Annotated in this window: 55 protein-coding genes and 2 tRNA genes (2 of these 57 only partly in view); 25 read left to right on the top strand and 32 right to left on the bottom strand. The window is 70.5% G+C overall.

Annotated elements, in window-relative coordinates; all coding sequences use genetic code 11:
- Together VEL82_01920 and VEL82_01915 are read right to left on the bottom strand one after the other, a co-directional pair.
- Positions 1-61, bottom strand: partial view of a DUF3303 family protein gene (locus VEL82_01920; protein ID HXW66628.1) — the 5' end (the start) only. It extends 230 nt beyond the left edge of the window; 61 of the gene's 291 nt are visible here — the first part of the coding sequence; its start codon is at positions 59-61; the stop codon falls past the left edge of the window.
- Positions 62-150: 89 nt separating this feature from the next.
- Complete coding sequence (locus tag VEL82_01915) at positions 151-810, bottom strand: CADD family putative folate metabolism protein (GenBank protein ID HXW66627.1); 660 nt, start codon at positions 808-810, stop codon at positions 151-153.
- Positions 811-894: 84 nt separating this feature from the next.
- Between VEL82_01915 and VEL82_01910 the strand changes: the two genes are divergently transcribed.
- The gene (locus VEL82_01910; protein ID HXW66626.1) at positions 895-1839 is read left to right on the top strand and encodes a GNAT family N-acetyltransferase; all 945 of its coding nucleotides are present in this window, start codon (positions 895-897) and stop codon (positions 1837-1839) included.
- On the opposite strand, the gene VEL82_01905 is transcribed toward VEL82_01910, so the two are convergent.
- Positions 1840-3213: an MFS transporter gene (locus VEL82_01905; protein ID HXW66625.1), complete on the bottom strand. Its 1374-nt coding sequence runs from the start codon at positions 3211-3213 to the stop codon at positions 1840-1842.
- 103 nt (positions 3214-3316) lie between these two features.
- Between VEL82_01905 and VEL82_01900 the strand changes: the two genes are divergently transcribed.
- Entirely contained in the window at positions 3317-4426 is a 1110-nt protein-coding gene (locus tag VEL82_01900; protein HXW66624.1) for a hypothetical protein, read from the top strand.
- Here VEL82_01900 and VEL82_01895 read toward each other — a convergent pair.
- Genes VEL82_01895 through VEL82_01880 form a run of 4 tightly spaced genes read right to left on the bottom strand, consistent with a single transcriptional unit; the run spans position 4377 to position 6952 of the window.
- Positions 4377-5222: a DNA-directed RNA polymerase subunit D gene (locus VEL82_01895; protein HXW66623.1), complete on the bottom strand. Its 846-nt coding sequence runs from the start codon at positions 5220-5222 to the stop codon at positions 4377-4379. The two genes, VEL82_01900 and VEL82_01895, sit on opposite strands and share 50 nt — an antisense overlap.
- Positions 5223-5226: 4 nt before the next feature.
- Positions 5227-5610 carry a 30S ribosomal protein S11 gene (locus tag VEL82_01890; GenBank protein ID HXW66622.1) on the bottom strand — a complete coding sequence of 128 codons (384 nt, stop codon included), beginning with the start codon at positions 5608-5610 and terminating at the stop codon, positions 5227-5229.
- 3 nt (positions 5611-5613) lie between these two features.
- Positions 5614-6207: a 30S ribosomal protein S4 gene (locus VEL82_01885; GenBank protein ID HXW66621.1), complete on the bottom strand. Its 594-nt coding sequence runs from the start codon at positions 6205-6207 to the stop codon at positions 5614-5616.
- Between the two features lie 7 nt (positions 6208-6214).
- Positions 6215-6952: a 30S ribosomal protein S13 gene (locus VEL82_01880; protein ID HXW66620.1), complete on the bottom strand. Its 738-nt coding sequence runs from the start codon at positions 6950-6952 to the stop codon at positions 6215-6217.
- Positions 6953-7137: 185 nt separating this feature from the next.
- Between VEL82_01880 and VEL82_01875 the strand changes: the two genes are divergently transcribed.
- Positions 7138-7860: a polyprenol monophosphomannose synthase gene (locus VEL82_01875; GenBank protein ID HXW66619.1), complete on the top strand. Its 723-nt coding sequence runs from the start codon at positions 7138-7140 to the stop codon at positions 7858-7860.
- Here VEL82_01875 and VEL82_01870 read toward each other — a convergent pair.
- Genes VEL82_01870 through VEL82_01850 form a run of 5 tightly spaced genes read right to left on the bottom strand, consistent with a single transcriptional unit; the run spans position 7812 to position 11101 of the window.
- Positions 7812-8459 carry a methyltransferase gene (locus VEL82_01870; protein ID HXW66618.1) on the bottom strand — a complete coding sequence of 216 codons (648 nt, stop codon included), beginning with the start codon at positions 8457-8459 and terminating at the stop codon, positions 7812-7814. The genes VEL82_01875 and VEL82_01870 overlap by 49 nt on opposite strands.
- Positions 8456-9610, bottom strand: a complete 1155-nt coding sequence (locus VEL82_01865) for a J domain-containing protein (protein HXW66617.1) — start codon at positions 9608-9610, stop codon at positions 8456-8458. Before VEL82_01865 ends, VEL82_01870 begins: the two co-directional genes overlap by 4 nt.
- Positions 9611-9654: 44 nt before the next feature.
- The gene (locus VEL82_01860; GenBank protein HXW66616.1) at positions 9655-10488 is read right to left on the bottom strand and encodes an SAM-dependent chlorinase/fluorinase; all 834 of its coding nucleotides are present in this window, start codon (positions 10486-10488) and stop codon (positions 9655-9657) included.
- 36 nt (positions 10489-10524) lie between these two features.
- The gene (locus VEL82_01855; GenBank protein ID HXW66615.1) at positions 10525-10857 is read right to left on the bottom strand and encodes a hypothetical protein; all 333 of its coding nucleotides are present in this window, start codon (positions 10855-10857) and stop codon (positions 10525-10527) included.
- Between the two features lie 10 nt (positions 10858-10867).
- Entirely contained in the window at positions 10868-11101 is a 234-nt protein-coding gene (locus tag VEL82_01850; protein ID HXW66614.1) for an Lrp/AsnC ligand binding domain-containing protein, read from the bottom strand.
- A gap of 160 nt (positions 11102-11261) precedes the next feature.
- Between VEL82_01850 and VEL82_01845 the strand changes: the two genes are divergently transcribed.
- From VEL82_01845 to VEL82_01835, 3 genes are all read left to right on the top strand, one after another.
- The gene (locus tag VEL82_01845) at positions 11262-12674 is read left to right on the top strand and encodes an MFS transporter (protein HXW66613.1); all 1413 of its coding nucleotides are present in this window, start codon (positions 11262-11264) and stop codon (positions 12672-12674) included.
- 34 nt (positions 12675-12708) lie between these two features.
- Positions 12709-13839 (top strand): citrate/2-methylcitrate synthase, encoded by a 1131-nt coding sequence (locus VEL82_01840; protein ID HXW66612.1) that lies wholly within the window; start codon positions 12709-12711, stop codon positions 13837-13839.
- Between the two features lie 66 nt (positions 13840-13905).
- Positions 13906-14451 carry a hypothetical protein gene (locus VEL82_01835; GenBank protein HXW66611.1) on the top strand — a complete coding sequence of 182 codons (546 nt, stop codon included), beginning with the start codon at positions 13906-13908 and terminating at the stop codon, positions 14449-14451.
- A 7-nt stretch (positions 14452-14458) separates the two neighbouring features.
- Here VEL82_01835 and VEL82_01830 read toward each other — a convergent pair whose 3' ends face one another.
- From VEL82_01830 to VEL82_01805, 6 genes are all read right to left on the bottom strand, one after another.
- A complete protein-coding gene (locus VEL82_01830; GenBank protein HXW66610.1) occupies positions 14459-14860 on the bottom strand; it encodes a dihydroneopterin aldolase family protein in 402 nt (133 codons plus the stop codon).
- A 2-nt stretch (positions 14861-14862) separates the two neighbouring features.
- Complete coding sequence (locus VEL82_01825) at positions 14863-15618, bottom strand: CDP-alcohol phosphatidyltransferase family protein (protein HXW66609.1); 756 nt, start codon at positions 15616-15618, stop codon at positions 14863-14865.
- Entirely contained in the window at positions 15615-16241 is a 627-nt protein-coding gene (locus tag VEL82_01820; GenBank protein HXW66608.1) for a phosphatidylserine decarboxylase, read from the bottom strand. The genes VEL82_01825 and VEL82_01820 overlap by 4 nt, the downstream gene beginning before the upstream one ends.
- Positions 16242-16247: 6 nt before the next feature.
- Entirely contained in the window at positions 16248-16559 is a 312-nt protein-coding gene (rpsJ, locus tag VEL82_01815; GenBank protein ID HXW66607.1) for a 30S ribosomal protein S10, read from the bottom strand.
- Between the two features lie 38 nt (positions 16560-16597).
- On the bottom strand, positions 16598-17875 hold the full coding sequence (tuf, locus tag VEL82_01810) for a translation elongation factor EF-1 subunit alpha (GenBank protein HXW66606.1): 1278 nt from the start codon (positions 17873-17875) through the stop codon (positions 16598-16600).
- A 106-nt stretch (positions 17876-17981) separates the two neighbouring features.
- Positions 17982-18395 (bottom strand): VOC family protein, encoded by a 414-nt coding sequence (locus VEL82_01805; GenBank protein ID HXW66605.1) that lies wholly within the window; start codon positions 18393-18395, stop codon positions 17982-17984.
- Positions 18396-18551: 156 nt separating this feature from the next.
- Here VEL82_01805 and VEL82_01800 point away from each other — a divergent pair, with 156 nt between their 5' ends.
- A complete protein-coding gene (locus VEL82_01800; protein HXW66604.1) occupies positions 18552-19046 on the top strand; it encodes an acyl-CoA thioesterase in 495 nt (164 codons plus the stop codon).
- A gap of 2 nt (positions 19047-19048) precedes the next feature.
- Complete coding sequence (locus tag VEL82_01795; GenBank protein HXW66603.1) at positions 19049-19498, top strand: multiprotein-bridging factor 1 family protein; 450 nt, start codon at positions 19049-19051, stop codon at positions 19496-19498.
- Here the strand turns inward: VEL82_01795 and argF are convergent.
- Positions 19495-20460 carry an ornithine carbamoyltransferase gene (gene argF / locus VEL82_01790; protein HXW66602.1) on the bottom strand — a complete coding sequence of 322 codons (966 nt, stop codon included), beginning with the start codon at positions 20458-20460 and terminating at the stop codon, positions 19495-19497. The two genes, VEL82_01795 and argF, sit on opposite strands and share 4 nt — an antisense overlap.
- Before the next feature lie 106 nt (positions 20461-20566).
- Between argF and VEL82_01785 the strand changes: the two genes are divergently transcribed.
- Both VEL82_01785 and VEL82_01780 read left to right on the top strand, forming a co-directional pair.
- Entirely contained in the window at positions 20567-22003 is a 1437-nt protein-coding gene (locus tag VEL82_01785; protein HXW66601.1) for a thiolase domain-containing protein, read from the top strand.
- Positions 22003-22530, top strand: a complete 528-nt coding sequence (locus VEL82_01780; protein ID HXW66600.1) for a Zn-ribbon domain-containing OB-fold protein — start codon at positions 22003-22005, stop codon at positions 22528-22530. Before VEL82_01785 ends, VEL82_01780 begins: the two co-directional genes overlap by 1 nt.
- A gap of 20 nt (positions 22531-22550) precedes the next feature.
- Here VEL82_01780 and VEL82_01775 read toward each other — a convergent pair whose 3' ends face one another.
- The 4 genes from VEL82_01775 to VEL82_01760 form a co-directional block, all read right to left on the bottom strand.
- Entirely contained in the window at positions 22551-23099 is a 549-nt protein-coding gene (locus tag VEL82_01775; protein HXW66599.1) for a hypothetical protein, read from the bottom strand.
- Positions 23100-23179: 80 nt separating this feature from the next.
- Positions 23180-23953, bottom strand: a complete 774-nt coding sequence (locus VEL82_01770; GenBank protein ID HXW66598.1) for a hypothetical protein — start codon at positions 23951-23953, stop codon at positions 23180-23182.
- Between the two features lie 188 nt (positions 23954-24141).
- Positions 24142-24215 (bottom strand) — tRNA-Phe (locus VEL82_01765).
- 19 nt (positions 24216-24234) lie between these two features.
- Positions 24235-24759, bottom strand: a complete 525-nt coding sequence (locus VEL82_01760) for a hypothetical protein (GenBank protein ID HXW66597.1) — start codon at positions 24757-24759, stop codon at positions 24235-24237.
- Between the two features lie 144 nt (positions 24760-24903).
- Between VEL82_01760 and VEL82_01755 the strand changes: the two genes are divergently transcribed.
- The 4 genes from VEL82_01755 to uvrC all read left to right on the top strand — a co-directional run bounded on the left by VEL82_01755 (position 24904) and on the right by uvrC (position 32788).
- Positions 24904-27363 (top strand): DNA topoisomerase I, encoded by a 2460-nt coding sequence (locus tag VEL82_01755; protein HXW66596.1) that lies wholly within the window; start codon positions 24904-24906, stop codon positions 27361-27363.
- Positions 27364-27485: 122 nt separating this feature from the next.
- Positions 27486-28208: a creatininase family protein gene (locus VEL82_01750; GenBank protein HXW66595.1), complete on the top strand. Its 723-nt coding sequence runs from the start codon at positions 27486-27488 to the stop codon at positions 28206-28208.
- A gap of 15 nt (positions 28209-28223) precedes the next feature.
- Positions 28224-31067, top strand: coding sequence for an excinuclease ABC subunit UvrA (gene uvrA, locus VEL82_01745; protein HXW66594.1), 2844 nt, complete (start codon positions 28224-28226; stop codon positions 31065-31067).
- A complete protein-coding gene (gene uvrC, locus VEL82_01740; protein HXW66593.1) occupies positions 31064-32788 on the top strand; it encodes an excinuclease ABC subunit UvrC in 1725 nt (574 codons plus the stop codon). Before uvrA ends, uvrC begins: the two co-directional genes overlap by 4 nt.
- On the opposite strand, the gene VEL82_01735 is transcribed toward uvrC, so the two are convergent.
- Positions 32703-34301, bottom strand: a complete 1599-nt coding sequence (locus VEL82_01735) for an MFS transporter (GenBank protein HXW66592.1) — start codon at positions 34299-34301, stop codon at positions 32703-32705. The genes uvrC and VEL82_01735 overlap by 86 nt on opposite strands.
- 126 nt (positions 34302-34427) lie before the next feature.
- Between VEL82_01735 and VEL82_01730 the strand changes: the two genes are divergently transcribed.
- Positions 34428-35090 (top strand): TetR/AcrR family transcriptional regulator, encoded by a 663-nt coding sequence (locus tag VEL82_01730; GenBank protein HXW66591.1) that lies wholly within the window; start codon positions 34428-34430, stop codon positions 35088-35090.
- On the opposite strand, the gene VEL82_01725 is transcribed toward VEL82_01730, so the two are convergent.
- Complete coding sequence (locus VEL82_01725) at positions 35053-35811, bottom strand: archaeal proteasome endopeptidase complex subunit alpha (protein ID HXW66590.1); 759 nt, start codon at positions 35809-35811, stop codon at positions 35053-35055. The two genes, VEL82_01730 and VEL82_01725, sit on opposite strands and share 38 nt — an antisense overlap.
- Before the next feature lie 234 nt (positions 35812-36045).
- On the opposite strand from VEL82_01725, the gene VEL82_01720 reads away from it, so the two are divergent.
- On the top strand, positions 36046-37185 hold the full coding sequence (locus tag VEL82_01720; protein ID HXW66589.1) for a radical SAM protein: 1140 nt from the start codon (positions 36046-36048) through the stop codon (positions 37183-37185).
- A gap of 172 nt (positions 37186-37357) precedes the next feature.
- Here VEL82_01720 and VEL82_01715 read toward each other — a convergent pair whose 3' ends face one another.
- A complete protein-coding gene (locus VEL82_01715; protein ID HXW66588.1) occupies positions 37358-38251 on the bottom strand; it encodes a bifunctional 5,10-methylenetetrahydrofolate dehydrogenase/5,10-methenyltetrahydrofolate cyclohydrolase in 894 nt (297 codons plus the stop codon).
- Positions 38252-38435: 184 nt separating this feature from the next.
- Here VEL82_01715 and lonB point away from each other — a divergent pair, with 184 nt between their 5' ends.
- The 3 genes from lonB to VEL82_01700 are packed head-to-tail and all read left to right on the top strand — an operon-like array spanning position 38436 to position 41264.
- Entirely contained in the window at positions 38436-40469 is a 2034-nt protein-coding gene (lonB, locus tag VEL82_01710; GenBank protein HXW66587.1) for an ATP-dependent protease LonB, read from the top strand.
- Positions 40466-40711 (top strand): hypothetical protein, encoded by a 246-nt coding sequence (locus VEL82_01705; GenBank protein HXW66586.1) that lies wholly within the window; start codon positions 40466-40468, stop codon positions 40709-40711. Before lonB ends, VEL82_01705 begins: the two co-directional genes overlap by 4 nt.
- Positions 40712-40724: 13 nt before the next feature.
- Positions 40725-41264, top strand: a complete 540-nt coding sequence (locus VEL82_01700; GenBank protein HXW66585.1) for a nicotinamide-nucleotide adenylyltransferase — start codon at positions 40725-40727, stop codon at positions 41262-41264.
- A gap of 196 nt (positions 41265-41460) precedes the next feature.
- On the opposite strand, the gene VEL82_01695 is transcribed toward VEL82_01700, so the two are convergent.
- Positions 41461-41601, bottom strand: coding sequence for a hypothetical protein (locus tag VEL82_01695; GenBank protein HXW66584.1), 141 nt, complete (start codon positions 41599-41601; stop codon positions 41461-41463).
- Positions 41602-41659: 58 nt separating this feature from the next.
- On the opposite strand from VEL82_01695, the gene VEL82_01690 reads away from it, so the two are divergent.
- Both VEL82_01690 and VEL82_01685 read left to right on the top strand, forming a co-directional pair.
- Positions 41660-41732: transfer RNA gene (locus VEL82_01690), tRNA-Thr, on the top strand.
- Between the two features lie 209 nt (positions 41733-41941).
- On the top strand, positions 41942-43927 hold the full coding sequence (locus VEL82_01685; GenBank protein ID HXW66583.1) for an adenylate/guanylate cyclase domain-containing protein: 1986 nt from the start codon (positions 41942-41944) through the stop codon (positions 43925-43927).
- Between the two features lie 225 nt (positions 43928-44152).
- Here the strand turns inward: VEL82_01685 and VEL82_01680 are convergent, their stop codons facing one another.
- A complete protein-coding gene (locus VEL82_01680; protein ID HXW66582.1) occupies positions 44153-45283 on the bottom strand; it encodes a hypothetical protein in 1131 nt (376 codons plus the stop codon).
- 497 nt (positions 45284-45780) lie between these two features.
- On the opposite strand from VEL82_01680, the gene VEL82_01675 reads away from it, so the two are divergent.
- The 3 genes from VEL82_01675 (at position 45781) to VEL82_01665 (ending at position 50557) form a co-directional block, all read left to right on the top strand.
- Complete coding sequence (locus tag VEL82_01675; GenBank protein ID HXW66581.1) at positions 45781-46170, top strand: PIN domain-containing protein; 390 nt, start codon at positions 45781-45783, stop codon at positions 46168-46170.
- A gap of 264 nt (positions 46171-46434) precedes the next feature.
- The gene (locus tag VEL82_01670) at positions 46435-49695 is read left to right on the top strand and encodes an AAA family ATPase (GenBank protein ID HXW66580.1); all 3261 of its coding nucleotides are present in this window, start codon (positions 46435-46437) and stop codon (positions 49693-49695) included.
- A 232-nt stretch (positions 49696-49927) separates the two neighbouring features.
- Positions 49928-50557, top strand: coding sequence for a dihydrofolate reductase family protein (locus VEL82_01665; protein HXW66579.1), 630 nt, complete (start codon positions 49928-49930; stop codon positions 50555-50557).
- Positions 50558-50842: 285 nt separating this feature from the next.
- Here VEL82_01665 and VEL82_01660 read toward each other — a convergent pair whose 3' ends face one another.
- The 3 genes from VEL82_01660 to VEL82_01650 all read right to left on the bottom strand — a co-directional run bounded on the left by VEL82_01660 (position 50843) and on the right by VEL82_01650 (position 53360).
- Positions 50843-51193, bottom strand: coding sequence for a hypothetical protein (locus tag VEL82_01660; protein HXW66578.1), 351 nt, complete (start codon positions 51191-51193; stop codon positions 50843-50845).
- A 628-nt stretch (positions 51194-51821) separates the two neighbouring features.
- Positions 51822-52592: a helix-turn-helix domain-containing protein gene (locus VEL82_01655; GenBank protein ID HXW66577.1), complete on the bottom strand. Its 771-nt coding sequence runs from the start codon at positions 52590-52592 to the stop codon at positions 51822-51824.
- Positions 52593-52715: 123 nt separating this feature from the next.
- Positions 52716-53360, bottom strand: coding sequence for a hypothetical protein (locus VEL82_01650; GenBank protein HXW66576.1), 645 nt, complete (start codon positions 53358-53360; stop codon positions 52716-52718).
- Between the two features lie 518 nt (positions 53361-53878).
- Between VEL82_01650 and VEL82_01645 the strand changes: the two genes are divergently transcribed.
- Positions 53879-54553, top strand: a complete 675-nt coding sequence (locus VEL82_01645; protein ID HXW66575.1) for a helix-turn-helix domain-containing protein — start codon at positions 53879-53881, stop codon at positions 54551-54553.
- 21 nt (positions 54554-54574) lie between these two features.
- On the opposite strand, the gene VEL82_01640 is transcribed toward VEL82_01645, so the two are convergent.
- Positions 54575-54787 carry the 3' portion of a roadblock/LC7 domain-containing protein gene (locus tag VEL82_01640; GenBank protein ID HXW66574.1) on the bottom strand. 147 nt of this gene lie beyond the right edge of the window, so the window shows 213 of its 360 coding nt (coding positions 148-360); its start codon lies off the right edge, out of view; the stop codon is at positions 54575-54577.

The following is a 54787-nucleotide window of genomic DNA, read 5'->3' as shown; positions in this document are numbered from 1 at the left end:
GGGGGTTGCCCGCGGGGCAGCGGTCGGCCGGGTGGCGATGCTCGACGACGAACAGCGACATGGCCGATGCGACGCGGGCTGGGGGTCTTGCCGATGTCGATAGGCGCAGCCCCCGCGCGCTCGCGCGCGCGCGGCGCGCGTTCCCGGTCGCTAGTGGCAGGGGAACCCGTCGAGGAACCGCCACCAGGCACCGATCGCGCGGCCCGCGCTCGAGAGCGCCGCGCGCGCGGCCTCCGGGCGGCCGGCGATCTCCGAACGCAGGATCCTCCGCTCCGCCGCCGAATGCTCGACGTCGGCGCCGGTGTGCACGCGGAAGAACTCGTGTGCGGCGGGCGCGTCGAGACCGTAGAAGGCACGGATCCCGCGCGACTTCTCGGCGGCGATCGCCGGGAAGATCGACTCGTACGCATAGAGCGCCGCAAGCGCGCTCGCGCTCCCGGCGTCGGTCAGCTGCTCGTAGGCCCGCAGCAGCGCGCGCGTCGGCGCGAGGGCCGTCGCGCTCGCGGCGGCGTGGCGGGAGAGACCGAGCGCTTGCGCGAAGTCGAGCCACAGCTCCGGGTGCGTCGGGTCCCGTCCCTCCTCGTCGGTGAGGTTCCCAAGAAGAACGCGGCGCTGGCGCGGGTCGGTGAGCTTCGCATAGGCCGCGGCCACGTACCGGGGGAAGTTCGATTCGAAGTGGTAGTACTGGCCCGCGTACTCCTTCAGCGTCGCGCGCGAGAGTTCGCCGCGGGACCAGGCGAGATAGAAGGGATGGCGCAACAGGTGGCGTTCGCGCAGCAGACGGTCGATGGGAGCGATCGCGTCGGGCACGGTGCCGGGTACCCCTCCCGCCTAACTACCTTTTCGGGAGCGCGGTCGGCAGGATGATGAGCCGGCCCGACCTCGGCGAGGAAGATGTCGACGGCGATGTCGCTCGGCGAGGACCGTGCGTCCGCGATCGAGCTCGCGCTCGACGCGCTGCGCTCGCGCGGTCCGCCCGTGGAGGAGGCGCTGCCGTTCCGCTCCGCGCTCGAGGCCGACGTGCGGGCGGGCACGGCCCTGGGCGTCCTGCTCAAGGACGGCGACCGTCCGGTCGCCATCGCCATCTGGGACCCGCCCTCCGCGCTCGGCGCGATGGTCACGATCGCGCATCGGAGGGCGGGAGCTCAGTCGGCCGCGGGCTACCGGGAGCTGTACGCGGCGATCGCCGAGCGCGCCGGGCCGATCTCCTTCGCGCCCGGCGGACACGCCGGACTCTCCGACGAGGCCGAGGCGGCGTTGATGGAGTCGCTCGGGTTCGGACGGTTCGGTCGTTCGGAGATGCGCTTTCCCCCGAACGCTCCGACCCCGCCGTTCTCCGAGCCCGCGCCCGCGCGCCTCCGCTCCGCCCGCACCCACGATGCGCTCGCCCTCGCCCGCATGCACGTGCGAGCGTACACCGACCACTTCGATCGCTACCTGTTCCTGACCGATCTCGATCCGACGGTGGATGCCTCCCACGACGTCGCAGAACTCCTCGCCGGGCGATGGGGAGAGTTCCTGCCCTGGGCGTCCCCGGTCGCGGAGGAACCGGACGCGCTCGTGGGGGCGGTGCTGGTCGTCCGCGCGCCGTACGGCGCGCTGATCGCGGATGTGATGGTCGATCCGGCCCATCGGCGGCGCGGTCTCGGGCGGTCGCTGCTGGTCGAGTCGATCCACCGCCTGCGCGAGCGCGGGGAGACGTCGATCGTCCTCAATGTCACCGAGGGCAACGGCAGCGCGATCCGGCTCTACGAGCGGCTCGGCTTCGTGCGGAGCCTCGGCCCGTCGCACGGCTGGTATTCCCGCAAACAGATCCCGGTCTCGCCGGGGCGCGACTGACTAGCTGCTCGCGGCGGCCTCCCCGTCGGCCGACACGGGCTCGGCCGAGCGGGGGTGGAAGCCGAGGCGGCGCAGCGCACCGAAACCAGTCGCCATCACGAGGCCGAACACCCCGATCGCCCCGCCGGCCGCGAGGTAGGTGCCCTGGACCCCGATCTCGAGGGTGAGGAGCCCGCCCGTGCCCTGACCGAACGGCACGAGGGCGTAGCTGCCGACCTCGTCCGCCGAGAAGACCCGCCCCATCATCGCGTCGGGCACGGTCGCCTGGATCGTCGACAGGACGACCGTCTGGATCATCCCCGGCATCATCCCGTAGACGAACATGATCGGCAGCGCGAGCCAGATCGAGCGCACGAGGCCGAGCGCGAACAGCGCGAGCCCCATGCAGGCCGTCAACGCGATGATCGTCCGGCCCGCGCTCGGTTCGAAGCGGAAGCGCGAGATCAGCACGAAGCCGACCGCGACCCCGAGCGTCGACGCCGTGACGATCGCGCCGTACCATACGCCGGCGGACAGGCCGAGCCACAATCCGACGTACAGGCCCAGCTCGACGAGCGCGACCGCGCTGAAGAAGTTCACGAGCAGTGCGGCGACCGTGATCTGAAGGAGCTCGCGTCGCCGTCCGAGGTAGACGAAGCCCTCCTTCGCCTCGGAGAGGACCGCGCGTCGACGCCCGGAGCGCGGCACGGAGAGGTCGGCCCGCACGAGCAGCAGCGTCGCCTGGGTCGCGAAGAAGAGCAGGAACGGCACGACGAAGGCGAACGTCGCGCTCGAGACGCTCAACAGGCCGCCGACGCTGAGCGTGCCGGCCGCCGAGAGGATCGCGGCCGTCGAGTAGATCACGCCGTTGGCCCGCCCGAGGTCCACCGGGTCGACGATCTTCGGGACCGAGCTGTTGAACGCCGGCCGGAAGAGCGTGGAGGTGACGACGATCGCGCCCCAGCAGGGGTAGGTCAGCAGGAGCCACAGGGGCAGGTAGAAGCCGGCGGGGCCCGGGACCGGCACGCGCGCCCCCGGCGCGAAGAGGAAGTCCGCGGTCGCCGCGGCGGTCGCGAGGATGGAGATCATGTTGATCGTGCGCATCAGCTCGCCGCGATCGTGGCGGTCCGCGATCGCCCCGGCGAACAGCGCGGTCAGGAGGGTCGGGAGGGCCGAGGATAGGCCGAGGAAGGCGAGCGCGAGTGGCGCGTAGGTGGCGCGGTCGGCCGCCGGGTAGGCCATTGTCACCGCGTAGATCAGGATCACGAGAACGGTCGACGGTGCCGCGAACTGGAGCGCCCCGACCGCTAGGAACGGCCGGAACGACGGCCGCCCGAAGAGGTCGCCGTATCGGCTCAGGAGCCCCCTCCCCCGCGTCCGACCCGACCCGACCACCGCGCGATAAGCCTTCCGAAGCGCGGACGGCGACGCGGGACCGGCGCCCCATCGAAACGAGGATGTACTCCGCGCCCTTCCCCGCGCCCGCCGGGGACCGACCGTGCGCCTGCTCCACCACGATGCGGCTACCGGCCGCTTCCGGCTTCGGCTCGAGACCCCCAGCGACCTGTGGCGGATCGCGCGCCTGGTGCGACCCGGCGAGATCGTCGGCGCCTCGACCACGCGCCGCGACCCGGAGGCACCCCCCGACGTAGCGGGCGCCGAGCGGGCGCGCCGGCGCGTCTACCTCGCCGTGCGTGCCGAGCAGGTCGAATTCCACGGCTTCTCCCGGCACGTGCGGATCGCCGGTCCGATCGTCGAGGGTCCGTTCGACGTCGGCCGCCACCACACCCTCGATCTGACTGAGGGCGACGAGGTGACGGTCATCAAGCCCGAGCCCACCGCGGCCGAGCGCACCCTGCTCGACGAGGGGCTGCGCGGGGCGGGCGAGCCGACGGTCCTGATCGCCGCGGTCGACTGGGGGGACTCGGCAATCGTGCGGCTCCGAGGCCGGGCGATCGAGCCGGTCGCGGACGTGCGCCGGACCATCGCGGGCAAGCGCTACGAGGGCACCCAGGGGGAGAAGGACCGGCGCGCCTACGTCGACGAGCTCCTCGGACTGATCGAGCGGGAGGCCGCGGGCGCGACCGCGGTCATCGTCGCGGGGCCCGGCTTCCTGAAGGAGGAGCTCAAGCGGCGGCTCGCGGAGGCCGACCCCGCGCTGCACCGCAAGCTGACGGTCGTCGCGACCGCGGAATCCGGGCGCGTCGGGATCGATGAGCTGCTGCGCTCGGGCCGGGCCTCCGAGGTGCTGCGCGGCAGCGTCGCCGCCGAGGAAGCGGAGGTCGTCGAGCGGCTCGTCCGCTCGCTCGCCAGCGGGGTCCGCGCCGCGGTCGGGCCCGCCGAGGTCGCGGAGGCCGTCGCGGCGGGAGCGGTCGAGCTGATCCTCGTGTCCGAGTCGTTGCTCGCCGACGCGACCCTCGCCCCCGCGCTCGACCGGGCGCGCGCGGCCCGGGCGCGCATTCTCGTCGTCCAGGACGAGGGCGAGGCCGGCAAGCGCCTCGGTGCGCTCGGGCGGGTCGCAGCGATCCTGCGCTACGACTGGACGAGCCCGAGCCGCGCTACGGGATCGACTGCAGGGTCTCGCGCAGGTCCTCGAACCGGCGCTTGAGCTCCTTGAGCGAGTAGCGGAGCGCCTCGCGCGGCGTCAGCGACCCGTCGGTCTCGAAGCGCAGGAAGAAGCGCTCGTCGTCGGGCTCGATCTTGATCGAGCCGTGCTCACACGTTTGCTCGCACGCCCCGCAGTCGATGCACCGGGGCTCGTCGGTGACGGAGAGCTTGCCGCCGGAGAACTCGAGGATGTGGACCGGGCAGCTCGCCGCGGTCCGCTTCAGGCAGGCGTCGCTGCACCCTTCCTTCTTGGCGATGTGGACGTGCGGCCGCGGGTACATCCCGACCGCGTGGGCCACCTGCCACTTTGCGTGATCGCGGGCGCTGCCCACGACCGCGGTCGCGTAGGCGAGGAGCGCCTGGCGGGCGCCGAGGCGCACGATCGGCACGTCCGGCTCGAGGATCGCGAGCGAGGCGTCGCCGAGCGGCACGACGTCCTTGGCGTAGACGGTGCACGGGCCCTTGCGGTCGATGGAGTAGATCACCTGGCAGTGCGGGCAGCCCGCGCCGCCGCACGTGCATTCTGCCTTGCGGTGGAACTGGCCGAGGTCGGTCGGGATCGGCAGCAGACCGAGCCGCAGCGCGACCGCCTCGTCGAACATGCTCGTCGAGGAGTCGTAGTCCTTCCCCGACGCCTCGTCGCGGATGGGGCCGAGGTGGAACTCGACGTCCTCGATCGCGAGCTTCGGCACGTCGGCGAGCAGCGTCCGCCGGATGGCGTTCACCTGCGAGGCGCTCGGGCCCTCGAACTCGAGCAGGGTGGAGCGCGGCTTCAGCTCTTGGATCGTGACCGGCATCGGCTCACATCCGCCGGCCGCGACGCCCGCCCTTCGGCTTCGTGCCGTCGTGCGGGATCGGGGTCACGTCCTCGATGCGCTGGATCTTCACGCCGGCGCGGGCGAGCGCGCGGATCGCCGCCTGGGCCCCCGGGCCCGGAGAGCGGGAGCGGTTGCCGCCGGGCGCGCGCACGCGCACGTGGAGGGTCTCGTAGCCCTTCTCCTTGAGGACCGCCGCGATCTGGTCGGCCGCCTTCATCGCGGCGTACGGGCTCGACTCGTCCCGCGCCGCCTTGACGACCATCCCGCCCGTCGCCTTCGCCAGGGTCTCGGCGCCGGTGATGTCGGTGACCGTGATGTGGATGTTGTTGTAGCTGGCGTAGATGTGCGCGATCCCGATCTTCGCCATCGCCTAGCGTCCCTCCTCCGCCGCGAGGGGCGGAGCCTCGGGCGGTGCCGCCTTCGCGGCGAGGCGCTCGCGCAGGGCGGAGCGCATCGGGTGGTCGTCGTCGGAGAACGGGCTCGAACCGGCGTAGGCGATCTGGCCCTCCTCGTCCAGCCGGACGAGGTAGCCGGGCCGGGTGACCCGGTGGTCGCCGATCGAGAAGTGCCCGTGCACGATCCACTTCCGCGCGCCGGTGACGGTCGGCGCGAGCCCCCGGCCGGTCACGATCGTCTGGAGGCGGCGGCGCAGTACATCCTCGGTGGTCAGGGCGAGGACATCGTCGATCGTCGGCGTGCCGGCGGCGAGCACGCCGAGGCGGGTGAGGCGGGCGAGGAGCTGCTCGGTCTCCCGCTGCGCCTGCGGCTCGCCGGTCCGCAGCCGCGCTTGCAGTTCGCGCGCCTGACCGCGGAAGCCCCGCAGGATCGACTGGGCCTTCCACAGCTCGCGCTTGTTCTTCAGGCCGTAGCGCTCGAGGAGCTTGCGCTCCTCGTCCATGCGCGCCGCTTCCCACGGGTGCTTGGGCTTGTCGTAGGTGCGGCGCAGGAACTTGGGATCGCCCATCGCCGCGTCACTCCTTCTTGGCCGCGGGCGCCGGCGCGGCCGGCGCAGCCGGCGCGGACTCCTCGCGCGACGCGGCCGCCGCCGCTTCCTTCGCGGCCTTCTTCAGCACCCCGGCCGCCATGCCCGTCCGGCCGTTCGAGCGCGTGCGCTGGCCCCGAACCTTCTGGCCCCGCTCGTGACGCACCCCGCGGTAGCTGCGGATCATCTTCATCTGGTTGACATCGTCGCGCCGTCGCGTATCGAGATCGGCGCCGATGTAGTGGATCGACTCGCCCTGGACGGGCTCGTGGGGATGGTTGATCATCCACGGCGGGACCTTGGCCGGCAGCGAGCCGAGCGTGCTCTCCAGCCCCTCGACCGTTGCCTCGGGAAGGTTGCCGATACGCTCGGTCGCGACGACCCCGGACAGACGACAGGCGACCTCCGCCAACCGCGGCCCCACGCCGCGAACGCCGGTGAGGGCGAGCCGGACCGGCCGCGTGCCGTCGAGGTCGGTGTTGGCCACGCGCACGATGTAGCGGAAGTTGGGGTTGTCCGGCACGAACTTGGCGACCTTGCCGGTCACGCCGGGGGCCACCTTCGCCTTCTTGGCCTCCTTCGGCTCTTTGGCGTCCTTGCCCTCGCGCGACTTGCCGCCGCGCTCCTTCTTGGCCGCCTTCTCCGTCGGGGCCTCCGCCCCGGCGTCCGCGTCGGCCGCGGCGGTCGGCGTCTCGGCTTCCTTCGACTCCTTGGGCGCGGAGTTCACTCCCCGTGGGCGCCCCGCGACACGAGACCGCGCCGGCCCGTCGTCCAACGCGCGGCCCTCGGTCCGAGGGTGCGGCCGCCGAGCCGACCCGTCCTTTTAAGAGCTTCGGCGGCGCGGCGCGCGCGCGCCGGTCCGGTGGCCGCCGGGCGAAGAGGGATGTAGCCGGGGGACGGTCGTACACGTTCGTGGCCAGCCGTCCGGCGGTATCGGTCATCCTGCCGACGTACAACGAGCGCGAGGCGCTCGCACAGCTGTACCCTCGCCTCGCCCCGATCGTGGCGGCCCTCGGCGGTGAGGTGACGGTCGTCGACGACGCGTCGCCCGACGGCACGGCGGAGCTCGCCCGGGGCCTCTCCGGTCCGCCCGTCCCCCAGGTCCTCGAACGGCACGGCGAGCGGGGCCTCGCTTCGGCGGTCCTCGCGGGGATCGCCCGGACGAGCGGCGCGGTCGTGGTCGTCATGGACGCGGACGGCAGCCACCCGCCCGAGGACGTCCCCGCCCTGGTGGCGGCGGTGACCAGCGGTGGCTCCGAGTTCGCCCTGGGGAGCCGGTGGGTGGCGGGGGGGACCGCTCCGGGACTGACCCCGCTGCGGCGCCTGGTCTCCTGGGGCGCGCGGCTGCTCGCGCGACCCCTGAGCGACGTGCGCGATCCCATGAGCGGCTTCTTTGCCGTCCGCCGCTCGGTGCTCGACCGCGCGCCGCTCGCCCCTGTCGGCTACAAGATCGCGCTGGAGGTCCTGGTCAAGTGCCGCCCGTCCCCCCACCTCGAGGTGCCGATCACGTTCCGGCCCCGCCTCGCCGGACACAGTAAGCTCGGCGGCCGCGAGTCCGCGAACTACCTCCGCCACCTGGCCCGGCTCTACCTGTGGCGGCTGGCGGCCGCGCGGCGGGCCTCGAGCACCCGGTAGCCGGATGCCCGATCGAGCACGGTCACGGTTCCGGGAAAGTGGTCCGAGAGCCACGCCTGGTAGTAGCGGATGCCCGTGCTCCCCTTGCCGACGAGGAGCAGACGACCGCCGGGGGCAAGATGCGCCGGTGCCTCTGAAAGGATGCGCAGGACGTGGCGGCGTCCCACCCGGTACGGGGGGTTCGTCGCGATCGTGTCGAACTGGTCCGCGACGACCGGCTCGAAGAACGGGCCGACGCGCACCTCCGCGTTCGTCAGATGGTTGCGCGCGAGGTTCTCCTCGGCGAGATGGGCCGCGCGCCGGTTCACCTCGGTGAGGATGACGCGCCCCTCGCTCGCGCTCGCCGCGGCCGCGACCCCGACCGCCCCCCAGCCGCATCCGAGATCGAGGACGCGGTCCCGTGGCCCGACGCCCAGGTTCTGGATCAGCAGGTCCGTGCCGGGGTCCAGCCGGTGGGCAGCGAAGACGCCCCGGTCGACCCGGAACGACAGGAGCTCGCCCCGGTACAGGAAGCGCAGCTCGGCCGGCCGCGGGCGGGATCGGGGCCGCTCGGCGAAGTACGGCTCGCCGTCCGGCCGCGAGCCGTCATCGTCCGTCATCGGCCCGAGCCGTGGCGCCGGAAGAACCCTTCCCGGCGGCCGCCGGGCGCTGTCCCCCCGTCGCCCAGCGCCTCCCGCAGCGCCTCGCGTTGGTGGGAGGAGAGGGAACGAGGGATCTCCACGTGCACCGTCACGTAGATGTCGCCGCGGCCCCCGCCCCGGAACCGCGGGAACCCTCGCCCGCGCATCCGCAGCTGGGCCTCGGGCTGGGTCCCGGCCGGGATGGTGAGCACCGCCTGCCCCTCGATCGTCGGGATCGTCACTTCACCTCCGAAGATCGCGACGGCGAGCGGGACGGTCGTCTCGGTGTACGCGTCGAGCCCCTCGCGGCGCAGGTGGTCCGCCGGCTCGAAGAGGACCTGCACGAACAGGTCACCGGCGCGTCCGCCGTCGAATCCGCCGCCTCCGTGGCCGGGGATGCGCAGCACCGCCCCGTCCTCGATGCCCGCTGGCACCGTCACCTCGAGGCGCTCGACGGAGCGCTGGCGACCGCTCCCGCCGCAGGTCGGGCACTTCTCGAGGATGCGCCGCCCCGAGCCGTGGCACTTCGGGCACTCGCCGACCGTGATGAGCTGGGTGTAGCCGCTGCGTCGCACGCGGCGGACCTGGCCCGAGCCGCCGCACTCCGGGCACGTCTCGAGCGCCGTGCCCCCGCGCGCCCCGGTGCCGCGGCAGTCCGGGCACGGACCGATCTTCGGGATCTCGATCGTCGGCTGGGCGCCGTCGACTGCCGCGGCGAGCGGCAGGCGGACCGCGACCTCGATGTCGCTGCCCCGGTTCGACGGGACGCCCCGCATTCCGCCGAACGGGGAGCCGAAGGAGCCGAATAGCTGCTGGAAGAGCGCCGAGGAACCCAACAGGTCCTCGAGGTCGCCCGCGTGCGTGAAGTTCTGCCAGGTGAAGCCGCCCGGTCCGAAGTCGCTCTCGACGGCGCCGAAGCCCTGGGCGTCGTAGCGACGGCGCTTCTCGGGGTCGGCGAGCACCTCGTAGGCCTCGGACAGCTCCTTGAACTTCTCCTCCGCGGCCTTCGGGTTCTCCTTGGCGACGTCCGGGTGGTACTGGCGGGCGAGCCGCCGGTACGCCTGCTTGATCTCCTCGGGGCTCGCGGTCTTCGCGAGCCCCAGGACCTCGTAGTAATCGCGCTTGGCCATGGCCCGGATCGAGGCGCTCGCCCGATGACGGGCACCGTTCGTATTTACCGATTCACCCGGCGACGGGTCGACGGCCCCGTCGGCGCCCGCTCGGCGACCCAGCGGCACGAAAGGCGGGTGCCGGTGTCGGCGGCGAGGCGTCGGGCGGCATCCCCTTCACCCACCGCGAGCTCGAGGAGCCCGAAGCTCGATCCGAGGGCGCCGAGCCGGCCCCGCGCGAGAGCTTCGTAGTTCGTCACGAACGGGAGGCGCCGGCGCGGCCGCCCGGCCAGGCCAACGAGGAGCGCCCGGCTCTTTGCGGGGATCCAGGTCGTGGGCACGTTGGAGATCAGGTTCCCGAATCGGTCGCGGAGGAGGATCTCTCCCGTCGCCCCCCCGGCGCGACGTCGCGGCTCCGCCAGTTCGAAGCGATGCGGGCGGATCGGCCGTCCGAGACGGCGGGGCGGGGCGCCGGACGCCAGCGCGGCGGCCGCCGGGGCGAAGACATCTCGCCCGTCGAAGGTCGTGCCGACCCGCGCGCGGTCCCCCGCGCGCTCGATCCGGAAGGCCGATCCGCCGCCGAGGGTCGACGCGAGCGGCATCAGCACTCCGTTGTCGGGACCGACCAGCCGCGAGCCGTCGCGCGTCGCGATGACGATCGGCGCTCGCCGCCCGCCGACGCCGGGGTCGACCACGACGACGTGGACTGTGCCCGGTGGGAAGCCGCGGGCCATGGCCCGGACCAGGAAAGCCGCCTCCCCGATCGCGTGCGGGCGCAGATCGTGCGCGAGGTCGACGATCCCCCCCGGCGGGATCCGGTTGGCGAGCACCGCCTTCATCTGGGCGGCGTAGGCCGAGCCGATGTCGGTGGTGAGGGTGACCAGGCGGCGGCGCCGCATCGGGGCTAGTCCCGCGGGCCGACGCCGGCGGCCCGCCTACGACTTCATGATCGCGACCAGGAAGATCCCGACCGCGACGAGCGCGCCGATGACCGCGGCCACGATCACGAGGAACGACTCCCAGAGCAGCGAGCCGAGCTGGCCCGACGCGCCGCCGTCGAGGGCGCCCGTGTGGTAGAGATAGCCCGCCGCGACCCCGACGACGAGGCCCACGACCAGGAGCACGATCCCGATCGTCCGGCTCTTGCCGCTCCCGAAGTACGCCGTGAAGATCCCGGCCAGGATCAGGAACAGGCCGAAGACGAGCAACAGGATCGTCAGGAACTGCCAGCCGCCGATATCGACCGCGGTCGCCATCAGATCGAACATGGGGTACCCTTCAGAACTTGATCCCGGTGAGCGTCTTGGTGTCGATGACGCCCGCGACCGACCGGATCTTGTCGACCACGAGCTGGCCGAGCGCGTTGAAGTCCTCGGCCTCGACCTTGGCGATCAGGTCGTATTCACCGAACAGCGGGTGGAGCTCGACGATCCCCTTCACCCGCAGGAGCTCGGTGTAGACCTCGTGCTCCTTCGCGGGCGCCGTGCTGATCAGGACGAAGCCGATAGCCAAGCCTAGGCCACCCTCTCGACACCGCGCGACAACGGACCCCCCTAATAAGCGTTGAGACTCGTCTCACGGCGGTAAAACACCGACATCGCGTTGAGGGCGCCGGCCCGACCACTCCACAGAACTTCGCTTAAGTAAGGCTCCCGTCGCGCCGCCTCGGACGATGGCGACCGCACTGCGCACCTGGCCGTCCCGGCTCGTCGCGCGGCCGTGGCTCCTCGCCTTCGTCCCGGTGAACGCGGCGACCGCGGGCTTCGGCGTCGTGCTGCCCCTGCTGATCCTGATCCCGCTGCACGGCAGCTGGGCGGACGTCGCGACCGCGGCGACGGTGTTCAACGCGGCCGTGATCCTCTCCTCGGTCGCCTGGGGCCACCTCGCCGACCGCTACCCCGCCCGCCGGATCTTCCTGGTCGTGACGTTCGGCGGGTACGCGGTCCTCTACCTGCTCCTCAGCCGGATCGATTCGCTGCCGGTGCTCTATGCCGTGTACACGGCGATCGGGCTCGTGGCGCCCGCGGGCACGAGCGCTTCGAACCTCCTCATCCTGGAGCGCTTCGGGGCGGCCGAGCGCGCGACGGCGTACGCTTCGTTCCAGGAGATGAGCATCGTCGGTTCGGTCATCGGGCTCATCATCGGCTACCTGTGGACGGTCAACAATGCCGCGCTCCTCTCGCTCGTCGATGTGCTCGCCGCCCTCGCCGCGGCGAGCGCGATCGCCCTGTGGTTCGGCATCCGCGAAGGCGAGGCTCGGGCCACCACCCGGGCGGTCGCGACGCATCCGGAGAGCCTCGCCTCCCGTCTCAAGGTCTCCGCGTCGCTGCACATCGCGATCCCGTTCTTCCCCCGCCGCCCGCGGCTGCGCCCCGGCGCGCTCGCCCGCTTCCGCCTCTGGGCGAAGGAGGAGATCCACCACGAGCTGCCGCTGCTCATGGCCGCGATGTTCCTGTTCAACTTGGGTTCGAACCTCTACAACATCTCCTACACGCCGTACCTCGTCTCGGTCGGGCTCGGGGTCGCCGCGATCTTTCTCGTGAACTTCTCGAACACCCTCGCCCAGACCCTGCTCTACCCCCTCTCGGGATGGCTCGCCAACCGCCTCGGACCGGATCGCCTCGTCCGCTCGTCCAGCTACGTCCGGGCGCTCGGTTACCTCGCCACGGCCGGCTTCACGTTCGCCGCGTTCCTCGATCCGCACGCCTTCGTGGCCAACTTCGTCGTCTTCGGCATCCTCGGCGGCGCGATCGCGATCTACACAACGGCGAGCTCGCTCATCCTCTTCCGCGGGCTCGAGCGGCGCGACGCCGGGGGGATCCTCGGGGTCAACAGCGCGCTCGGGGGCGCGGCGGCCGTGCTCGGTGCCGGCCTCTCGGGGGTACTCGCCGTCTACGGAAGCTTCCGCCTCGTCTTCCTGGTCGCCGCCGGCTGTCTCTTGGTCTCGATCCCGCTCTGGTCGGCCGCCTGGGTCGCGTACCGGGCGCGCCTCCGCGCGGCCAGTGGGCCGGCGGTTCCCGTCGAGGGGCCGGCGAAGGTGTCACCGGTGCGCTCGGAGGCGCCGGTCGCCGCGAAAGTCCCTTAACCTGTGCCCGTGTCGGCCGGGCACGGGGCGCGTCATGCCGGATCCGTCGGTCGTCCAGCGGGGCCTCGAGGACGTCGTCGCGCTCGAGTCCCGGATCTGCTTCATCGATGGCAAGCAGGGGCGCCTGATCTACCAGGGCTACGACATCCGCGACCTCGCGGCGCGCTCGAACTTCGAGGAGGTCGCCTACCTGCTGTGGTACGGTCGCCTCCCGAACGCGATGCAGCTCTCCGACCTGCGGCGCCGATTCGGGGAGCTGCGGACGCTCCCGCCGGCGTTCGTCGAGCGGGTGCGCTCGATGCCGGCCGAGGCGACGCCGATGGACATCCTGCGCACGAGCGTGAGCGCCCTCGCGCTGTTCGAGCCCGAGGAGGGCAAGCCGGGGGCGAGCTCGATCGGCGGCGCCCAGCGCCTCACCGCGGCGCTCCCGACGATCCTCGGCGAGTTCCATCGGCGTCGGGCGGGCCTGCCGCCGCTCCGCGACCGCCCCGAGCTCTCCCAGGCGGCCTATCTCCTCTACGCGCTCACCGACCGCGAGCCGACCGAGCTCGAGGCCCGCGCGATCGACGTCGCGCTGATCCTGCACGCCGACCACGAGCTCAACGCCTCGACCTTCGCCGCCCGCGTGACGGCCTCGACGCTCTCGGACCTCTATAGCGCCGTCACGAGCGCGGTCGGCACGCTGAAGGGGCCGCTCCACGGCGGCGCCAACGAGCGCGTGATGGAGCTCCTGGACGAGATCGGCACGCCCGACCGGGCGGAAGCGATCGTGAAGGAACGCCTCGCCCGCCACGAACGGATCATGGGCTTCGGGCATCGCGTCTACAAGGTCGAGGACCCGCGTGCGACGATCCTGCGGGACTGGTCGCGGCGCATCGGCGAGGCGAAGCACGATCTGCACTACTTCGAGATCCTTGGGCACGTCGAGGAGGTCGTCCACCGTGAGAAGGGGCTGTACCCCAACGTCGACCTGTACTCGGGCTCGATCTACTCCTTGCTCGGCATCCCGCACGATCTGTTCACGCCGATCTTCGCGGCGAGCCGCGTCGCCGGCTGGACGGCCCACGTGCTCGAGGAGTACCAGGACCTGCGCCTCATCCGCCCGACCGCCAAGTACGTCGGCGCGGTCGACCTGGTCTACGTCCCGGTCGCCGAGCGTCCGTGAGTCCCCGTCCCGCCGGTGCGACCGGCGGCTTGAAGTAGTACGAGCCCGCAGACCTCCCGTCAGCGGATGCGCGGCGGCCTCGTGGTCCTCGGCATCATCCTCGCGGTCCTCGGGGCGGCGCTCCTGTTCGTCCCGCTGCTGCCCCAGAGCAACGAGACCGTGACCTCGACCTCGTCGACCCCCTTCTACGAGGGCAGCGTCAGCGGCTATTCGCTCACCGGCTCGATCCCGGTCGCGGTCAGCTGGTCGACCAACGGCTCGGTCGCGGTCGAGGTGGCGGCCGCCACCGCGAGCTGTAGCGGCACTAACTGCGCGAACGTCTCGGGCGTCTCGGGGGTCACGTTCCAGAACGGGACGAGCGGCAGCTTCATGCTGGACCAGCCCAACGGCGGCACGGTCGTCATGGGAGTGATCTACTCGGGGAGCTCCGCCGTCGTCGTGACGTTCAAGATCACGACCGCCCTCGCGACGGTCGGAACGGTCCTCCTCATCGTCGGGATCGTCGTCCTCATCCTCGGGGTCGTGCTCCGCGGCAAGCCCAAGCCCGCCCCCGCGGCGATGCCGCCGGCGAGCGCCGCGCCCGTGGCGCCGCCCGGCCCTCCGCCGTCGTGATCCGCGCCTAGGCGCGTCGCCGGCTCGGCCGGGCCACGGCGACCCGCTCGACGCTCATCAGCGGATAGCGCAGGTCGGTGCGGTGCTCTAGGCGCGCCGTGACCGTGATCGGGCCGTCCCGGAGCTCCACGACGACCTCGAGCATCTCCGGGCTCAGGTAGCGGTAGGCGAAGCGGCCGGGGCCGACCGGCCCCCCGCGCTCGGGCCGGACGCGCGCGCGGACCCGGACGACGAACGGCTGCAGCGCCACCGCGCGTTCGATCGTCCGGGCGATCCCGCGCGCCGTGCGCGGGGCGACCGGCATGCCGAAGTACTGGTGGAACAGGCCCCCGAGCTTGACGCCCGCCTCGAACAGCAGCGCCTCGCGCCGCGTGAGCGTTGCGCGGTGGAGCGTTCGGGCGCCCGGCATCCTCAGGTCCCCGCGACATCGGGCGGGTGCCGGTCGACGGTGAACGGCCCGACGAGGAAGTAGCTCGCGACGCCCACGAGCAGGAACAGGGCCGCCGCATAGGAGACCGAATAGAGCGCTGAGGCGACCGCCGGATGGAACTGGAGGGGCAGGAGCGCGACGACCGCGGCCACGCCCGTCGCCGCCATCGTCAGGCGCAGCGGGGCCTCTCGGCGGATCTTCGGGAACGGGATCGGGACGACCATCAGGGCGCCGAGCACCGCCACGGCGACGACGATCGCGAGCGGCTGGACCGTCTGGAAGGCCGGCGAGTCGTGGAAGAGCAGCGCGACGATGAGCGCGAGCGCCGCCTGGGGGGTCGGTGCGCCGAGGAAGTAGGGGCGCTGGTAGCCACGGACCGTGAAGTAGACGAGTCGACCCACGGCGGCCGCAACGTAGCCGGCCGCGGCGGCGAGCATCGCGGTCTCCCACGGGCTCCAGAGGGCGATGTCGGAGGTGTGCACCGCGATCAGGAACGCCGGCGCGAGCCCGAAGGTGAGGCCGTCCGCGACCGAGTCGGCGACCCGGCCGAACGGGCTCGAGGGGGATGGACTGCGCCGCGAGAAGAGGCCGTCGAGGCCATCGAAGCCGATCGCGCTCGCGACCAGGAGCATCGCCCAGACCTTGTTGCCGGCGAGCACGTAGAGGATCGCGCCGAGACCGAGGAGGGCGTTCGCGAGCGTCGCCAGGTTCGCCGCGATCCGCCAGCGGTCGGTCACGAACCCTCCCGGGCGATCGTCGTCGTACCCGCCCGCATCCGGTCGCCGACGCGGACCGTCGGCGTCAGCCGGTCCGCGGGCAACACCACGTCGACCCGCGAGCCGAGGACGATCATGCCGAAGCGATCGCCCTTGCGACCGTCCCATCCGACCGGCACGAACGATACCAGTCGCCGCGCGAGGATCCCCGTCATCTGCACGACCTCGACCGAGCCCAGCCGCGTGGCCAGCGCGTAGGCGCGCTGGACGTTATGCTCCGCGTCCGGCCGGTAGGCCGGACGGAACCCCGCGCCCCCGTCCTCGATGCCTTCGATCCTCGCGTCCAGCGGCAGCCGGTTCACGTGGACGTCCGTCACGTTCATGAAGACAGAGATCCGCCAGCGCTCGCCCTCCCGCTCGACCGCTCGCACCACGCCGTCCGCCGCCGAGACGATCCCCTCGCCGGGCGCGCGCTCCGGGTCGCGGAAGAACACCGCGAAGAACGTCCAGAGGCCGGTCGCGACCACGAGCGCGACGAGCACGCCGAGCAGCCGTGGGAATACGCCCACGCCCACGAAGGCGGCGATCACGACGAGCACGGCCGCCGCCGCCGCCAGCGGTCGGCCGGCGCCCGGGGCGAACACGCGCGCTCAGCCGGTCAGCACGATCTCGATGTTGACGCCGTCGGGCACCTGGATCCGCATCACCTGGCGCAGCGCACGCTCGTCGGCGTCGATGTCAATGAGGCGCTTGTGGATCCGCATCTCCCAGTGGTCGATCGTGCTCGTACCCCCGCCGTCGGGCCCCTTGCGGACCGGAACCTTGAGCTTCTTGGTCGGCAACGGGATCGGCCCGGCGATCGCGACGCCGGTCTTCTGCGAGATCTCCCGGATCTGCTTGCAGATCGAGTCGACCTTGCGCGAGTCGGTCCCCGACAGCGAGATGCGGGCCTTCTGCGGCATGGATGGCCCCTTCCTCCGCCGGACGACCGAAGCGGCGCCTACTCGCGCTTCTTGATGTCGACGACGACGCCCGCGGCGACGGTCTGGCCCATGTCGCGGACCGCGAAGCGGCCGAGCTGCGGGAACTCCTTGTACTTCTCGAGCACGAGCGGCCGCTTCGGCGTGATCTTGACCACCGCGGCGTCCCCCGTCTTCAGCGTCTGGGGGTTCTCCTCGGCCGTCTGGCCGGTCTTCGGGTCGAGGCGCTTGAGGAGCTCGGTGAACTCGCAGGCGACCTGGGCGGTGTGCGCGTGGAACACGGGCGTGTAGCCGACCGTGATCACGCTCGGGTGGTTGAGGACCTGAATGTTCGCGGTGAAGCTCTCAACGACCGTCGGGGGGCTGGTGGTGGGGCCCGCGACGTCCCCGCGCCGGATGTCATTCTTGTCGATCCCGCGCACGTTGAAGCCGACGTTGTCGCCCGGCATCGCCTCGGTGACGGCCTCGTGGTGCATCTCGATCGACTTCACCTCGCCGGACTTGCCGCTGGGCAGGAAGATGATCTTGTCGCCGATCTTCATCTTCCCGGTCTCGACACGGCCGACCGGCACGGTGCCGATTCCCGTGATCGTGTAGACGTCCTGGACGGGCAGCCGCAGCGCCTTGTCCGTCGGCTTCTCGGGGACCTTGAGGTTGTCGAGCGCCTGGAGCAGGGTCGGGCCCTTGTACCAGGTCATGTTCGCGCTCGACTTGTTGATGTTGTCGTCCTTGAACGCCGAGATCGGGATGAAGACGACCTGCTCGGCGACCTTGTAGCCGACGTTCTTGAGCAGCTTGGTCAGCTCCTCCTTGAGGTCGTTGAACTTCGCCTCGGAGTAGTTGACCTCCTGGCGGTCCATCTTGTTGACCGCGCAGATCAGCTGGTTGACCCCGAGCGTCCGCGCGAGGAAGATGTGCTCGCGGGTCTGCTCCTGGACCCCCTCGGCCGCGCTGACTACGAGCACGGCCGCGTCGGCCTGGCTCGTTCCCGTGATCATGTTCTTGACGAAGTCACGGTGGCCGGGCGCGTCGATGATGGTGAAGTAGTACTTCTGGGTGTCAAAGCGCCGGTGCGCGATGTCGATCGTGACGCCGCGCTCCCGCTCCTCCTTGAGGTCGTCCATCACCCAGGCGAACTCGAACGTCGCCTTGCCCTTCGCCTCGGCCTCGGCCCGGTACTTGTCGATCTCCTCCTGCCGGATCACCCCGGTGTCGAGGAGCAGCCGGCCGACGGTCGTGGACTTACCGTGGTCGACGTGGCCGATGAAGACGATGTTCAGGTGAGGCTTCTGCGCCATTCCGATGGACTCCGGGCGCGGCCAAAAGGTACCCCTATATAGGCATTATCGCGCTCCACGCCGAGAGACGCGGCTCGAGCGTCCCGGCGCCGGCCCCGGGCGGGCGCTAGGCCGGACTCAACGCGATCTCGTTGCCGTCGGGGTCCGCGATCATGGCGCCCCAGCCCCACTCCTCCTTCTTGGGCGGGGCCGTGAACGTGACGCCGCGGGCGGCGAGCGCCGCGCACGCCGTCTCGAAATCGCCGGGCAGGCGGAGGTGGATGCCGGTGTTCCCGCGCTCGAGCGGCAGGCTGGGGTCGTACTCGGAGGTCTGGCAGAGGTGGAGTACGCCGTTCTGGCCCTTGCGCCCGACCGTCACCCAGTGGTCGAGCCGGTCGATCGCGTCGAGGCCGAGGCACTTCGTGTACCACTCGAGCGCGCGCTGGCGGTCGGAGACGACCACCGCGACGCTCGCGAACGTGGCCTTCGGCAGGGGCGGTGCGGCGCGGACGCTCTTCGGGTTCGACCGGGCGGACGACATGATGCGAGCCTCGGTGCGAGCGAGCTCGCCCCTGCCTAAGAGGCGGCCCCCGAGGTCGTGAAACGCCCCGATGCCGGCCGGGCCGTCGGCCGAGAACGAAACCTCTTTAGCGCGCGGCGGGGTGCCCGAGCCCCGTCGTTCTCCGAGGTCGTTCGCGTGCCCGCGCCCGCGTCCCGCACCGCCGACGAGAGCCGCTCGTCGGTCGTACGCCTCATGGTCCCGACGGACGCGAACTTCGCCGGCAACGTCTTCGGGGGCGTCCTGCTCGCCGAGGTCGACCGCGTCGCCTACATCACCGCGACACGGCACGCCAAGACCAACTGCGTGACCGCGTCAGTCGACCGCGTCGATTTCATCGCGCCCGTGCACGTCGGCGAGGTGGTCGACTTCGATGCCGCGCTCACCTGCGTCGGCCACAGCGCGATGGAGGTGTGGGTGCGGATCCGGGCCGAGCCCCTCGAGGGCGGATCGCCGAACCTCGTCGCGCAGGCCTACGTCACCATGGTCGCGGTCGACCGCGACGGGCGGCCCGTGGCGGTCCCCTCGCTCGAGCCGACGAACGACGAGGAGCGGACGCGGGCTCAGGAGGGACGGGCCCGCATGGAGGCGCGGCGGCGCAGCCGCTCGCTTCGGGAGCGATCGCGAGGGTAGCCATGTTGTGCGAGATGTGCGGCCGCGAGGCGGAGATGCTCAGCCGAGTTCGGATCGAAGGGACGGTCCTGCGCCTGTGCACGGACTGTGCGAGGTTCGGTACGCCGGTCGATCCGCCGCCGACCGCGCCTGCCGCGCGCCCGGGGGCCCCGCCGCCCCGCTACGGCGGAGGGGCGATGCGAGCGAGCAGCGGGCCGCGACGGCTCGAGGAACGGGACCTGTACACCGAGATCGGAGAGATGGAGCTCGCCCCGGACTGGGCGCGTCGCGTCCGCACGGCGCGCGAGGCCCTGCACTGGACGCCCGAGGACCTCGGCAAGAAGCTGAACGAGAAGAAGTCGATCGTCCTGAAGCTAGAGTCCGGGGGCTTTCGTCCGCCCGACGAGCTCGTGCGGCGTCTCGAGCGACTGCTCAAGGTCCGCCTGCGAGCGGACTCGACCCCCGTCGCCTAGCGGCGGGCGCGCCCGGTCGGGGCCCGCGCGCGCATGAGGTGCTCGAGGATCGCCTTTTGGGCATGGAGGCGGTTCTCGGCCTGCTCCCAGGCGACCGATTGGGGCCCGTCGAGGACCTCATCCGTGATCTCCTGGCCGCGGTGCGCGGGCAGATCGTGCATCACGAGCGCGCCGTCGTTCGCGAGGTCCAGAAGGTCGCGGTTGATCTGGAAGCCGGCGAAGGCAGCCTCGCGCTGGGCCGCCTCGGCCTCCTCGCCCATCGATACCCAGACGTCCGTGTAGAGCGCATCGGCGCCGAGCGCGGCCTCGCGCGGGTCGGTCGTGAAGGCGATGCGGGAGCCCGAACGCTTAGCGAACTCGCGGGCCCGCTGGACGATCTCGTTGGACGGACCGTAGCGGGGCGGCGTGGCGGCGGTGAGGTCGAGCCCGACGAGGGCGCCGCCGAGCAGCAGCGAGTGGAGGACATTGTTCCCATCCCCGATCCAGGCAAGCCGTCGTCCCCGAAAGCGGCCGCGCCAGCGCTCGCGCAGGGTCAGCAGGTCGCCGACGATCTCGCAGGGATGCTCGAGGTCATCGAGCGCGTTGATCACCGGGACGGTCGCCCACCGGGCGAGCTCGACCACGTCCGCGTGCCGGTACGCGCGGTAGGCGATCGCGTCCGCGTACCGGGAGAGGACGCGGGCGGTGTCCGCGATTGTCTCGCCGCGTCCCAGCTGCAGGTCGTTCCGCGAGAGGAACAGCGCGTGACCGCCCAGGTCGTGGATCGCCACTTCGAACGAGGCCCGCGTCCGGGTCGACGGCTTCTCGAAGAGCAGGACGAGGTTCGTGCCCGGCCGGCTCGCCCGCACGACACCGCGGCGGCGCTCCTGCTTCAGGCGCTCGCCACGGGCCAGGACCCGGTCGAGATCGTCGGCGAGGTCGGCGATCGAGAGCAGGTCCTTCGGGCCGGAGCGGGTCGGCATCCGTCCGGGGCGAGGGGGCGTCGGGGCTAAACCGTTGCTCCGGCGCCGGGGCGGGGACGAGGAACCTTTAGAAGCGGGCGCCGCTCGCCGCGAGCGGGGGAGCATTTTGCCGGTTCGTAGCAAGGCCCGACCGCGGGCCCGCGCCGCGCCGCCCGCCCGGCGGCGAACACCGAAGCGACTCACGCCGACCACGAAAGGCCGCCGGGTGTACATGGTGACCGGCGGCGTCACCAAATTCGCGAAGGCGCACCCGTCAATGGACTTCCGCCTGATGGTCAAGCGCGCCTACGATTACGCGCTCAAGGGGATCCCGAACCTCACGAAGGACCGGATCGACGGGACCCGGATCTCCTACTTCTCCGACCACTTCTCCCGCCAATTGAAGGCCGCGAGCATGGTCCAGGACTACCTCGGGATGAACCCGAAGGGCTCCGTGCGCATCGAGTGGGGCGGCGCCACCGGCGGGGAGTGCTTCCAGGCGGCGTACGAGGCCGTCGCGAGCGGGCGGATGGACGTCTGTCTCGGCGCCGGCTACGAGACGATGAGCCGGGTCGCGACCTGGAAGGGGAACGAGTTCATCGCGCTCGCCTCCGACACGAACTTCGACTTCCCGCTCGGGGGGTTCTACACGGGCTACTACGCGCTGATGGTCGTCCGCCACATCTACGAGTACCTTCGCCTGCGCAAGTTCGCGGGCGTCAAGGACGAACGCGAGGCCCAGCGCCTGGCGATCGCCGAGGGCAGCCGGATCATGAGCCTCGTCTCGGTGAAGAACCACCGCAACGCCCTGCACAACCCCTACGCCCAGTACCCCAAGCGCCTGACCGTCGACGACGTCCTGCGCTCGGAGATGATCAGCTACCCGCTCACCCGCGAGCAGATCTGCACGATGAGCGACGGCGCGGCGTGCGTCGTCCTGTGCACCGAGGAACGGGCCAGGGAGTTCACCGACCGACCGGTCCGCGTCATCGGGGTCGGGACCGGCACCGACACGATGCGGCTCGCCGACCGGCCGTTCGGCAAGGTGCCGCTGCTCCCCCACGAGCGCGCGAGCGACTACGAGGACCTGCCGTACCCGGGGATCCACTCCTTCCGGGCGGGCCGCGCGGCCGGCATCGAGGCCTACCGGATGGCGGGGATCACGCACCCGAACACCGAGCTCGACTTCATCGAGCTCCACGACGCCTACGCGTCGAGCGAGATCCAGACCTACGAGGACCTCGGGCTCTGCCGCTACGGCGAGGGCTACGGGTTCGTGGAGCGGGGCGACCCGTTCCTGAAGGGGATCGACTACGGTTTCCCGACGCCGCGCGCAGGCGCCATCCCCGTGAACCCGTCCGGCGGGCTCATCGCGTGCGGCCACCCGGTGGGCGCGACCGGCCTCATGCAGGGCGTCTTCGCCTTCTGGCAGCTCCAGGGCGCGATCGCCCAGCACTTCGGGGACCCGACCCTCCAGATCGCGAACGCCCGCCGCGGCGCGATCCACAGCCACGCGGGCACCGGCTCGGCGGTCACCGTCTCGATCCTCGAGCGGGGGTTCTGATGCGCGCGCGTCCGCCGACCTACACAAAGTTCCGCGACGTGCAGGCCGAGCTCGAGCGGAGCGGCGCGGCGATCTTCCGCGACGCTGAGCGCGTCGAGAGCCTCGTGATCCGGTACCCGTACTCGATCGCCTACATCCACAGTTACGCCGAGGACTCGCCGTTCTTCCTCGGCCTCGCCGAAGGTAAGCTGCGGGGCTCGAAGTGCCGGCGCCCGAAGTGCGGCTTCGCCTACGCGACGCCCCGCTCGCACTGCATGGTCTGCGGGGCCCCGACCGAGTGGATGGACCTTCCGACCGCGGGGCGCGTCCACTCCTGGACGACGTGCCACTTCGGCAGCGAGGCGTTCCTGAAGGAGACCCCGTACAACCTCGCGATGGTCGAGTTCGACGGCGTGGGCAGCCTGCTGCTCGTGCGCCTGCGCGATTGCGTCGAGTCCGAGCTGTATGTCGGCATGCCGGTCGAGGCCCGCTTCGACCCCGAGCCGAAGTACCTCGTGACGGACGTCTGGTTCGTGCCGAAGCGCTAGGGGTCCCGGCCCAGCCGCGCTCAGCCGTCGGTCGGCGAGCGCTTCCCCACGAGCGCGAGGATGTCCTCGTGGCCGCGCGCGAACTCGCGCGCGGGGATCCGGCGCGGGTCCCGGAAGCCGATCTCGCTCCAGGCCGGATGCGCCACGCGCTCGGGCCCCGTCCAGGCGGGGCGGAAGATGAACTCGAGGTCCCAGTGCGGGTCGGGACCTTCCGGCTCCGGTCGCTGGTAGGCCTCGGAGAAGACCGCGGGCGCGCCGGGCTCGAGCTCGACGCCCAGCATCTCCCGGCCGATCCGGCGGGCCGCCTCGCTCGGCGACTCGAACAGCAGGAGCTGGCTCGACGGCAGCATCCACCGTTCCGCGACACGAGCCGCTCGCGCCGGGCCGAGCGCGCCCCGCTCGGCCCACCCCGGATCCGGGTGGACCCGCCCGAGCAGGACCTCGCTGGCCCGCTCTGCCGGAGAGATCACGAGGAAGCTGCTCAGGCACATGCCGTCGCTCGGGACGACCGAGAACTCGTCCGACTCCGAGACCGTGCCCGGTCGCAGGCGGGCGAACCGGCGCTCCACGCACCGCGAGGGGCGTGGTCGGGAAGAAGTCTGCGGGGGGCCCGAGGGCCCCCCGGGGAAGGAGTTCGCGCGGGTCGGATCTACGCTGCGCCCGGTGGGGGCGGCGGCACCGATCCGCCGGTCGGGGGCGGTGGGGGCGGCATCATCCCGGGCGGAGGCGGCATCATGCCCGGTGCGGGGGCCGCGGCCGGCTTGCGCCGGCGCATGAGGAGCACCAGGACCACCGCGACGACCGCGATGACGACCACGATCGGAACGATCACGATCCACCAGTCGAACGGCGCCGGCGTGCCGGCGCTGGTCGTGCAGCTCGTGCCCGTGCAGGTCACTCCGCCGCCGCTGCCGCCACCGGAGTTGGTGTAGGCGCTGCCGATGTAGCTGACCGCACCGCTCGACTGCGTTCCGTAGAGCGCCCAGGCGTTGGCCGTGAAGCCGCTGGACGGGCCGACGAGGGTGATGTTGAGACTGATCGAGAGCGAGCTCCCGCCGTTCGAGAGCCCGTAGACGATCGTGCCGAAGCTGCCGCCCCCGCTGCCCGTGGTCGACTCGTAGTAGCCGAAGGTCGAGTTGTTGCTGAACGTGGCGTACGCCGCGGAGCTCGAGGTGCTGGTGCCGCCGAAGAAGAACGCGTACTCGTAGTTCTGGTTGTTCATCTGGAACGTTCCGGCGACGGTCATCGTCGCCGTCAGGTTGGGGCCGCCCGAGTAGCTGGTCGACAGGGCGGTCAGCGCGACGTCCGCGACGTTCGTGGTGGCGCTCTGGCTGAACGTCAGGTTGTAGCCCGAGCCCGCGGCCGACGCGAGACCGCTCGCCAGCACGAGGCAGGCGATCCCGGCGATCGTGGCGAGACCCATCCCTCTCCTAATCCGCTGCATGTTGCTCCGTTCGATTCGGGACCCGTACGCTCGCCGAACGCGGTCCGGCGGGCGCGGGACTCCGCGACAAAACGGGGCTCTGACGGATAAATCTGCTGGTCGGCGGTCCGCCGGCCTCGGCCCGCGAGGACGCCGCGATCGGCTCAGCCGCGCGCGCCGCCGGGGAGTGCCGCGGGCCGGGCTTGAACCGGCGGCTTCAAGATCTTCAGTCTTGCACTCTCCCAAACTGAGTTACCGCGGCACGCGAGCGCGACGGGTATCTACCGGGTATTATAGGTCTGGGTCGGAGCGTCCCCCGGCGCGCTCGGTATCGATTCGAGCAAATAGGCCGGCAGCGACAGGCGGGCGCGCGCGACCTCCTCGCGGGACACGGGCCGCCAGTAGGTGCGCAGGCGGCCGCAGGGCCGGCCGTCGTCGGTCTCCGACACGGCGACCACCTCCCGGCCGTCCGGCGCGAGCGCGCCGAGCCGCGCCCGCGCCACGTGGGCGCGCCCCACGCGCGGCAGCCGCTCGTGCGCGTAGGTGCCGGGTCCGGTGCTGACCATGAGCCGCCCTTCCAGCTCGAGGGCCGTCCAGTAGGACACCTCGTAGAGCACGAGGAAATGCAGGCCGGTGTGAAACAGCCCGGGCCATCCGACCTCGTCCGGCTCGGGCGTGAACCGGGTCGAAAGCTCGTCGACCCCGTCCGCGGCGACGCCCCGCTCGAACGAGAGCCGGAGCCCGCGCGAGTGGCGCGGGCCGCAGCCAAAGCAGGGGTTCTCGGGCGGGTTCTCGAGCGGTGCCATGACCTCCGCAGCCGGCCGGCTCTCTTGCGCTTTGGCTCACGGCGCCCTGCACGCCCGCACCGAACGCGCGCGCGCCCGTTCGGCGCCGGTTCTCGCCGGTGCCCGCGGGCATGCCTTATCTACGCCGCCCGACCTCGTTGACCCGTGGCTCCCACCCGGACCCTGGTGGTCGCGGAGAAGTTCAACACGGCCCTGCGGATCGCGGTCGTGCTCTCCGATGGCCGGATGAAGCGCTCGCGCATCGCGGGCACGAACGTCTTCGAGTTCGAGCGCGCCGACGGCCCGTACGCGGTGGTCGGGCTTCGCGGTCACATCGTCGAGCTCGACTATCCGGATGAGTTCCGCGAGTGGTCGCTCGGGACGCTCCCGCGGCTCCTCGAGACGCCGCCCCTCAAGCGCGTGACCGAGGGCGGCATCGTCTCGGCGCTCCAGTCGATCGTGCCGGGCTTCGACCGGTTGATCATCGCGACGGACTTCGACCGCGAGGGGGAGCTGATCGGCCTCGAGTGCCTCGAGCTCCTCCAGCGGGTGCATCCGACGATCCGCGTCGAGCGGGCCCGGTACAGCGCGCTCACGCGCGAGGAGATCGAACGCAGCTTCTCCCACCTCCAGACGCTCGACCAGGCCCTCGCGGAGGCCGCGGCCGCGCGCCAGGAGATCGACCTGCTCTGGGGCGCCGTGCTCACCCGGTACCTGTCGCTGACCGCCGGCCAGCGCGGACGGAGTTTCCTGTCCGCCGGTCGCGTCCAGACCCCGACTCTCGCGTTGCTCGTGGAGCGCGATCAGGCGATCAAGGAGTTCGTTCCTAGCCCGTTCTGGGAGATCCACGCCGAGGGCGAGGAGGGCGGTACGCCCTTCCCGCTCCGGCACGCCCACGGACTCTGGGAAAAGAAGGACGACGCCGAGGCGGTCTTCGCGCGCGTGCGCGGCGCGACGGAAGGCGAGGTCACCGCCTTCCGCGAGGAGGCGACGCGGCGGCGCCCCCCGCCCCCGTTCTCCACGACCCTGTTCGTGGCCGAGGCGACCCGCCTCGGCCTCGGCGCCGCGCTCGCGATGCGGATCGCCGAGGACCTCTACACGCAGGGGCTGATCAGCTACCCGCGCACGGACAACACGGTCTACCCGCGCAGCCTGGGGCTGCGCTCCCTCGTCGAGAAGTTCCGGGACGGCCCGTTCGGCGAGGCCGCGGAGTTCGTGCTCGGACAGCCTTCCTTCCGCCCGAGCCGGGGCCGCACCGAGACGACCGACCACCCACCGATCTATCCGACCGCCGCGGTCGATCCGAAGAAGCTGCGCCCGGACCATGCCCGCGTCTACGAGCTGGTCGTCCGTCGCTTCCTCGCGACCGTTGCGCCCGACGCCCTCGGGATCGCACGCCATGCCGAGATCCGCATCGCGGGCGAACCGTTCGAGGGGAAAGGACAGCAGCTGACCGACCCCGGCTGGTACCGCGTGTACCCGTACTCCCAGCCCGAAGAGTCCGCGATGCCGACGCTCGTCACAGGCCGGACCGTGCGGATCGTCCGGATCGAGCTCGTCCAGGACCAGACGAAGCCGCCGCGGCGCTTCTCCCAGGGCTCGCTGATCCAGGAGATGGAGCGGCTCGGCCTCGGCACGAAGAGTACACGGCACGATGTGCTGCAGAAGCTGTTCGACCGCCACTACGTGAGCCAGCGCCAGCTCGAGCCGACCTCGACCGGCATCGCGGTCACCGAGGCGCTGCGGGCGCACGCGCCCGTGATCACGCGCCCGGAAATGACCCATCGCCTGGAGGAGGACATGGAGCTCGTCGCCGAGTCCAAGAAGCCGAAGGCCGAGGTGATCGAGGAGTCGCGCGAGATGCTCCGCGAGGCGCACGCGCTCCTCGCCGCGAACGCCCCCGGGGTGAAGGAGACCCTGAGCGGCGCGCTCGACCGCCAGCACTTCGTCGGGCCCTGCCCCCGGTGCGGCGGGGCGCTCCTGTTGCAGCGGAGCCCGCGCGGCAGCCGGTGGATCCAGTGCGCCAACAACCCGGCCTCCTGCCCGGTCACCTACGCGCTGCCGAACGCCGGGTTCGTCGAGCCCGCCCCCGAGTTCCTCTGCGGAGTCTGCAAGGCGCCCCGCCTCAAGATCACGTTCCGGGGACAGCGCCCCGAGCTCTACTGCGTCAATCCGGAATGCGCCGAGCACCACCGCGCGTTCCGGATCGGCACCTGCCCCGTCAGCCGCCATCCGCTGGAGATCCGCTACTCCTTCCTCGGCAAGCGGTTCGTCGGCTGCACCGGCTACCCGGACTGCCGCGTGACCTATCCGCTGCCGCAGCGCGGCCGGCTCGACAAGGACCATCCGCCATGCCCGACCTGCGGCGCCCCGGTCGTCACCGCGATCGAGGCGGGCCGGCCTCCCTGGACCCTGTGTATCAACCCCGAGTGCCCGACGCGGGCGAAGGAGCCCGCCGCCCGCGGCGCGAAGAAGGCCGCGGCCCCCGCGCCGGCGGCGGGCCGGCGAACGCGCGCCGCGGGCGCCCCGCGGCGGCGCGCCGCGAGCCGCGGCGCGGCCCGCGCCAAGCGTCCGGCGTCGGCCGACGCCGTCCCGGCCGCCGGCAGCGTTCCCGCACCCCCGTAGCGACGCGCGAAGCCGAACGGGAGCACCGGCGGCACTAAGAGCTCGCCGCCGCCCTCCAGGACCCCCGGCCGTTCCGCGACCTCTCGCCCCGGGTTAAATACGCTCGGCCCGTCGAATCGTCCGTGACGGTGTCGCGCCGCCTGCTCGAGCTCGATTCGCGGACGTTCGAGCGTCGCCTGGCCTCGAACCCGCTCGTAATCGTGCCGGTCGGTGCCCTCGAGGCGCACGGTCCGCACCTACCGCTCGGGGCCGACCAGATCCAGGCGGAAGCGACGGCGGACGCGCTCGCCGAGCGCGTCGACGCCCTCGTCGCCCCGACGATCGCCTACGGCTCCGCGCCCGGCGCGCGCCGCTTTCCCGGGACGGTCTCGCTGTCGATCGCCCAGCTCGAGGGCCACGCGGCCGGCGTGCTCGCCGAGCTCGCTCGCACCGGCGTGCGACGGATCCTCGTCCTGAGCGGCCACGCCGAGCGCGGCCACATGGCGGCGCTGCGCGAGGCGGCGGACGAGGCGATGCGCGCGTACCCCGCGACCCGGATCGCGGTCCTCTCCGACTACGACTTCGTCTACGAGCTGCGGGGACGCCTCGCGCCCGAGAGCGACGGGCACGCCGGCCGGCTCGAGACCTCCAGAGTACTCGCGCTCGCGCCGGCGACGGTCGGTCCGCAGCGGCCGGTCGTCGCGAACCGTCGCAGCCCGTTCCTGCCGGGTCCGGGCTCGGAGAGCGAGTGGCCCGAGAGCGTGATCGGCGACACCACCGGCGCCTCGGCGGAGCTCGGGACCCGGGTGCAGGCCCACGTGCTCGACCGCCTCACCGAGACCGTTCGCTCGCTGCTGCCGGCGTAGGGGCGGCCGCGCACGATGCTCGGACCGACCGGGGCGATCCGCATCCGCGGGGCCCGCCAGCACAACCTCAAGGACGTCTCCCTCGACCTGCCCCGCGGCAAGTTCGTCTGCATCACCGGAGTGAGCGGCTCGGGCAAGTCGTCGCTCGCCTTCGACACGCTCTACGCCGAGGGCCAGCGTCGGTACATCGAGAGCCTCTCCTCCTACGCCCGCCAGTTCCTCGGCCAGATGGACAAGCCCGACGTCGACTCGATCGAGGGCCTCTCTCCCGCGATCGCGATCGAGCAGCGGGCCGGCAGCCGCAACCCCCGCTCGACGGTCGGGACGGTGACCGAGATCTACGATTACCTTCGGCTCCTCTTCGCGCGGGTCGGCGTCCCGCACTGCCCGAACGACGGCCACGAGATCGCACCGCAGTCGGTCGACCGGATCGCGGGGAGCGTCGCGGCGCGCGCGGTAGGCGAGCGCATCGACCTGATCGCGCCGGTGGTGCGGTCGATGAAGGGCGAGCACAAGGAGGTGCTCGAGCGCCTGCGACGGGACGGCTACCGCCGGTTCGTGATCGATGGGGTCGAGGTGAAGCTGCCGGGCCCGGAGATCCGCCTCGAGAAGAACAAGAAGCACACGATCGAGGTGATCGTGGACGGCTTCGAGGTCGGGCCGTCCGAGGAGAGTCGCCTCGCGGAATCGGTCGCGCTCGCCCGGGAACTCGGCGACGGGCTCGTGATCGTCCGGCGCCCCGGCGGGGCCCGCGAGACATTCTCGAGCCGGCGGGCGTGCCCGGAGTGCGGGTTCTCGATCGAGGAGCTCACGCCGCGGATGTTCTCGTTCAACAACCCGTTCGGTGCCTGCCCCGAGTGCCTCGGCATCGGGGCGACCCTGCACGCCGACCCCGATCGGATCGTGCCGGACAAGGACAAGCCCCTCGCGCGCGCGATCGCGGTCTGGGGGCTCACGCCGGATCGCCGCGGCCTCGAGACGTTCGCCGGCCTTTTCGGCCATGACCTGAAGCGGCCGATCCGGGAGCTCTCGGAGAAGGGCTGGAAGGCTCTGATGTACGGCTCCGAGCGCAGCCTCGGCTGGACGAGCCGGGGCCCGGGCCATTGGTGGGGCACGGGCTGGCTGCGCGAGGGGCTCGTCGCGGCGGTCGAGCGGCGCTGGCGGACCACGAAGAGCGAGGGGGCGAAGGAGTACTACCTCGGGTTCCTCTCGTTCACCCCCTGCCGCCGGTGCGGCGGCCGCCGGCTCAAGCCGGAGAGCCTCGCGGTCACGGTCGAAGGTCGTTCGATCGCCGACGTCGCGTCGATGACGGTGCTCGACGCGGCGCGGCTGTTCCGCGACCTTCCCCTGAGCGAGCGCGACGAGCAGATCGTCGGCCAGGTCGTGAGGGAGATCCGCGCCCGGCTCGGGTTCCTCGAGAACGTGGGACTCACCTACCTCACGCTCGACCGCGGTTCGGGCACGCTCTCGGGCGGCGAGGCCGAGCGGATCGCGCTCGCGACCCAGATCGGCTCGGGGCTCGTCGGCGTCCTCTACATCCTCGACGAGCCGTCGATCGGTCTTCATCCCCGCGACCACGCGCGGCTGCTGGCGACGTTGAAGACGCTGCGGGACCTCGGCAACACCGTCCTCGTCGTGGAGCACGACGAAGCGACGATGCGGGCCGCCGACTGGCTCGTCGACCTCGGGCCCGGCGCGGGGATCCACGGCGGCGAGGTGCTCTACTCGGGCCCGCCGGATCGCATCGGGCTCGCAGCGCGCTCGCTGACCGCGCAGTTCCTCGCCGGCCGTCGGACGATCGCGGTGCCGGAGCGCCGAGCGAGCCCGACCGATCGCGCGCTGACGGTCTACGGTCCGCGCGAGCACAACTTAAAGGGCGACCCGATCCGCATCCCGCTCGGTCTCTTCGTCGCCCTGTCCGGCGTCTCGGGGAGCGGCAAGTCCACGGTGCTCGAGGAGATCGTCTACAAGGCGGTCCGGCGCCACCTCGGGCTCGGCCGCGAGAGCCCCGGCCGCCACGACTACATCGAAGGGATCGACGAGATCGACCGGGTCCTGCTCATCGACCAGTCCCCCATCGGCCGGACCCCGCGCAGCAATCCCGCGACCTACACGGGCGTCATGACGCCGATCCGCGAGCTGTTCGCGAGCCTGCCCGAGGCCACGGCCCGCGGCTTCGCGCCGGGACGGTTCAGCTTCAACGTCGCCGGTGGGCGCTGCGAGGCCTGCGAGGGCGACGGCGTCCTGCGATACGAGATGCACTTCCTCCCCGACGTCTACATCGCCTGCGAGGAGTGCGGCGGTCGGCGGTTCAACGAGGAGACTCTCCAGGTCACGTTCAAGGGCAAGACGATCGCCGACGTGCTCGCGATGACCGTGGACGAAGCGCTCCGGTTCTTCGAGCACCACCGGCGCATCGCCGCGCGCCTACGCCTGCTCGCGGAGGTGGGCCTCGGCTACATCCACCTCGGCCAGAGCGCGACGACCCTCTCGGGAGGGGAGGCCCAGCGGATCAAGATCGCCTACGAGCTCGCCAAGCCGCCGACCGGCAAGACCCTCTACCTGCTCGACGAACCGACGACCGGCCTGCACTTCGCCGACGTCGAACGCCTCCTCCAGGTCCTGTTCCGGCTGCGCTCGGGCGGCAACACGGTGGTCGTGATCGAGCACAACATGGAGGTCCTCAAGTCGGCCGACTGGCTCATCGACCTCGGACCGGAGGGCGGGGACGCCGGCGGCCGCGTCGTCGCGCAAGGGACGCCCGAGGCGGTCGCTCGCGCTCCCGGCTCGCACACCGGCCGATTCCTCATTCCGGCGCTCGGGGGCGCGGCACCGCTCGCCCGGGCGCGCGCCCGATGAGCGGGGGCGCGGGGCCGGCGCCCGGGGCGTTCGTCCCCGCGAGCCAGCTCGCCGCCGCGACGGGCGAGGGCTTCCGCCTCGGCCCGGACGCGCCGGGCGTCTACCTGTTCCGCTCGCCGCGCGGCGAGGTCGTCTACGTGGGGAAGGCACGGAGCCTGCGCCGGCGCGTGCTCGACCACCTGCGCGCCAAGATCGGGAAGGACGGCACGATCGTCGCCCAGAGCGCGAGCGTCGAGTTCGTGCCCACGTCGACCGAGCGGGAGGCGCTGCTCCTCGAGGCGAGCCTGATCAAGCAGTACCAGCCGCCGGAGAACGTCCTCCTCAAGGACGACCGCAGCTACCCGTACCTCGCGGTCACGGGCGCCGAGGAGTTCCCACGGATCGTCCTCGTGCGGCGCCCCCGCCGGGCGCCCGGCACGCTGCTCTTCGGTCCGTACACGAGCGCGCGGGAGGCCCGCAGCGTCGAGCGGCTGCTCGGCGATCTCTTCCGGCTGCGCCGGTGCGTGCGCCTGCCCCGCGCCGCCTGCCTGTACTACCACCTCGGCGTCTGCAGCGCCCCGTGCATCGGCGCGATCGACGCGGCGCACTACCGGGCGGACGTCGAGCGGGCGGTGCGGATCCTGCGCGGCCAGGCGCCGCTCGTCCGCTCCGAGGTCGAGGCCGAGATGCGCCGGGCGGCCGCCCGCGAGGAGTTCGAGCGTGCCGGCCTCCTGCGCGACGCGCTCGCCGGCCTCGGCGCCCTCCAGGAGCGCCAGTCGGTCGTCGGTCGCGGCACCGGGCGCGCCGACGTGCTCGCGCTCGCCTACCCGAACGACCCGGCGAGCCTGCGGGTCGCGCTCGGCCTGTTGCGCGTCGAGGACGGCGAGGTCCGCGGGACCGAGCCGCACCTGGTGGCGATCCCGGCCGACGACCTCCCCGAGCCCGGCGAGGTGCTGCGCCAGTTCCTGACCCAGTACTACGGCGCGCGGGTCGAGCTGCCCGAGCGCATCTACGTCGCGGGCGCGCGACCCGCCGGCATCGACGCGACGCTCGACGAGCTGTTCGGGACGCGGGGCGTCGAGGTCCACTTCCGGCCGACCGGCCGCTACGCCGCGCTCGGTCGGCTCGCCGAGCGCCTCGCGCGCGCGACGGTCGACCAGGTCGTCCCGCGCCCGGCGCCGCGCGAGGTGCTCGTCGCGCTGCAGAACCTCCTCGCCCTCCCGACGATCCCGAACCGGATCGAAGGGATCGACATCTCGATCTTCCAGGGCTTCGAGGGGGTCGGCTCGCTCGTCGTCTTCGACCGGGGGAGCCCGAAGCGATCGGAGTACCGGCGCTTCCGCATCCGCGGCGTGGAGGGCACGAACGACTTCGCGATGGTCGCCGAGGTCGTGCGCCGGCGCTACGCCCGCCGCCTGGCCGAGGCCGAGCCCCTGCCCGATCTCCTCCTCATCGACGGCGGCGCGGGCCAGCTGTCGGCCGCGGTCGACTCCCTGCGCTCCCTCGGGCTCGAGGAGCGGGTCCCCGCGATCGGTCTGGCGAAGCGGGAGGAGGAGGTCTACCGGACCGACCGGTCGTCGCCGATGAAGCCGAACCCGAACGCGCCGCCGATGCTCCTGCTGCGGGCGGTGCGGGACGAGGCGCACCGGTTCGCCGTCACCTACCACCGGACCCGCCGACGGATCCGGCTGCGGGAGGAGCTGGACGGAGCCCGGGTGCGCCCGGGTCCGGCCCCGGGCTAGTGGGGCGCGGCTCGGCGGCGACCCGTCCACCGATCAGCAGCGCGAGCCCGCCGGCGAGGAGCGTCAGGAGGGCCATCGCGAGGAAGACGAGGTCGTAGGCGGCGATGACCGCGCCGAGCGCCGCCCCCGGATCGGGCGCGGCCGGCCGCCCCTGGGCGGAGCGCCAGGTGATGAACACGGTGAGCAGCGAAAGCCCGACGGCGCCCCCGAGGCTCTGGAGGAAGCGCACGATCCCGACGCCGGCGCCGACCTCCGAGCGGGGCACCTCGTTCTGGATCGCGATCGTGACGCCGGCGAGGCCGATGCCCGCGCCGAAGCCGAGGACGATGAGGGGGAGGGCGAGGCCGCCCACGGGCAGGAAGCCGAACGAGAGCACCCACAGCGGGGTCGTCGCGCGTACCCCGTAGAGGAACAACCCGCCGGCGCCCCCGACCAGGAGCGCCGGCGCGAGGACGACGCGGTACGGCCATCGCGTGAGCAGGCCGCCGGCGGCCACCGCGCCGAGGATGAGCGGGATCGCGAAGAAGTAGATCACGTCGCGCACCAGGTCCGCGGCGTTCGGGTTCCCGGGCAGCAGGACGACACCGACGAACACCGAGAGCAGCGTGATCAGCGAGGTCAGGACGATGCCGTTGAGCAGGCTGATCGCCCCGGTCGCGGCGACGACCCGGCGACCGAGCAGCCGCAGGGGCACCAGCGGCTCGCTCTCCCCCAGCTCTCGGACGAGGAACGCGACGAACAGGACCGCGGCGGTCGAGAAGAGCCCCAGCGCGAGCGGCGCGCTCGCGGCCCAGGCCCCGTCCGAGATCTCCACGAGCGGGAGCATGAGCGCCGAGACCCAGCCGACGAGCAGCGCGGCCCCCGGCCCGTCGAAGCGCCCCGACGCTTCGGCCCGGAGCGGGCCGAGGACGAGCGCGAGCACGACCAGGGCGGCGACGCCGATCGGCAGGTTCACGTAGAACACCCAGCGCCAGCTCGTGACGTCGACGATGTAACTGCCGAGGAGCGGGCCCACCACGATCGAGATCCCGGCCGCGCCGGAGAGCAGGCCGGTCAGGCGGGTCCGCATCGCCGGTGGGAACAGGAGCGCGACCATCGCGATGCCGACCGGCAGGAAGGCGCCCGAGCCGAAGCCCTGGATCCCGCGGAACAGGATCAGCTGGTCCAGGCTCTGGCTGAGGCCGGCGAGCGCCGAGCCGCCGAGGAAGATCCCGAGCGCGAGGAGGAAGACGTTGCGCCGGCTGTAGAGATCGGAGAGCCGGGAGAACAGCGGGATCGCCACGGTCGAGGCGATCAGGTAGGCGCTCGCCACGAACGTGATCCCATCGGCCCCGTGGAGCGAGGCTGCGATCGTGGGGAGGGCCGTCGCGACCACGAGCGCGTCCAGGCCCGCGAGCAGGATCGCGAGGAAGATCCCGACGATCACCCCGATCGCCGCGGCCTCCGAGAGGTGCGCGGACGGCGGGACGGTCGTCGGAGCGAGGGGCGCCGGGGAGGGATCGAGGTCGGTCATGGTGCGCGTTCGGCCGCAGCCCCCGCGGGTGGGACAGATAAGTGACTATAAGTCAGTTTTCATACTAACGGTCATATTGTGGAACGGAAAGCCGGTTATACCGCGAGCGTCTTCCGGGCGCTGTCCATGCCCAAGGTCGTCCCCGGCTACAAGGCGGAAGCGCGGGCGCGGATCGCCAACGCCGCCGAGCGCCTGTTCTCGGAGAAGGGCTTCCGGGCCACGACCATGGACGACGTCGCGGCGCGGCTGGGAGTGAGCAAGGGGGCGCTCTACCTCTACTTCCCGAGCAAGGTCGACCTGCTGCGGGAGATCCAGGCCGGCAGTCGTCGCGTCGCTCGCAGCTGGATCGCCGATGCGCTCGCCCGCCCGGATCCGGTCGACGCCCTCGTCTCGGACTTCGAGCGGATGACACGGCGGATGCTCGAGCCGAAGGAGACCGCGCTCTGGTTCGAGATCCTGGCCGAGGCCGCCCACGATCCCGCGATCCGCTCCGCCCTGCGCTTCGACCACGACGAGGACCGCCGGATGATGCGGCGGTTCGTCGCCGAACTCGAGCGCCAGGGTCGTATCGCGTCCGACACGGATGCGGAGCTGCTGGCGTTCCTCGTCCTCGGCCTGTTCCGCGGCGCCGTCTGGGACCTGAGCGTCGGCTATTCGCCGACGACGACGGCGCGGCTCCTACGCGCGGCGATCCGCACGATCCTGCCGGCGCCGGGGGCGAGGTCGGGCGAGGCCCGGCCCCCGCGCGCGCCTAGCGGCCGTTCGCGCGCTTTTCCGGGGCCCCGATGAACGGCAGGCCCTGGACGCGGCGCGCGACCTCGGCGGTTGCGAGCCGCCGCAGCGCGCTCTCCGGTTCCAGGATCGCCGCGTCGAGCGCCTCGGGCTGGAACGGGGTCGGGGAGCCCTCGGCCACCGCCTGGACCGCGAGCTTGAACGCGGCCTCCTCGCCGAGCTTGTCGGTCACCTTCTCCTCGAGGTAGTCGGCGACGGCACGGCGGTTGCGGCCGATCGCGTAGGCCTTCCATCCGATCGTCGCCCCGCTCGGGTCGAGCTCGACGAGCCCAGGGGCGCCGTCGTTGAATCCGCCAAGGAGGAGCGACACGGCGAACGGACGGGTGCCGCCGAACTGGGTGAACTGCTGGAGCAGCGTGCCGAGCGCATGGCCGAGGAGCGGGTACGCGGCGGCCTCGCCGTAGGTGATGCGGTGCCGCTGGGCCTCGACGCGCAGGAACTCGACCAGCACGCGGGAGTCGGCGATCAGTCCGGCGGTCACGCATCCGAGACCGGCGTCGATCGCGAAGCTCTTCTCGATCGAGCCCGCGTCGGCGAGGGAGCTCACGGGAAGGTTGCGGTAGGCGACGAAGACGATGCCCGTGTCGTAGGTCACCGCGACCGCGGTGCCGCCCATCTGGATCGCCTGCAGCGCGTACTCCACCTGGAAGAGCCGTCCGTCTGGGGAGAAGACGGTGCTCGCGCGGTCGTACGCCATCTGGCCCGGTTGCATCTCCATCGCGCGTGCCCTCCGAGATCGCGGGCGCTCAGTCGGGCGGGGGATTTGAATCTAAGCCCCGACCCTTCCTCGGACCCACTTGGTGGCGTTCGGCCACCATGCGGCGCGGGGGTCCGGTCGACGACGAGGCGCGCCCGAGCGCCGGCCGCCCCCCCCCGAACGGGGCTCCGGCGGGGCCAGATCGCGGGGCTCGCGGCAACGCTTTTACCGAGGGCCGAGCGTTCGTTCGAACCGATGGTCCCCGACGGCCTCCAGCTATTGCCGATGGCCTCGAGCTACCGGGGCCCGCTCTCACCGGCCTGCGTCCAGTGCAGCGAAGGCCGCAAGATGGTGCTGTTCGTGACCGGGCTCTGTCGCTTTCGATGCTTCTACTGCCCGGTGTCGCCAACGCGCAACCAGCTCGACGTTGTCTATGCGAACGAGCGACGGGTGGAACGCGATGCCGATGTCCTGGAGGAGGCCCGGTCGATCGGGGCGGCGGGCACCGGGATCACGGGCGGCGACCCGCTCGGCGTCATCGACCGGGTCGAGCATTACGTTCGCCTCCTGAAGCAGGAGTTCGGCCCGGAGCACCATATCCATCTCTACACGCACGAACCCAACGCCGAGAAGCTCCAACGCCTCGCGGCGGCCGGCCTGGACGAGTTCCGACTGCACATCCCGCACTACCTGTGGGGACCGCTCGCGGCGTCGGGCGGCGCCTACCGGGACGTGCTCGCGGCGGCCCCCGCGTGGGGGGTCCGGCGAGGGGTCGAGATCCCGGTCTTGCCGGAAAAGGAGGTCGAGCTGCGTCGCCTATTGGTCGCGCTCGAGGGGATCGGCGTCGATTTCGTCAATCTCAACGAGCTCGAATTCTCGGAAACGAACGAGGAGAAGCTGCACGAGCGAGGGTATCGGCTCGACCCGCGCAACGGCTGGGGCGTCCGGGGGAGCCGGGCCCTGGCGGAGCGGATCGTGCGCGAGGCGCACGTGTCGATCCCGGTCCACTACTGCTCGTCGCGATTCAAGGACGGCGTGCAGCTGCGTCAGCGCCTGCTGCGTCGTGCCGAGCGTACCGCACCGCCGTTCGCCCAACGCACGTCCGACGGCACGATCGTGCTCGGGATCGTCGAGTCACCGCGTCCGGTCGACCTCCTCCGCTGGAGCCGCCGGGTCGCCGCGCGCGCCCGGCTGGCCCCCGCGGACTACCGCGTCGACCCCGCTCGACGGCGGGTCGAGCTCGCGCCGGAGCGCCTGCGCCGGGTCGCACGCCGCCTTCCCTGGCCCGCCTTCGAGATCGAGGTGTATCCGACTGCGGACGCGCTCGAGGTCGAGCGGAGCCCGCTCAACTGGTCGGCGCGGGCCATGACCGGGGCGGCGGCGGGCGGCGAGTAGCCCTCGTCGCACTCGTGGCCCCCCCACGTGAGGTAGCGTCGGTCCCCCCGGCGATGCTTGATCGAGCAGGGTCCCCAGCCAGAGTCCTCCGCCCCGTACCACATCGGGCAGTCGCGGCAGTGCAGCGGCGGCTTACGCGAGGGTCGGCGCGCGGGGCCGCTCGCCGGCGGGCTCATGCAAGGCCCCCGACCGAGGCGAGGAGGTCGCGCGCGCGGACGACCCCGTCCATGAGCTCGGCGACGGTGACGGGTCCCACCCCGCCCGGCACGGGCGTCAGTCCGCCCGCCCAGCCGTCGAGCGCCGCGGCGTCGGCGTCGCCAGCCGGCCGCGATCCCCCCGGAGCGTCGGGATCGGGGAGGCTCGAGAGCCCGACATCGATGACGTAGGCACCCTCGGGAACGTTCGATCGATCGAGCAGGCCCGGATGCCCCGCGCAGGAGAAGATCGTCAAAGCGCCCGCGAGGACGCTCTGCAGGTCCCGCGTGCGCGAGTGCGCGACCGTCACCGTGGCTCCGATGCCTCCATCGCGGCCGGTCAGCACGAGCGCGAGGGGCAGGCCGACCGTCTCGCTCCGTCCGATCACGACGACCCGCTCGGAGGCGAGGGGCACCTCGTAGTGCCGGGCGATCGCGATCGCGGCTCGGGCGACCGCGGGGACGTGAACGGGCCGTCCGCCCACCAGCCGCCCGAGACTAGCGGCCCCTACCCCGTCAACGTCCTTCTCCGGTCGCAGGGCCGCGAGCGCGGTGAGGAAGTCGAAGGGCGGCGGCAGCGGGTGCTCGACCAGCACCGCATGGACGCTCGGGTCCGCGTCGAGCGCGCGCAGTCGCGCGGTCAGCGCCTCGGGACCGTCGCCCGGGGCGAGCGCCGCGTCGCGGAACCGCACCCCCATCCCGGCCGCGACCTTGGCCTGGCGCGCCAGGTAGAACCGGAACGGGCTATCGACGCCTCGGTGCACGCTCACGAGCGAGGGAGGGGCCGCGCCCGGCGCGCCGCTCCCCAGTCGCCGGCGGACCGACGCGGCGATCTCCTCCGCGACCGGTTTCCCCTCGAGTCGTTCGGTCACGCCGCGCGCCCGCCCGCTGAGTTCGGCTCGATAGATAACGCCCGACCCTCGGGCGCCGGCGGGGTGGGGACGAGGTTTGCCGCCACGAGCGCTTACCGGGCCGTTTCGCTGCCCTAACGCATTTATAGACTCCGACGCATGGTTCCGATGGCGGACGGTCCGCTCGTCGGGCCGAGAAGCCGGCATGGCAGAAGGCGCGGATACCCCGTCGGCAGAAGCCGTGGAACCGACGCCGCCCAGCGACCTGGACGAGTGGGCGCGGGGCCTGCCCTACCAGTCGACGTCCCAGGTCGAGGTCCCGCCCCGCTTGCTGGACCAAGTGATCGGTCAGGACGAGGCCGTCGAGGTCGCCCGCAAGGCGGCGACCCAGAAGCGGCACATGATGCTGATCGGCGAGCCCGGGACGGGCAAGAGCATGCTCGCGCGGGCCATGGTCGATTTCCTGCCGAAGGAGCAGCTCCAGGACATCCTCGCCTACCCCAACAACGAGGACCCCAACGAACCGAAGATCCGGGTCGTCCCGTCGGGCAAGGGCAAGGAGATCGTCGCCGCCCAGAAGCTGGAGGCGGCCCAGAAGCGCGAGCAGCGCACGATCCTGTTCGTCGTGATCGCGCTCGTGGTCTTCGGGCTGACGCTCTACATCACGCTCGCGAGCCACCCGCCGGACTGGACGGCGCTGCTCTTCGGGATCCTGATCGTGCTGATCCTCTACGCGCTGATCCGCTTCTCCGGAAGTCGCAACGAGGCCGGCGCTGGCGTGGCCAAGCTGCTCGTCTCGCACACGCCGGACGAGAAGCCGCCGTTCGTCGACGCGACGGGCGCCCACGCGGGCGCGCTCCTGGGGGACGTCAAGCACGACCCGTTCCAGTCCGGTGGCCTCGAGACGCCGCCCCACGACCGGGTCGAGGTCGGCGCGATCCACCGCGCGAACGGCGGGGTGCTGTTCATCGACGAGATCAACCTGCTCAAGATCGAGAGCCAGCACTCGCTCCTGACCGCGCTGCAGGAGCGCAAGTTCCCGATCGTCGGGCAGTCCGAGCGCTCCGCGGGAGCGATGGTCAAGACCGAGCCGGTCCCGTCCGACTTCGTGCTGGTGGCGGCGGGCAACGTCGACAGCGTCCAGACGATGCACCCGGCGCTGCGCTCGCGCATCCGGGGCTACGGCTACGAACTCTACGTCAAGACGACGATGCCCGACACGCCGGAGAACCGGATGAAGATCGTCCGGTTCGTCGCACAGGAGATCGTGAAGGACAAGAAGATCCCCCACTTCGACATGGGGGCGGTCCTCGAGGTCGTGCGCGAGGCCCAGCGCCGCTCGGGTCGCTCCGGGCAGCTCACGCTGCGGCTGCGCGAGCTCGGCGGGCTCGTGCGCGTCGCCGGCGACATCGCTCTCAGCGAGGGCGTTCCGGTCGTGCGGGCCGAGCAGGTCGTCCGAGCCAAGCGAGCGAGCCGCTCGCTCGAGCAGCAGATCGCGGACCGCTACATCGAGCGGCGCAAGGAGTACCGCATGTTCTCGACCGAGGGCGCGGCGGTCGGGGTCGTCAACGGTCTCGCGGCGATCAACGCCCAGACCGGGATGGCCGAGTTCTCCGGGATCGTGCTGCCGATCGTCGCCGAGGTGACGCCCGCCCAGACGCGGGACGGCGGCGTCGTGGTGGCTACCGGCAAGCTGGGGGAGATCGCCCGGGAGGCGGTCCAGAACGTGAGCGCGCTCATCAAGAAGTACACGGGCGAGGACATCTCGCGCTACGACATCCACATCCAGTTCGTCGGGACGTCCGATGGCGTCGAGGGCGACAGCGCCTCGGTGTCGATCGCGACCGCGGTCATCAGCGCCCTCGAGGGCGTCCCCGTCGACCAGTCGGTCGCGATGACCGGATCGCTCAGCGTGCGCGGGCAGGTCCTGCCCGTGGGCGGCGTGACCGCGAAGGTCGAGGCGGCGGCCGACTCCGGCATCCGTCGTGTCCTCATCCCGGAGGACAACGTCGAGGACCTCGTGCTCGAGACGCGCTATCGCGGCGCGGTCGAGGTGATCCCGGTGCGGACGCTCCGGGACGTCCTGAAGTATGCGCTCGTCGGACAGGGCTCCCAGAAGGAGTCGCTGCTCGAGCGGCTGGCGGCGATGGTCCACGCGACGAGCCGGACCGCCGACGACACCGCGCCGCTGCCGGCGACCAGCGCGACCGCACCTCCGGGACGGCCGGCGGGGTCGTGAAGGGTCCGTATCGCGCGCCCGTGCACCCGCCGCTCGCTCCCCGGCCGCTGCCCGGCCCGTCGCCGGGCGAGGAGGAGGACGACGAGGACCGCTTCACGAACCGGCCCTGCTACGAGTTCAACAGCCAGCTGCGGCCGGCGTGGGACGACCGGCACTGCTCGCACTGTCGTCACTACCTCACCGCCCGCTGCCCGCACATCGACGAGTTCCTCGACGACGTCGAGGATTTGACCCCGGAGTGATATCGCGCCGCCCGTGCGCGGCCTGCTGGTCGGCCGATTCCAGCCGTTCCACTCCGGTCACCTCGCGGTGGTCCGCACGCTGCGGGCGGAGCACCCGTCGGACGAGCTGATCCTCGGGATCGGCAGCGCCCAGGCGTCGTTCACCTGGCGCGATCCGTTCACCGCGGGCGAGCGCCTCGAGATGGTCTCGGGGGCGCTCTCCGAGGCCGGGATCTCCGGCACGCTCGCCGTACCGATCCCCGACATCGACCGGCATGCCCTCTGGGTGCGCTACCTGGAGAGCCTGCTGCCGCGCTTCGAACGCGTCTACACGAACAACCCGCTCACCCAGCTGCTGTTCGATCAGGCCGGCTATCGGGTCGAGCGCCCCGCGCTCGTCGAACGGCAGCGATTCGAGGGCGCCCAGATCCGTGCCGAGCTCGCCGGTGACGGCGACTGGCGAGCCCGGGTCCCGGCCTCCGTGGCGAGCTACCTCGACCGCCTCCGCGCTCCCGCCCGACTCGCGATACTGCGCGAGGGAGCGGAGCGGTCGAGCGCGGAGGCTCGCCCGTGAGCGCCCCGACCCCGCCGGAGCCGCCCCGTCGCGGACGTCGATAGTTCGGGCGGACCGACGCGAAGGTCGTCGGGGCGGTGACCGACCGTTCGCCGCGTTCCGGCACCACCCGCGGTTCGTCCACGTCGCCTCGAGCCGCGGACGCGTCGGGCGCGCCGCGAGCGTCCCTCGACAGACCTCGCGCCGTCATCTCGCTTCAGACGAAATCGTCCGCGCGAGAACCGGCGATCGACTGGTGCGCCGGTCGCTCGGGCGATAGGACCCGGCCGTCCTTGTCCGGGACATCTCGGGCGCGCTCGAGGCGCTGGCGGGCGTCGGAATCGTGCGTGCCGTCCACGGCGCCTCGGGGCGGGTAGGCCAAGGTTATGCGGAAGAGGGCATCGCCGCTGACGGACGCCACTGTAGCTCAGTCGGCAGAGCGGCTGATTCGTAATCAGCAGGTCGGGGGTTCAAGTCCCTCCAGTGGCTGCTGAACCCCGTTGGCGAGGCACCGCTCGATCAATCGAGGGGGTGCGCGACGGCGTGACCGCCTCTGTCCTGAACATCCCCTTACACGCGGATCGAACTGGCAGGGGAGCACCAGTCCGGAGGGTGGTAAGGCGCGGTTTTCGGCTGAGAGCGCGGATGGAATGGCCCGATATCGGGGTTTTAATCTAACAGAGGCCGGTTCCGCCCCCGTGTCCTCGACCCGCCGCCTTGCCGCCATCATGTTCACCGACCTGCAAGGTTTTACCTCCGAGACCCAGCGAAACGAGGCGGAATCGCTCCGAATGTTGGAGGATCAGGCTCGATTGGTCGAGCCCGTGGTCGCCGCCTCCCGCGGGCGGCTGATCAAGACGATGGGGGACGGACTCCTCGTCGAGTTCTCCAACGCTCTCGATGCCGTCGAATGCTCGGTGTCGCTCCAACGGGCCATTCACGAGCGCAACTCGAGGGTTGACGGGCCACCCCTCCGGCTCCGGATCGGCCTCCATCTCGGGGACGTTCAGGAGCGTGGGGCCGACATCCTCGGGGACGCGGTCAACATCGCCTCCCGGATCGAGCACCTCGCGGAGACCGGGGGTGTGTGTACGTCGAGTCAGATCTACGACCAGGTCCGCAACAAGGTTCCGTACCAGTTCGAGCGCCTCGGACCTCGTCCGCTCAAAGGAGTGCTGGAACCGGTCGATACCTATCGGATTGTCCTGCCGTGGGTCAACTCGGCGCAGAGCGCCGCGGTCACCCATCCGCATCGGGTCGCCGTGCTCCCGTTCGCCAACATCAGCCCGGATCCGAGCGACGCGTACATCGCCGACGGAATGACCGAGGAGTTGATCGCCACGATGTCTCGGATCAGCGGATTGTCAGTGCTCGCACGGACGTCCGTGCAGAGGTACAGGGACGGGACTCGCAACGTCGAGGAGATCGCCCGGGAGCTCAAGGCCGGCACGATTCTGGAAGGGAGTGTCCGCAAGTCTCAGGACAAGATTCGAGTCACGGTCCAAGCCATCGACTCGGAGACCAGTTCCCATCTGTGGTCCGAGTCGTACGACCGGGAGATGAAGGACCTCTTCGCCATCGAGGCGGATATTGCCCAAACGGTGGCGGACGCCGTCAAGGTGAGACTTGCGTCGGGTGAACGCGCCAAGGTCCAGGCCGAGCCGACTCGCAACCCCGAAGCCCACGCGTTGTACCTCCGGGGAGTCGCGTACAACACGACCGATTACGGTCGCGAGTCGAGCCTCCTCAGCTCGATCAAGTGCTTCCGACGCGCCATCGAGATCGACCCGGCGTATGCGTCAGCGTACGCTTGGCTGGCCGACAGCTATCTGTCACTCTACCTGCTGGGAGCCCTTCCCGCGGAGACGGCGTGGGCCGAGGGGGAATCCGCGGCCACGAAGGCGCTGGAGCTCGACGCCTCGGATTCGGATGCCCATGCGGCTCTGCTCGCGCTCAAGTTCTACCAGGGAGACATGGTCGGGTCCGAACGGGAAGCGAGGACCGCTCTCGAGCTGAACCCCAACAACACCTACAACCACTCCTACTACGCGGGACTGCTCGCCACCACCGGTCGCGTCGAGGAGGCCCTAGTCCAGGCCCGGATCGCCCTCGAGCTCGCCCCCCTCGACCGTTTCGCGAACGAGATGCTCGTATGGGTTCTCAAGAACAACCGGCGCTTTGTCGAGGCAATCGCGGTCCTCCTCCGGATTCTGGAATTCGACCCGGCCCACATCGAGTTCCGAACGGGCCTCGGGGAGTGCTACATGGGAGTGTCGCAGGTCGCCGAGGCGGTTTCCGAATTTCGTAAAGCCGAAGAGATTCAGCGGACGGACCTGACCCGCTCGAACCTGGCATGGGCCCTGGCCCGGGCCGGGGAATCGACGGAGGCATCCCAGATCCTGGACGATTTGACGAGGCTCTCGGAGAGCCGGACCGTGGCCTACCACTGCGTGACGCAAGCTCAAGTCGCGCTCGGCCACCTCGATGCGGCGTACGCTCTCTGGGAGAAGGCCCTGGCTGAGAACAACCTCCGCCGACTCGAGTCGCTCTCCTTCTCCTTGAGAACGAGCTCGGCGTACGACGGCCTGCGGGCCGACCCCCGATTCATCATCCTTCTCCAACGCGTGGGGGCGGGGGCTCATCCATCGACTCTCACCTCAGAACACCTGACGGAATCGAGGTAGCCACGGGGCATCGGTCCGTGCCATTTCGCCCACCGTGAAATGCGCCGACATTCGACCGGCGACGTGGGGCGATCCGGGAGCCTGAACAGCTTGGGCCCGTCGTCCCCAGTTGGCTTGCCCTTGCGACCCTCCCTGCGGCTCGATGGGGGGCGATGGACCAGGCGAGATTCCTCGCCGGAAGCTCGTGGGTGAGAAATGGACCCGGGGCTGCGCGCGACCTCGACCTTACAGGATCCGCCCGGCTCGCACGATCGGCCGGTCGTCCAGGACGACGGTGCCCCCGGCGAGAGTGGCCTTAGGGTAGAGCGCGGATGGATAATCCGACGAGATCTGGCCTTGCCCAAGTTGAACCGATACCGCGGCCAGCTCAGAAAACTGGACGTTGGGTGCGCGGTGGATGGCCGGGTTCAAGCCGATCAGGAGCGACCCCGACCGCTCAGGGCCGCCGCGCGCGGAGGAAAAGTGACGGGAGAACCCCCGGCCTCCTCCTTCGAATCGCCGCTCCACCAGAGCGCCTCTACGGAAAGTCCAGCACGCGCCCTCAGTCTTGCCCCACCCGTAGTAGCTCGGTCGGTTCGATACCAATGTTCCGTTACCAGAATGCGGGGCGACCCTCACGGAGAGGACGCCCCAGGGGAGGTCGTTGAGCACCGTCGGGTCGCCCCACCCATGGGTCCGGGGCCGGACGTCGTCCCGCCCATGGACCCCCGCGAAGACGGACGGCCGGGCCCCGTTGAGTCGAAAGTCGAGCGACGTCCCGTTTGGGTGGCGGATAGAGAGTCGCCGTCCCTTCACCAACGAGTAGGAAAGTCTGGACGCGTCGCGGAGCATCGACCGGGGGTCCACCTGGTACGCCTGCATCAGTTCGCGGTGCCAGGTCGACCGTTTCACGTTCCATTTCCGAGCGTCGCCCCGGTCGGCGTAGGCGATGCTCAGCCGAGACCCACGCAATCCCGTCCGACGGGCGATCTCGTAGAACGGCTCTTGGTAGGCGACGAACGCCTTCCAGAACCTCGGAGACTTCCGAGCCTTCTGGAAGGACCGGTAGAGATCCTCCGGCCCCATGAAGTAGACGTAGGCGTCGGCGGCTTCGAGAGCTGCCCGCTCGATCGCCCCGGCGTTTCCGAAGTAGCGAGGGCTCCCCCGTCGGAACTCCGACCAGAAGGCATCCCGGTCCTGGTACTGAACGTACGGTTGAGCGCCGAGCTGGCAGACCTCGTCGACGAACGCCGAGGCAAACGGAAGGTTGTGATCCCAGACCTCGATGAGGACATTCTCGCCGCGCTTGACGTTGAGACAGCGGCGGAGGATGTTCCGGGCGGCCGCCCGTTCGATCCTGGAGGCGTGCCGCGCCACGTTCGGGAGACAGAACCCCCTGGCCTTTAAGGGGGCAGGAACGCCCGCTCGACGGGGTCGACCATTTCTGAACGGGATCCCGATTTCGCGATCGCGCGCCGGGCCGGCTGTAGTCAGTCAGGTCGGGAATCACGCCCCCACGGACGGAGCTTGAACCCTGAATTCAGGTCCCTCCCGTGGCTGCCTATCTCCATAAACTGACCACAATACATTTAAGTGAACTGACCATCGCACGGTCGGGGCGCCATGGCGGTAAAGACCATCACGATCACAGTCGAGGCGTATAACGCCCTGAGCCGAGCAAAGCATCCCCATGAGAGTTTCAGCGAGACGGTCCGCCGGCTGGCGGAACATTCGGTTCCCCTCTCCGAGTTCGCCGGCGCCTGGGAAGGAGCTCCGAAGGATCGACTACAGGAGATTGAGCGGTTCCTCGAGGCCTCAGGGCGGCTCGGCTGGTCGCAGCTGAAGCGTCGAGCGGGCAGGAAGCCAGCGGCGTAATGGTCTCTCTCGATTCGACCTTCGTCATCGACCTCCTGAAGCGGCGAGCATCCGCGGTCGAGATGGCCGCCGCATTCGACCGCGAGGGGACTCAAGTGAGCATCTCTCCGCCGGCTGGGGTCGAGGTGCTCTCGGGCGGTCAGCGACTCGGAGGTGCGTACCTACAACGAGTTCGCGATTTGCTGGCCTCCCTCCCTCTCTTGCCCTTCGATCAGGACGCCATCGACACGATCGCTCACATCGCCGCCGACCTTATGTCTCGAGGCGAACGCCTTTCGGAGGGGGATCTCTTCATCGCGGGAATCTCGATGCGGCATGGCGAAGAGGTCGTCACCCGGGATCGAGCTTTCGGACGAGTTCGGGGCCTTTCGGTCCGGTTCTACGAATGACCCGGGCGAGAACGTGGACTTGAACTCTTGGTTCAGGTCCTCCCGGAGGCTGCTTTACCTCGAACTTGTGTCCATTCTCTCAAAGGAGTCGACCGTGGCGTGACGAAAGCCCATAGCTAGGGTGTGAACTAATCCTTCGGTGCGAAGAGATCACGGCGCCGAGGACAGGCCGAGTCCACGAGGAAAGCGCCCCGAGACCTCCACTCCGCCGGCTCGTCTCCGGGTCGCCGGGCTCTTAAGATAGGTGAAGAAGTTGCGCGGTCCATGGACGACGGCGGCCGTCACCTCTCTGCGGTGATGCTCACCGACATCGTGGGTTACACGTCCCTCACCCAACGGGACGAGGCCGCCGCCCTGCGTCTCCTGGAGGAGCATCGCCGGATCGTCCGTCCGCTCCTGCGTGACCACGCCGGGCGCGAGGTCAAGACCATCGGAGACGCCTTTCTCGTAGAATTCGCGAATGCGCTCGACGCCATCCGGTGCGCGATCACGATTCAGAAATCGCTGCACGAACGCAACTCAAAAATCTCGAGCTCGAAGATCGAGCTTCGGATCGGCCTGCACGTCGGCGACGTGGTCCAGCAGAGCGGCGATATCTACGGCGACGCGGTGAACATCGTCTCGCGCGTCGAACCGATGGCTGAGCCCGGTGGGATCTGCGTCTCGGGGGCGCTTTATGACCAGATCCGTAACAAGGTCGACGTGAGCCTGGTTCCACTCGGTGCCCCGGCCCTGAAGAACGTCGAGTTTCCGGTGCCCCTGTATCGGGTGGAGCTCCCGTGGATGGTCACGTCGCTCGCCTCGAAGACGCCTTGGGTCGACCGGCCGATCGAGCAACAGAGCCTCAATCAAGCACTCGACCGGGCGGCGAAGGGAGAAGGTTCGGTCATCGTCATCCTCGGAGAATCCGGGGTGGGAAAGACCCGTCTCGCAGAGGAGACGATTCAGTCGGCGGAGCGATCCGGATTTCGGGTTCTGAGGGGGCGCGCCTTTCCGGGGGAACTCGCGACGCCCTACGCGCATTGGGCCGAGATGGTCCGAGAACTCCTGGACGACGCACCTCCCGCGCTGCTCCAGAGGGTCGGGTGGTCGGTCGCGGGTGAGGTGGCGAAGATTACGCCGGCCTTCGCGCAAAAGGTCGGTGCGCCGGCGTCGCACACCGCTCCCACCGATCCGGAGAGCGCTCGGGCCCGGTTCTACGAGGCGGTTACGGAGTTCTTCGTCAACCTGTCGCAGGATGCTCCGCTCCTTCTCTTCTTCGATGACCTACAGTGGGCCGACGCCACCTCCGTGCATTTGCTCGAGTTCGTGGTCCGGTCGGTGGCTAACCATCGCATGCTGCTGCTAGCGACCTCTCAGGAGCCGGAAGCGGGCGGGGACTCGACGCTCTCCGAAGTGTACCGGTACCTAGGCAAGAACCGGCTGCTGACAATCGTTCCGCTTCGCCGGATGGACCAGGCCGCAGTCGGCGCGCTGATCCAGAAGACCTTCGGAGGGGGCGAGATTTCCCAGGAGTTCTCCGCGCTAGTTCATGAACGGACCGGTGGCAACCCGTTCTTCGTCGAAGAGGTCCTCCGTTCCCTCGTCGAGGAAGGGTCGATCTACCGAACTCCTGACGGCGTTTGGGAGCGGAAGGAAATTCAGGAAATCGGGATCCCGAAGACCGTCCGGGAAGTCGTCAAGCAGCGGGTGAACCGCCTGGACGAACCTACCCAGTCGACGCTCCGCATCGCGGCAGTTCTCGGCGTTGAGTTTCCATTCGAGCTCTTAGGCGAGGTCGCCCAGATCGACGAGGAACGCTTGATCGAGCAGCTGGAGCGCTTGGTTCGCGCGGGCCTGCTGGAGGAGTCATCTCGCCCAACGCGCCTGCTGTCCTACCACTTCCCCGACCCTCAGATTCGCCAGGTGCTTTACGGCGAGATGCTCTCCCCCCGCCGCGTACGGTATCATCGCAAGGCGGCCGAGGCTCTCGAGAGGATCGCGGGAAAGCGTCGGGAGGAGTTTGCGGGAGATCTCGCCGTGCACTTCCGGGAAGGTCACGACGTCGCCAAGGCTCGGGAGTATGCGACCCTCGCGGCGGAGCGATGGGTCAAGGTCTATGGGTTCGATGATGCCGAGCGCCAGTATCGGACGGCCCTCGAGCTCGAGGAAGAAGCGCCGGATGAAAAAGCGCGTGCGCAGATCCTGGACGGGTTGGGACGTGTCCACTACACCCTCGGCCGCTTGGATAGCGCGATCACCGAGTGGGAGAAGGCGATCCAGCTCTATGAGAGGGCCGGCGACCTGCAGAGGGCCGGGGGGCTCTGCTCCTGGCTGTCGGACGTCTACCGGCTGCATCCCGAACTCGCCCCGGACCGTCCCCAACTCGTCGACGAGATACTCGAGAAGGGCCGATCCCTTCTTGTACGGCTTCCACCGAGCCCCGAGCTTGTCCGGGTCTACGACACGTATGGCACTCGACTCGCCGAGCTGAATCGGCCCGCCGAAGCCCGCTCGATGGCCGAAAAGGGCATCGAGGTCGCCCGGTCAATCGGGGATCGGGACGCAGAAATGGCGGTCCAGGGATCGCTCTACCAACTCCTTCCGCTGACCGAGAAAGATAGGATGTTCGACATACTGAACGAAGGGATTCAGTACTTTTCTCAACCGGGTAAGGAGGTCCCGGATCAACTCTTTTCCAGCTTGAGCAACCTGAGTTTTGAGCGTCTCACTACCGCCAACGATGTCGCGGATTCTCTTCGCCTCGCGGACGAGGCCATTCGGGTGGCCCAGAAGGCTCGCAATCGCGGATGGGAAGTCCTTGGCCGGTGCCGAAGGGCCATGGCGCTTCTGTGGAGAGGGGACGTCCAGCGAGCCGAGGAGGAGCTCCAGGAAGCCCGTGAACTGCGCGACTTGGCTCCAGGATCGTACGACAATCGAATCGAGCGGTACTCCGGTAGTCTCGCGATAGCTCGGGGACAGCTAGAGCGAGCGGCGCGCCATTTCGCTCAGGCCGGTGTGTCGGAAGGCAGTAGTCTCTTCCGATATGTGGTCACCGACATCGCGGAGCTGCATCGGCAACGGGGTGAGTTGACCGAGGCGATTCGCCTGCTCCGGGAAGCGATCCGCCAAGAGAGGATCCCGTTAGCCGAAGTACCGGCAAATTCCGCTTTTCATTATCTTCGTGTCCGTGCGGCGCTTCTCGATGCGCTCTTCCAGCAGACCGCTGAGCTGCGGGGGGCGGAGGAAATCGAGAAGCTCGCGGGTGAGCTCCACCGGGCCGCGACCGGTGTGAAGAGCCCCATCGGTCTTGGATTCGACCTTAGGGTACGCGCCCAGCTCGCCATGCAGGAAGGACGTACTGCCGACGCTGCCACTCTGCTCGGGGAAGCAGTCGATTGGTTGCGAAAGTCGGGAAACGCCTCCGAACTCGCGCGCGGTCTCCACCTACTGGGGAACGCTAGACGAAACGCGGGTCAACTCGAACCGGCCGAGGCGAGCGAGAGGGAGTCGGCAGAGATTTTCGCCCGGCTTCATCAGTCCTAGGAGCGAGGTCCGGCCCTCGAGGATCTTGCAATACAGCCGAGGGCGATTCCAAGCGTAACGCCGTGCCAGAGGGTCCCTCCGCTAAGGGGACTCAAGTGGCTCTCGTTGATTGGAAGCGAGGCCCTTGGCGGGCCCCCAATTCCTCGCCTCGGACCTTGAGTTTCGCCGGCTACGGGGGCGGTCGAGTGCGCCCGCGCGAGGGTATATACCCGATCTGCCGGTCGCCGCCGGCATGGCGACGCGAAAGGTGCTAGCGGTGATGCAGATGACCATTGACGGGGTCGCCGAATGGCCCGCCAACGGCGACAAGAGTGATCCGGATGATTCAGATTACTGGGAAACTCTGCACGCCCGTTACTGGGATTCGGTCGACACCCTGCTGCTCGGCCGGCACACCTACCAGAAGTGGTCGAGCTTCTGGCCCGGCGTCCGGAAGAGCCAAGACGCGGGAAAGTACCCTCGCAAATTTTCAGAGTTCGCGGACCGCGCGCAGAAGATCGTATTTTCCCGAACGTTGGACTCTGCTCCCTGGGAAAAGTCCCGTGTGATACGAGGGGAGATCTCGACGGAGATGAATCGACTGAAATCGCATCCCGGTGGGGACATGCTGCTCGGGGGTGGTCCGCGACTCTTTCAGGAGTTTCTGCGTCAGGGACTGGTCGATGAGCTCCGTTTGGCGGTATTTCCCAGCGTGCTCGGACGAGGGAAGCCCTTGTTCGATGTCGAGAGGTTACCGGACAACCCCGATGATTTCATTCCTATGGGCAGCCCACTGAGGCACGATTTCAGCCTCGTGGAAGCACGGCCCTTCCAACGGGGTGGAGGCGCCGTCTTCCTGCACTACGAGCGCGCGACGAAGTGACACCCCAACCGAGCGACCCGGGCTCGTGCCGAACGCGGTCCGGACCTTCCTGACCCGGGTGGGTCGCCAGTCGGACCTTCGAGCTCGCCTCCAGGGCGAGGACTTGAACCCCCAGTTCAGGTCCGTCCAGCGGCGGCTCTCTCTCGGAACACGCGACGAGCGCTTGGTCGAGCTCGCCACGGATCGGCAAGGATCCGTCGCGGGAGTGCGAACCACTGCTCCGGGTCGAAGAGGTCCCGCCGTCGAGGAGCTGCCGGGTCGGGGACGAACGCGCGATCCGGTGCATTATGCCCAGCCCCAATGCGAGAGATCGGGGTTCGTGCCCGCGATTACCCCGACCTGGCTCGGTACGGCACGGCCCTCCCGCACGAGAGAGGCGAGGCAGGTCAAGCGGGAAAGTCCCTCGGCGATGATGTAGGGACCGCGGTTCGATTCGGCCACCAGGATGGGCAGTCCCCGAGACCGGGTCACCCGGAAATGGGACCGTAGGGCGGCGTAGCCCGCGTCGAAGTCGGGAATCGGCCGCGTCCCCCGGTCGGTTTCCCGGGCGAAGTCCGTCAGTCGCCGTGTCGGGGCCCGCTCTACAAAGTCCTTTTCCGAGATGACTCGAAGTCGACTGAGATGTGCGATCGACATGCGGCCGAACTGCCATGTCGTCGATCCCGAGAGGAGAAAGCCGACGAATCGGCCGCGGTGCGCGAGCAACGCTTGCCGCGCTCGCTCTAGATCCTCCTCGCGGGCCGCTTTCGATGAGCTAGAACGAAGTCGCTGGACGGTCGCCGGGTCCAGGATCGACTCAAGGCGTGGTCGCCAACGAGGGCTATCCAGCTCGGCAACCACGAAACTCCAAACGATGTCGTCCGAGAGCGCAGGCTTCGTCAACACGATTCCTCGGTGCTCCGGCATGGTTCCCAGCGGATCCGACCCAACCTCTCGGGCCTTCGAAACGGACGGCCCGACTTCGTGTTGGATATTTTGGTCCACCGACCGGGAGCGGGTCCGGCCCTTCCGTTTCCCGACGCCGCAGGGGCGAAGGGTTCCACCGGTTCCGAATCGGACCGGGCGGCCAATTGCTGAAGCGAGGTGGCCCCTCGTTCCGGTCCCTCCCATGGCTCCGGGCAAGGGGCTCGCGTGGGCGGAACAGCCGCCTCGAGCTGGCGATTCCCCGTCCGGTCTATCGCGGGTGGCGACAGCGCCGTCGCGACCCTTCCACCGCGGGTGCGCAGATGCTCCACGCCGAGACCCGCTGGCCGCGAGTTGGGGCTCACCGGGTCGTCCGTACCGACGGGCGCGGCCGGGCGCGGGCCCGTGGTCGGCGCTCCTCGCCGTGGCGGGTGCCGTGGGTCCTCGCGGTCCCCCGTAGCGGTTCCCGAAGAGCCGTCCCGAGCAGCTTGCGCTCGATCGTCGCGAGTGCCCCGGAGACGGCGGCCCTGCCCTCTCCGCAAGCGCGCGCCAGCTCAACGAGCGTGATCGGCTGCGGCACGGCGAAGTAGCCGGCGACGATGGCCCGGTGGAGCAGGGCGAGCTGGCTCGCCGAGAGCCGCGCAAGGTGGTCCCTGAGCGGCGGCGTGCGAGTCCAGCTGATGCGCGTTCCGGGGTCGACATCGCGCGCGAAGCGAACGAGTGTCGCGAAGTCCGGGACACGCGCGGCCACCTCCCACCGTGCGTAACCGGCCTGGATGCGGATCGGGAACGGGAGCGGCAGTCCGAGCCGCCGATACAGTTCGATGATGGGTGGAGCACGGAACTTCACGCGGTAGAGCGAACCTTCGCCGATCTCGGCCAGGCTCTCGACCCGCACGACGTCCGGGAAGCTCGCGATCTCGCGAACCCAGACTCCCGCCGGGCGGCCCCGGATCCAGTGATCGGCCACCATGACCGACCGGCCCGCGTCGCCCCGGGCCAGAACCTCGATCGGATGCGAGGGATGGCGCCGGGAGAACGGCCCGGTCCACGTCCGATCCGGCAGTCGGACCGTCAGCGTGGCAAGCAGCAACCGCTCCGGCTCCGCCCGCCCTTCGGAAGGGACCGCCATCCCCCCGATGCCCGGGGGAAGCGGAGTCTCGCACGAGGAGCGGGTACGCCCCCGGGCACCCTGGACCCCTGCCGTCCGAGCGGGCGGAGAACCCCTCATCGGTCACTCCACGGCGATGGGCTCCTATCGGATCGCGCGCCGGAACGTCTCCCGAAGGAACGGGAGGTCGGAGAGCAGGAGGCCGGCGGCGGCCGTCGGCCACTCGTCCACCGTACCCTTCTCGACATGGATCCGCGCCTGGGCCCACCGCTCGGCGGACGGGCCCTCGACCCGGAGGACATGGGTGAACGGCGTGCGAGACGGAGCGTGGCCCCCGCTGTAGCCGACGAAGACCGAGCATCGCATCCAGGCGAACGCCGCGAGGATCGGGGCGAGGGCCGCATCCGCGATCGCCCCCGAGATCCGGTCGACGTCCGCGACCGCCAACAGGATCGGCTCGCCCGAGCTGGGCGTGGAACCGATGATCTCCTGGATCGTCGGCGGCAGCCGAAGAAAGTCCGCGAGCCGGGCGAGGAGCGTCGGCGGCTCGTCCTCCCGGACGAGGTGGAAGATCGCGGCGTTCGCCCGGGGGTTGTCGGGCGAAAGGCCATGGCTCGGATCGACCCGCCAGACGCGTCGCTCCTCCAGCCATCCCAGGTGAACCGGGTCGAAGCGGTCGCGTGCCTCCTCCTCGGGCCGTATCTCGAGCCACTGGAAGCGCGGGTTCGCCCTCTCGGCGAGCGCGTAGAGCACCAGATTGACGACCGGCCGGCTGGTCCCGTGGACCAAGACCGCCCCGGGCGGAGGAAACGCACCCGACTCCGGACCCGATCGGCCGGCGGCGTCGGGCGGGGAGGGGAGGAATTCCTCTGCGGGCCGGGAACCCGCGGTCGCGGGCGCGGAGCGAATCGATCTCCGGGCGCTCGGCCGACCTCCCCCGAGCGTCGAGGGACCGGGTGACCCTCGGGCGGGGACGCGACGATCGATGGGTTCGGGCATGGTGCGTTTCGCTCGGTCCAGCGATCTTCGACAGCATAGGCTCGTGCCGAACTCCTTCGTCCCACCGAACGGGTTCGGTCCGCCGGGCGACGGGTGCGCGCTACCGTTCGCCTCGCGCGAACGACGCGCACCCGTCGCCGGCGCAGGGTATATCCCTGCGGGGCGGCATGCCGGCCACCGGCCCTCCGGGCGTCGAGGGCCGTCGACCGGAGGGTGCCCGGGATCGGAGGATGGTTCGGCGAGGAGCGCGCGCTCCGGTCCGTTCCCCTTCCCCCCGCTCTTCCGACGAACGATTCCGCGGGCTGCGCTTGCGCGAGGAGGAGGGGACCCCGCCGCGGATCCTCGTCGCCACGCTGCGTGTCCGCATCCCGCCGGCGATCTGGACCGGCCCATTCTCCACCCGTCACCCCTCGCTGCGGCTCGAGGTGCTCAACCGGACCGACGTCAGCGCGGACATCTCGGTCTCGGACTACTGGATCGGTGGAGGCGTTCCCGGGGAGTGGACCGAGGAGATCGGTGGCTTCGCGGACGTCGTTCGGGCGGAGCCCCTCGCGGCGGTCGGAGGCGGATGCCTCTACCGAATCAAGTACCGGAACCCCCCCGTGATCTACCTTTACCGGCGGCTCCGACTCCCGCTCCAGTTCCCGCTCCGCATCCAGGCCGGGGTCCTGACCTGGGAGATCGTCAGCCGGTTCGCGGAGTTCCGGCGCATCCTGGAGCACGCTCGCGCGGCCGACGCGGGAGTTCAGGTGGCGTCACTGCGTCGCGGTCCCCTTCGCAGCCACCTTCCGATGCTGACGGACGCACAGCAGGCCCTGCTGACGCAGGCCATGACGGCCGGCTACTTCGCTGTCCCGCGAGGGATCACGCTCACGGAGCTCTCGCGCAAGCTGAACCGGAGCAAGTCCGCGGTCTCCGAGGGGATCGCGATCATCGAGAAGAAGCTCGTAGAGAGCGTGTTGAGCGCCGGGTCCCTCGCCTAGCGCCGCGCAACGGGCGCCGGGTCAGATCGAGGCGAGAACGCCGGCAAACCGTTCGATCTCACCGAGCATCGGCCCGACCTCGTCGGCGCGATCGGCCACGACGGTGAGGAACCGTTCCCGGCCGACGGCGATCATCAGGACGCAGGAATCCGAGCCCTCTACGACGACGCGCGTCGGCGGGGAGCGCGCGAGTCCCTCGCTCACGGCTCCGGCCGCTCCGACAATCGTCGCGCA

This window comes from Thermoplasmata archaeon (assembly GCA_035622275.1).
GTDB lineage: Archaea > Thermoplasmatota > Thermoplasmata > Lutacidiplasmatales > UBA184 > Lutacidiplasma.
This window is presented reverse-complemented; position numbering and strand designations above follow the sequence as displayed.

What these genes read in the sequence shown, in the direction of transcription:
- VEL82_01670 (HXW66580.1), top strand. Translation starts at nt 46,435, where the DNA reads ATGGACGACGGCGGCCGTCACCTCTCTGCGGTGATGCTCACCGACATC.
- VEL82_01845 (HXW66613.1), top strand. Translation starts at nt 11,262, where the DNA reads ATGGCGACCGCACTGCGCACCTGGCCGTCCCGGCTCGTCGCGCGGCCG.
- VEL82_01780 (HXW66600.1), top strand. Translation starts at nt 22,003, where the DNA reads ATGCGCGCGCGTCCGCCGACCTACACAAAGTTCCGCGACGTGCAGGCC.
- VEL82_01805 (HXW66605.1), bottom strand. Translation starts at nt 18,395, where the DNA reads ATGTCGTCCGCCCGGTCGAACCCGAAGAGCGTCCGCGCCGCACCGCCC.
- VEL82_01910 (HXW66626.1), top strand. Translation starts at nt 895, where the DNA reads ATGTCGACGGCGATGTCGCTCGGCGAGGACCGTGCGTCCGCGATCGAG.
- VEL82_01675 (HXW66581.1), top strand. Translation starts at nt 45,781, where the DNA reads ATGGTCTCTCTCGATTCGACCTTCGTCATCGACCTCCTGAAGCGGCGA.
- rpsJ (HXW66607.1), bottom strand. Translation starts at nt 16,559, where the DNA reads ATGCCGCAGAAGGCCCGCATCTCGCTGTCGGGGACCGACTCGCGCAAG.
- VEL82_01770 (HXW66598.1), bottom strand. Translation starts at nt 23,953, where the DNA reads ATGGGTCTCGCCACGATCGCCGGGATCGCCTGCCTCGTGCTGGCGAGC.
- VEL82_01660 (HXW66578.1), bottom strand. Translation starts at nt 51,193, where the DNA reads ATGTCGATCGCACATCTCAGTCGACTTCGAGTCATCTCGGAAAAGGAC.
- VEL82_01855 (HXW66615.1), bottom strand. Translation starts at nt 10,857, where the DNA reads ATGTTCGATCTGATGGCGACCGCGGTCGATATCGGCGGCTGGCAGTTC.
- VEL82_01865 (HXW66617.1), bottom strand. Translation starts at nt 9,610, where the DNA reads ATGGCCAAGCGCGATTACTACGAGGTCCTGGGGCTCGCGAAGACCGCG.
- VEL82_01835 (HXW66611.1), top strand. Translation starts at nt 13,906, where the DNA reads ATGCGCGGCGGCCTCGTGGTCCTCGGCATCATCCTCGCGGTCCTCGGG.
- VEL82_01885 (HXW66621.1), bottom strand. Translation starts at nt 6,207, where the DNA reads ATGGGCGATCCCAAGTTCCTGCGCCGCACCTACGACAAGCCCAAGCAC.
- VEL82_01760 (HXW66597.1), bottom strand. Translation starts at nt 24,759, where the DNA reads ATGGCACCGCTCGAGAACCCGCCCGAGAACCCCTGCTTTGGCTGCGGC.
- VEL82_01730 (HXW66591.1), top strand. Translation starts at nt 34,428, where the DNA reads ATGCCCAAGGTCGTCCCCGGCTACAAGGCGGAAGCGCGGGCGCGGATC.
- VEL82_01655 (HXW66577.1), bottom strand. Translation starts at nt 52,592, where the DNA reads ATGGCGGTCCCTTCCGAAGGGCGGGCGGAGCCGGAGCGGTTGCTGCTT.
- VEL82_01860 (HXW66616.1), bottom strand. Translation starts at nt 10,488, where the DNA reads ATGCGGCGCCGCCGCCTGGTCACCCTCACCACCGACATCGGCTCGGCC.
- VEL82_01665 (HXW66579.1), top strand. Translation starts at nt 49,928, where the DNA reads ATGGCGACGCGAAAGGTGCTAGCGGTGATGCAGATGACCATTGACGGG.
- argF (HXW66602.1), bottom strand. Translation starts at nt 20,460, where the DNA reads ATGCCGACCCGCTCCGGCCCGAAGGACCTGCTCTCGATCGCCGACCTC.
- VEL82_01895 (HXW66623.1), bottom strand. Translation starts at nt 5,222, where the DNA reads ATGCCGGTCACGATCCAAGAGCTGAAGCCGCGCTCCACCCTGCTCGAG.
- tuf (HXW66606.1), bottom strand. Translation starts at nt 17,875, where the DNA reads ATGGCGCAGAAGCCTCACCTGAACATCGTCTTCATCGGCCACGTCGAC.
- VEL82_01840 (HXW66612.1), top strand. Translation starts at nt 12,709, where the DNA reads ATGCCGGATCCGTCGGTCGTCCAGCGGGGCCTCGAGGACGTCGTCGCG.
- lonB (HXW66587.1), top strand. Translation starts at nt 38,436, where the DNA reads ATGGCAGAAGGCGCGGATACCCCGTCGGCAGAAGCCGTGGAACCGACG.
- VEL82_01890 (HXW66622.1), bottom strand. Translation starts at nt 5,610, where the DNA reads ATGGCGAAGATCGGGATCGCGCACATCTACGCCAGCTACAACAACATC.
- VEL82_01720 (HXW66589.1), top strand. Translation starts at nt 36,046, where the DNA reads ATGGTCCCCGACGGCCTCCAGCTATTGCCGATGGCCTCGAGCTACCGG.
- VEL82_01830 (HXW66610.1), bottom strand. Translation starts at nt 14,860, where the DNA reads ATGCCGGGCGCCCGAACGCTCCACCGCGCAACGCTCACGCGGCGCGAG.
- VEL82_01870 (HXW66618.1), bottom strand. Translation starts at nt 8,459, where the DNA reads ATGACGGACGATGACGGCTCGCGGCCGGACGGCGAGCCGTACTTCGCC.
- uvrC (HXW66593.1), top strand. Translation starts at nt 31,064, where the DNA reads ATGAGCGGGGGCGCGGGGCCGGCGCCCGGGGCGTTCGTCCCCGCGAGC.
- VEL82_01795 (HXW66603.1), top strand. Translation starts at nt 19,049, where the DNA reads ATGTTGTGCGAGATGTGCGGCCGCGAGGCGGAGATGCTCAGCCGAGTT.
- VEL82_01735 (HXW66592.1), bottom strand. Translation starts at nt 34,301, where the DNA reads ATGACCGACCTCGATCCCTCCCCGGCGCCCCTCGCTCCGACGACCGTC.
- uvrA (HXW66594.1), top strand. Translation starts at nt 28,224, where the DNA reads ATGCTCGGACCGACCGGGGCGATCCGCATCCGCGGGGCCCGCCAGCAC.
- VEL82_01725 (HXW66590.1), bottom strand. Translation starts at nt 35,811, where the DNA reads ATGGAGATGCAACCGGGCCAGATGGCGTACGACCGCGCGAGCACCGTC.